We start from the raw sequence: 57,671 nt of genomic DNA, 5'->3' as shown, positions 1-57,671 counted from the left end.
GTTCTGCCGGTGAACAGCTCCGCGTATTGGTTGAACGTAATGATCTCGCCCTCCCGGCTCGTCAGAACGATGCCGTTGCGGGTGTTATCCATAATGATTTGGTTTAAAATATTGAGTTTCTGATTCTGTTTGCGCAGGAGCAGCTCCCGCTCGATGGAATCGACCGTCGTCGCCAGCATCGTGATCATCATCGGATTCTGGAATTCCTTGGCGGTCATGATCGTCAAGGTGCCCAGCAGGTCATTGACGTCCGTATAGTGGAATGCGACCGCATAGCAGGCACTGCCGTGCAGATATTCATGGTAATGGTCATCGCCGATCAGTTCGATGGGCGACTGATTATACTTCAGCGACATGTTCACCACATTGGTTCCCATGCTCGCTTCCGTGAATTGGACGCCCGGGCTGATGCCAAGGTCGTAAATGGTCTTCTTGATCGTCTCGTCGCCCATCATATGCAGCACGAAGCCCCGATCGTCGCAAACCGACAACAGCAGCGGCGTCCCTTGCAGAAGCTGCAAGACTTTATCGCCGAAGAAACTGACCACCGATAAAATTTCTTCGTACTCTTCTCTTAAAGTCCCGAGTTCCGCAGGTGTCAAAATCTTCTGAGGAAAGGGAATCTTCCTCGGATCCATGCCAATTTGCTCACAAAATCGATTCGATTGCATAATAAATTCAGGCTTCTCCGTCCTTATCACTATTTCGGGCCCCCTCTACTAGCCGCTTTGAAAGCGCTCTAACGCTTTTCTAAAGTATTAAATGTAAAAGTTTTACATTTAATTATGTTCTTATTCTATTACTGTAGCGGTTTCAATTTAGTCGGACAATAGAATAATAGGCAAATCATCTGAAAAACACAGAGTTGAGAAGGATGAGGATATTCTGCCGGCACACAAATAGGAGGAATGATCGAGTAAGGAAAGCCATGCGGGAAGCTCCGATTGGTTCGTTGGCACGAAAACGTTCATTAACATAACATACGGAACGAAGGAAAGTCTGTCATCAAGTACGAAATTTAAACATTCTTTAAGGATAAAAAGAGAGTGATTTTACTAGTATTGTAGTCGATTTCCGTTTTTTTGTCGATAAATGTCTCTTCCGACGGCGGCTGGCCGTCTTCCCCGAACGCCTTTCAGCGGGTATGACAAAAGAACCGGTCTCTCCGCGAGACCGGCTGCTGCCGCGTAGGACTTAGGATCGAAGTTCCGCCGTTTACTCCAACTCGAGTCCTGCATCGCCGCTGATGACGGTTCCGATATCGCCCCCTTCGCAGATCGCCCTCATCGATCCGGGCCGATCGAAATTGAATACATGCATCGGAAGCTTGTAATCTCTCGCCAGAATGAACGCCGATTGATCCATGACCGTCAAATTCCGCTGCAGTACATCGTCGTAGTGGAGCGATTTGAACTTCCTCGCTTGGCTGTCGCGCTTCGGGTCGGCATCAAACACGCCGTCGACGCCTTGTTTCGCGACCAACAGCGCCTCGCAGTTCACTTCGATGGCCCGTTGAACCGAAGGGTAATCGGTCGTCACGAACGGCTGCCCGTTGCCGCCCGCGAAGATGACGATATAACCTTTCTCCAGATGGTGCATGGCCCGCAGCCGGATATAAGGCTCCGCTACCGATGTCGCCGGTATGGACGTCATGACGCGAATTTCCTTGCCGGTTCTCGCTTTCAATACGCCGCGAAGCATCAGGCTGTTGATGACCGTCGCCAGCGTCCCGATGTTGTCGGCCTCCGCCCGCTCGATGCCCCATGTCTCGGCCATATTGCCGCGAAAGATATTACCGCCGCCGATGACGATCGCCACCTCGACTCCAAGATCGAGCACCGACATAATCTCGCTGGCGATATGCTCCAGCCTTTCGGATGCAAACCCGAATTCCGAACCTCCCGCAACCGCCCCGCCGCTAAGCTTGATCAGCACTCTCCGATACCTGGCCATCCGCTCACCTCCGCAAGAATAAAAAAACACCAAAGCACGATGCGCTTCGGTGTTTGAAAGAACGTGAATAGGAATGACGAACAGCCGTCCGCTCGCAGCGAATGCGTCGCTTCTTCATATCCCCCGCCCCCTTTGGTTCGATTCAATCACTTTATTGTATCCCGTTCTGCGTCGCGCTGGCAATGTCATCCTTATTTCTTTTTGATGATGCGCTATACGCATGCTTTGCTTTAATGTTGCTCCCTAACCCTGCGAAGCCCCAGACGTCCGGCCAGCGTGGCCGCTAGAATCATGACCATGACGAGCAGGCCGCAGATCAAGCCGATCACGCCGGGCCAATCGTAAGCCGACAGGAACGCGCCGCCCGTCGTGCCGAGCAGGCTGGAACCCAGATAATAGAACAGCAGATAAAGCGATGAGGCGTAGGCCTTGAACGGCTGCGGCGCCATCTTGCCCACCCAGCCGCTTGCGACCGTATGGCCCGCGAAGAAGCCGCAGGCGAACAGAACGATGCCGATGATCGTCCAGACGAGACTGCCGGCGAGCGTGAACGCGGCGCCGAGCAACGACAGGATGACGCCAAGGGCAATCAGCCCCGCGCGCGAGTGCCGGTCGGCGAGCTTCCCGAACAGGAACGAACTCCAGGAGCCGACCAACTGGAAGACGAACAGCATGCCGATGACCGTCTGGCTCAAGCCGTACGGAGGCTTGGCGAGCAAGTAGCCGATATAGTTGAACAAGGTTACGTAGCCGCCGAGCAGCAGGAAGCCGGCCGCATAGAGCGGCAGCAGCTTTTTGTTGGATAGACCGCCCTTCAGCCCGTCCAGCCAGATGCGCAAGGAGATGCCCGCCGGCTTGAAGTTGCGCGACCGCGGCAGGTACAGCCAGAACAGCATGCTGCAGACGAAGCTGAATAGGCCGAGTATCAACAGCCCGATATGCCAATCGAATAGATCCGTCAGCAGGCTGACGATCACGCGGCCGACGAAGCCGCCGATCGCCGTTCCGCCCACGTAGACGCCCATTACTTTGCCGATGCTGGCCGGCGCGATTTCTTCGTTTAAGTAAGTCATGGCAATCGCCGGGAACCCCGATAGGCTAATCCCGAGCAGCAGCCGCAGGACGAGGAGCAGATGAAAGCTATGGCTGAACGAAGAGAGAATGGCGAGCACGGACGTCGCGAACAGCGAGACGACCATGATGCTCTTCCTCCCCCAAGCGTTCGAGAAGGCCGAGACGAACATCATGCAGAACGCCAGCGAAATGGTCGAGAATGAAATCACCATGCTGGCCGATGACGGCGACACCTGGAATTGTTCGGAGAATTCCCCAAGCAAGGTTTGCGGACTATATAGAACGGCGAATGTCACGATGCTGCCGAGCAGCATGCTGAACAGCGCGCGCTGGTAAGCCGAACTCCCTTTGTCAATGAATGCCATATGAATGCCGACCCCCAACTCTTGTTTCTGGCTGGTACCTAGTTTACGCCTCGACAATTCATAACGTCCAATTTATTATTGATATACAAATGATGCATTTTAGTTACTGGTATGACGAAAGGAGGCCGCGAATAAGGTGGAATGGCAGCAGCTTGAATATTTTCGCGTGGTCGCCCGGACCGAGCATTTCACGCGGGCGGCTGAACGGCTCGCGATATCGCAGCCCGCGCTGAGCCGGTCGATCACCCACTTGGAGGAGACGCTCGGCGTTTCGTTGTTCGACCGCGTCGGACGCTCCGTGAAGCTGAACGCTTACGGCCGGCTGTTCTTGACCCGGGTCGAGAAGGGGCTGCAGGAGATCCAAGACGGCATCCACGAGCTCCAGCAGTTGAAGGATCCGTACACCGGCACAGTATCGCTCGCATTCGTCATGACCTTCGGACTGAGTCTGCTGCCGGACTTCATCGGCAAGTTCAACCAGCTCTATCCGCAAGTCAAATTGCAGCTCTTCCAGAACACGACCGCCGGGATCATACGGCAGCTGTTAGACAGCGAAGCGGATCTCAGCATATTGGGAGCGATCGACCATCGAAACCAATTGGAATGGCAAAAGCTGCTCGACGAGGAGCTGTACGTGTACGTGCCCGCGAAGCATCGGCTTGCGGACCGGGACGCCATCCGTTTGGAGGAGCTGTCGCAAGATCCGTTCATCAGCTTCAAGAAAGGCTACAGCATGCGCGCGCTGACGGATCAGTTCTGTCAGCAAGCCGGCTTCACGCCGCATATTGTCTTCGAAGGCGAGGACGTGGCCACCGTATCGGTTCTCGTCTCCTCCGGTATCGGAGTGACGCTCATTCCCTCGTTCACGGGCATCACGTCCAATAAAATCAAGAAGCTCCGGGTAACGGAGCCGCTCTGCCGCCGCGAGATTGGCCTTGCATGGCTGAAGGGCCGCACGCTGTCGCCCTCGGCCGATCTGCTGCGCACCTTCATACAGAGCTACTTTCAATAACCATGCCTGCGTCCCGTCATCCGCGTTCATGAATCGGCTGAATCGGCTGCCCGCCCACAACAAAAAGCGTCCCTCGCTGCGCGAGACACGCAGTTAAGGACGCTATTCGGCCATGCTCTATTATGTCCATGATGACAAACAGCGAGCGCTTAATGCTGTCCGTTCACGACCAGCTTCACGTCAATGTTGCCGCGGGTCGCCCTGGAATACGGGCACACGCCGTGCGCCGCCTGAACAAGCTCCTCGGCGGTCTGCTGATCGACGCCGTCCACGTTCACATGCAGCTGCGCCGCCAGCTCGAATCCGCCGTCCGCCGCTTTGCCAATGCTGACATGCGCCGTAACGTCCGTTCCCGTATGCTGCACTTTCCGCATGCGAGCCACCAAATTCAGCGCGCTGTCGAAGCAGGCCGCATAGCCTGCGGCGAACAATTGCTCCGGATTCGTGCCTTCCTCGCCGTTTCCGCCCAATGCTTTCGGCATCCGCACATTGACGTCCAAGACGCCGTCGGACGAGGCCACCCTGCCGTTTCTTCCACCTTCTGCTGTTGCGATTGCGGTATATAGTGTCTCCATTGTGCCTCTCTCCTTTTGATTTATTATAATTCAATTGTACACAATTTAATTTTACATAAGTTAATTTAACATGCCTGTTCCTAAAAAGCAACACGTCGCCATACGGGTATTTTTGCCGTGCAGAACAGGGCGAAGCATGCGCAAAAGCAAAAAGAAAGCCGCCCCAAGGTCTTGGAGCGGCTTTGTGCGGCTTTGTCTTATGCGGTTGAATCCCGCTGCATGGATGCGGCATCAGCTCGGCATCCTACTATTAGCTGTCGTTAATCTGCCGCCTGCACGCTTCCGGCCCGCTGTCCCAGAAACCGGACGCCCTGCCGTTCCAGCTCGCCGTGCAGCTGATGCATGGAAACGTCCCGCATCGAACAACCGGTATCGAGCGAGATGGCCGCAGCCGCGCCCGCTGCCTGGCCAAGCGCATAACATGTCGCCTGCACGCGCATGGACGACATCGCGACATGCGTCGCGGAGATCGCCCGGCCCGCGACGAGCAGGTTGTCGAACGCCTCGGGCACCATGCAGCGATACGGAATGTCGTACCCGTCGACATGGCGCTCGTCCGTCGTTTTCTTCGCATCGGGACTGTGGATGTCGATTTCATAGTTCGTCTGCGCGACCACGTCCGCGAACCGCGTGCCGCTCACCACGTCCTGCTCGGTCAACGTATAGAGCCCCTCGATTTGGTTCGTCTCCCTGACGCCCGTTTGCGGCGCGATATGCGTCAGCGCGTACGTCTCGAACCCCGTCCGCTGCAAGTAATGCGCGATGGAGTAAACTTGCCGCAGCGCTTCCACTTCCGCGTAGTTGATCTCTTCGATCTTCGCGCCGTTCGCCTTGACCCGCGACATGTTGACGAGCAGCGAACCGTCGTTGTTTTGCTCCCAATAGAGTCTCCGTCCTTGCGGCAGATCGGACACTTCGTTATAGAGGTAGCAGCCTTCCGGCAGTATGGGCGTCACCGGCTTGCCGGTATTCTGCATCATGAACATTAACGTCATCGGCTGCGTGAGGCCATCCTCTTCCCTGCCCGTGCGATGAGGGACGCCCGCGTCGATCGCCACCCGCGCATCGCCCGTGCAATCGATGAACTGCTCGGCTTCGAAAGCCCGCAGCCCTTCGCGCGTCGAGACGATAACCGCATTGATCCGGCCATCCTCATGAACCGTGCCGATAAATTCGCAATGGTAGAAGACCTGCACGTTCTCTTTCTTCATCTTCTCGTTAAAATATTGCCGCAGCAGGAACGGCGAATATTGCGGCGCGATGGACTGATCGTGATCCGCCGGCAAGTATTCCGCCAGCACCTCGGAGATGATCTCCCGGTAGATGCCGGTCACATTGCCGACAGGCATGAAAATGCTTACGTTAGCGAGCGTCCCCATACCGCCCAATTGCGCCGATTTCTCCAGCAGGGCTACCTTCTTCCCGCTTCTTGCCGCGCCGATCGCGGCAGCCGTGCCCGCAGGGCCCCCTCCGATAACGATAATGTCCGCATGCAAATAAGTTTCGATCTGACGCTGGAATGAATAAGATTGGCTTTGGCTTGGCATTTCAATAGCTCCTCTCCCTTAAGGAAGCGGCAGACCCGCATACGCAGGGCCGCCGCCATATACTATGAATGATGACCTGCTGCCAGTCGTTGTCTGATCTCCGCGCTACCCTCTGCGCCGGCAGATATAACTTGCTGTCCTTATTCCTTCATCGCGAGCGATTCCTTGACCGCCTCGGCCGCCCCGTGCAGCGCATCGATCACTTTATCGCACCATGCGTCGAAGGCCGGGTCTTCGGTTTGCAGTTCAGGATGGGCCAGTATATGGTTCACCGTCGCTTTGATTCCTTGATCGAAGCGCGTGGTCGCCGCGAATCCCGGAACGAGCCGCTTCAGCTTCGTATTGTCGAATACGACGGAGTTCGCTTTATCTCCGATCAAGCCGCCCGTGTAGTCCTCTTGGCTGCAAGCCGCCAAGAACGACGACGATACATGGACTGCCTGGAGCTTCACGCCGAGCGCGTCGGCAATGGCTGCATAGATCTGGTTCCAGGTCACCGTTTCATCCGACGTAATTTGCACCGACTCTCCGATGGCATGCAGGTTGCCCATGAGACCGATGAAGCCTTGAGCAAAATCGCCGTTGTGCGTCATCGTCCACAAGGACGTGCCATCGCCGTGTATAATGACAGGCTTGTTCTCGAGCATGCGCTTCGCGACCTGCCAAGAGCCCTTGCTGCCATGCACGCCAAGCGGAATGGAGCGCTCGTCGTACGTATGGCTCGGCCGGACGATCGTAATCGGAAACCCGTTCTCGCGGTACTGCTTCATCAGATATTCTTCGCAGGCAATCTTGTTCCTGGAGTATTCCCAGTAGGGATTCGCGAGCGGCGTGCTCTCGGACACCCGATAATCGGACAGCGGTTTCTGGTAAGCCGACGCCGAGCTGATGAAGATAAACTGCTTCGTTTTCCCGCTAAACAGCCGGAAGTCCCGCTCCAGCTGCGCAGGGCGGAAGGCGATAAAGTCCGCCACGACGTCGAAATTCAAATCCGCGATCAATTGCGCGACATGCGCCTCGTCGTTGATGTCCGCTTGAAGAACGTGCACGTTCTTCGGCAGACTGCCGCTGCGATTGCCCCGGTTCAGCAGATACAGCTCGCACCCGGTCTCCGATAATTGTTTCGTGATCGCGGAACTGATAATTCCCGTTCCCCCGATAAACAGCGCTTTCATATGCCACCTCCGCAAAGAATTGATACCGTCTTTGTATCTATTCGCTTCTTGCTCGGGGAATCCTTCGTATACGCTTTCATTCGACAGCTATCGCACCATAAATTTCGTACAATGAAACTCACAAGGTGAGCCGGCCGCCGGCCGTTGGCCGTTGGCGGCACTCGCCGCGTTTTTATGACCCTCCATTCAACTATATACAAGGGAGCGTTGATGCGAATGAGCCGATTACGAATGAGCTTCTCCTTCCTGATTGTCTTCAGTTTAGTGACCGGTGCCGCTGCTGTGGGCTATGCCGCCCCAAGCGCGGCATCCCAGGAATCCAGCCGTTTCTGGGCATCGTCGACATCGGATGATTGGCTGGCCAAAGGATGGCTGCACGGCTACGCCGACGGGACCGTCCGGCTGGGCAAGAGCGTCTCGCGTGCCGAGTTCCTCGCCTTCGTCAACCGCGCGTTTGCCTTAACGAATGCAGGCCCTGCGGATTATCCCGACCTTCGCCGGGATGCCTGGTACGACGGCGATTTCGCCATTGCTCTCCGGGCGGGATACGTCGACAGCATCGGCGGCCTGATGCGGCCCGCCCAGGCCGTCACCCGCGAGGAAGGCGCGTCCATGCTCGCCTCGCTGCTCCATCTCGACCTCGCGGACGAAGACGTATCCGCCTTCAAGGACGGCGCTGATATTGCCGCTGCCAACCGCGGGGCGGTAGCCGCGCTGTTCAAGATCGGGGTCCTGAACGCGTTCCCGGAAGACGGCTTCAAGCCGGCCGAGCCGCTCACGCGGGCTGGCGCCGTCGCCATGATCTATGCCGCTTGGGAGACGGGCATGGCCGGGAATTGAAATGGCGGCTGATTAAGACGGCCGACGGTCGATACGGCAATCGAAAATAAAGCTTGCGGACGGCACCTAATCAGGTGCCTTTTTTGCGTTTTCACGTATACCTCTCCGATCAAACGGGTTGGATATTCCTTAGATGATAGGTAAAAAGAATCATAAAAGAACAAAAAGATTAAACAAAGTAAAATTAACAAGATATTAATTCGGAGTTGATTTGGATTTTACACTGCAACTTTATCATTCGAATAGTAGAACACGTCCACAGATAGGGTTTGGATCAGGAAGGAGTGAGAAGGTTGGCTGCCATTCACATGAAAGAAATTACGAAGACGTACTCGAATGGAAAAACCGTCATCGAAAATTTGGAGCTTGAAATTAAAGATCGTTCTTTCACGGTGCTTCTCGGCCCATCCGGCTGCGGCAAAACGACGGCTCTACGCATGATCGCGGGACTCGAGGAGGTAAGTGCCGGGCAGATGTACATTGGCGACAAGGACGTCACGAAGGCGGAACCGGGCGAACGAGGCATCGCCATGGTATTCCAAAACTATGCGATCTATCCTCATATGACAGTGCGCAAGAATATCGAGTTCGGTTTGAAAAATATAAGGCTTCCCAAGGATGAGATCGGGAAACGAGTCGAGCAAGTGGTGAACATGGTCGGTCTGCAGGATTACGTGAACGCCAAGCCCTCCACATTATCGGGCGGACAACGTCAGCGGATTGCGCTGGCCAGAGCGATATCGAAACAGCCCGAAGTGTTCCTAATGGATGAACCGTTATCCAATTTGGACGCCAAGTTACGCAACCAAATGCGAAGCGAGCTCATTGAGCTGCACCGTAATTTGCAATCCACGTTCATCTTCGTCACGCACGATCAAATCGAGGCGATGACGATGGCTACGGATATCGTGATCTTCAATCATGGGATTATCATGCAGCAAGGTACGCCGAAAGAAGTGTATGTAAATCCGTCCAACCTGTTCGTGGCGACCTTTATCGGCGATCCGGGCATGAACACGGTCCTTCTGCCGGCCATCGGCACGATCGGCTTTCGCCCCCAGAAAGTGAAGCAGACGATGCAGGCGGATTTTCAAGGCGTACAAGCCTCCGGGATCATCATGACCAAGGAAATGCTGGGAATGGATCACTTATACCACGTTGCGACCGGCCTCGGCACGATCATCATGAAGACCGAAATCGACTTCGATTCGGGAGAACGGGTCGAACTCTACATATCCGAGCATGATCTGTACTACTTCGATACCAATGAACAGCGAACGAGAGATGCGAAGCTGATCGAATCCGCGTTGAACAAGGTCTCATCGATGGAGGGTGTCACTGTGACTCGCAATCCAATGGCCAGCCATGTGTATGGTTAATAAAATCCTTCGCAACCCGTATGTGCTTATTGCGCCGGCCGTCATTCTCGTATGCGTATTTTCCTTATATCCGGCCATCTTCGCGGTGCAGGTCAGCTTCCTCAACTGGGATACCGTGCTAGGTACGAAGCACTTTGTCGGATTGAAAAACTACATCAACATTTTTCATGATCCCGTGTTCTGGAAGGTCATGAGAAACACGCTCTATTACAGCCTCTTTACCGTCGTGATCGGGATGGTACTCGCCTTTCTGCTAGGAATCTTCTTTCAGGAGAACAAATGGGTGGACAATCTCGTGCAGAGCATTATCTTCACGCCGCACATTCTGTCCAGCGTCTCCATCACCGTGATGTGGATGTGGCTGATGGATCCGGGCAGGGGCATTCTCAACTACGTGCTGCATCAGGTTGGACTGCCGACGCTCAAATGGATGATGAGTCCCGATACGTCGCTAATGTCCATCATCATCGTCACCATTTGGAAAGGGCTTGGCTACAGCGTAATGATCGTGATCGCAGGACTGCAGTCCATCCCCAGCTACATTTATGAAGCCGCCAAGCTCGACAATGCCGGGAGATTTACAAGACTGTTCCGCATTACGCTGCCGCTGCTGTCGCCGACGCTGTTCTTCATGTTCATTACGGCGACCATCGCTTCCTTCAGTTCATTCGATATCGTGAGCTTGATGACCAAGGGCGGACCGGAGAATTCGACGAATTTGGTCGTGTACTGGATCTATCAGATCGGATTCTTACAGTTCAATATCGGTAAAGCAAGCGCGGGCTCGGTCCTGTTCATGCTGTTCGTGAGCATCGTCGCCATCGCGAATTATTACTTCTTCGCCAAGAAAGTCCACTATCAATAGAAGAGGATGAAGTAACGATGAGATATACGGTCAAAGCCATGCGCGTCCTCATGCTCCTTGCGTTAGTCCTCACGTTCGCGTTCCCGTTCGCCTGGGTAGTGAGTACCTCCCTGAAAACGTACGTGGAATCCATCCAATTCCCGCCGGACTTGATTCCGCACGTCCCGCAGCTCGTCAACTACAAGACGGCATGGATTCATATTCATTTCTTCCATTACGCGACGAACTCCGTGATCATCACGCTCTCCGTTGCATTCGGACAGCTGCTCGTTTGTATACCGGCTGCCTATGCCTTTGCCAAGAAGAAGTTCAGGTTCTCCGGTATTCTCTTCGCGCTGGTCCTGGTCGACTTGGTGCTGCCCACCCAAGTGAGCTTCGTCCCCATGTACGTGCTGGTCAGCGACTTGCACTGGCTCGACACCTACTGGGGCCTGATCGTCCCATTTGTGTTCTCGTCCTTTACGATCTTCTTCCTGACGCAGGCATTCCGGCAAATTCCCGAAGAATTGCTGGATGCCGCCAAGCTCGACCAAGCCTCCGAGCTGCAGATCATTACCCGGCTCATGGTGCCGATCTCGAAGCCCTTCCTATTGACCACCCTCTTGTTCACCTGCATCGGCAAGTGGAACGACTACTTCTGGCCGCTCGTCCTAACCAATTCGGAAGCCGTACGAACCTTGCCGATGACGGTTAAAAGCTTGGTTGCCGATACCCGCGGCGTCACCCATTGGAATGAAGTCATGGCAGGCAACATGATGTTGATCATCCCGGTGCTCGTTCTCTATCTGACGGCGAACCGCTTCATTAAGAGTGCTTTTGTCTACGGTATTAAGTAACCCTTAATATAAAAATCAAGTGGAGGCTAGCGACAAATGAAATGGAATGCGAAGCACGCAGCAATGATGGGTATCTTGGCGTCGGCAATCGCCGTAACCGGCTGTTCCAGCACGTCGAACAAATCAGACAATGCGCAAGCCGGTTCGAATGCAAATGCGAATGCAGCTACTCCTGAAGCAGGCAAAGAGAAAGTGAAAGTCGATTTCTGGTCGATCTGGGATCCGACCAACGGCAACGGCAAGCTGATCGCGGACGAAATCGTAAAATTCAACGAACAAAACCCGGATATTGAAATCGTCATGTCGGGTCAAGGCGGCTATGACGGCGTAGCGGAGAAGTTAGAGGCCGCGCTCGTTGCGAAGAACACGCCCGTTATCGTCCAAATCGAAGAATCCTTCCTGGCCCGCTATAATCCGATCGCGGCGGATTTAGGCAAATATATGTCGCCAGCTACCATCGCCAACTATAACGAAGGCTTGACTCGATCCAGCTATGTAGACGGCGCGTTCAAAGCGGCGCCGATGAACCGCAGCACGCCTATTCTGTACATGAATGCCGATATGCTGAAGGCAGCCGGATTGGATCCGAAAGGGCCCAAGACATGGACGGAACTTCATGAATACGCCAAAAAGCTGAGCAACCCCGCGAAAGGAATCTATGGATTCTCGGGATACTGGGATTCCGATGCTTGGTACTGGGAGTCTGCCGTGTACTCCTATGGCGGCGAGATGGTCAACAAGGACGGCACGCAGGTCGTGTTCGATAACGACAAGGGAACCGGCATCATTAAGTTATTCCAAGACATGGTTAACGATAAATCGATGCTTAACGCCTACAGTGCGCAAGACAATCAATCCGATCTCATTAAACAAAACTTCTTTGACGGCAAGGTGGCCATGGATTTGGATTCGGTCGGCGCGATGGGCGATCTGACCACGAATGCCAAGTTCAACGTCGCGGTGGCCTTCCAGCCGCAAGAAGGCGGCAAGAACGTGGTCGTAACCGGCGGCGCGAACATGATCGTCCTCGACAAAGCGACGGAAGAGCAGAAGAAGGCGGCGGGTAAATTCCTTGACTTCTTGGCGAACGACGAGAACGTGACGAGCTTGTTCAAGACGTCGGGCTACTTGCCGACGACCAAGTCTTCGCTGGAAACGCCGGAAATGAAGCAATGGCTGCAAGAAAAACCGCAATATCAAGTGGCGATCGACCAGCTGCAGTTCGCGCACAGCCGCCCTTGGCAGAAAAACTGGAAGGCCATGTACACGGTTATTCTAGACGATCTGAAAGGCGCGATGATCGACACCTCGAAGGATCCGAAGGAAGTTATCCATCATGCCGCGGCAGCAGCGCAGCAAATCATCGACGAAAACAAATAAACGGAGTAAGGGAGAGAAGCATCAACATGGCGACAAGAAACGGATTTATGGACGGCGGCAGCTGGTATAAAGGCAATTTGCACGGACATACCACCTTATCCGACGGCAAGCTGACGCCGGAACAGTTCCGCGAGGCTTATAAGCAAAAAGGGTATCATTTCATTGCGCACTCCGAGCATGACTTCTTCTCCAACTTCGAGCAGGAGAACGAACCGAATTTCATCCTGCTGCCCGCCAGCGAAGTGGGCATTCGCATGCCGAAAGACGATGTCCGAATCTTCCATCTCCATGTCATTATGGGGACGGACGAGCACCTGGCAGCGGCGACGAAAGAGCCGCTCAAGCATATGGAGCCCATCGTTTGGCCGGATTTCGTAGGCTTTGAGACGGCGCAGGCATTCATCGACGACATGGTGGCACGAGGCAATATCGTGATGTTTAACCATCCGCACTGGTCCACGGTAGAATGGGAGGACGTCTATGCGCTCGAGAATCTGTTCGCGCTGGAAGTTTACAATCATTGCTCGGAATGGATGGAGAACATGGGCAATTCCCGCGTGATGTGGGAGACGCTGCTGCGCAAAGGCAAGAAGCTGTGGGGCACGGCGACGGACGATAATCACAACAATTATCCGCTTGACTCCATCTACTGCGACTCCTTCGGCGGCTGGGTCGTTGTCAAAGCTCCCGAGCTGACGCGGAACGCCGTGATCAGCGCATTGCTCGAAGGCAGCTTCTACTCCTCGACAGGTCCGGAAATTTACGATTTCCGCATCGAGAATGACGAAGTCATCTTCGAATGTTCGCCGGTGGAGCGCATCTACATGAACGGCGATCTTCGCCAGTATCAAATCGAGTTGGGCGAGAATATCACGTCGCTTCGCAAAAAATTACGCGGAGACGAGAAATTCGTCCGAATCGAATGTTATGATAAGTTTGGTAAATTCGCGTTTACCAATCCCATTTATTTGGATTAATCGTTCGATCTGTAGATCAACCCGAAATGCAGATCGGCTGTATTTCGGGTTGATTACATTATTGGAGTAGGTGAAGCATTGTGCTGCAGGTTGAACGAATGAGCATGATTTTGGCGGAATTGAATGCCAAGGGCAGAGTAACGGTCAACGAACTCGCCGAACAATTGAATGTTTCCAAAGTGACGATCCGCCGGGATCTCGACGTATTAAGCCGGGAGAATAAGCTGATTATCGTGCACGGGGGCGGAATCAAGCCGAACTTCACCCTTTACGAAGCGCCGTATAGCGATCGCAACTCCGTCTTTATCGAGGAGAAGCAGCGCGTTGGCATGAAGGCGGTTGAACTGATCAACGATTACGATGTGATCGCGCTCGGCGTAGGTACGACGACGATTCAAATCGCCAACCATTTATTCAACAAGAAGAACCTGACGATCATCACCGGATGCATCCAGGTATTGAATAGTCTCATCGAGCGGAAGAAGTCCGGGTATTTCACGGGAAAGCTTATTTTTCTCGGAGGTGAGATCGACACGGATCAAATGTTTGCATCGGGCTCGATGACGATCGAATTGCTGGAGAAATTCCATATCGATAAGGCTTTCATCGGCGCGAACGGTTATTCGATCGCCGACGGCATTACCACCTATGACATCGATGAGGGCAATTTTCTGAAAAAGATGGTCCAGCGTTCGAATAAAGTGCATGTCGTGATCGATCATTCGAAGATCGACGTCAAATCCATGTACACGTATGCGGAGTATAATGATATCGATTGCGTCATTTGCAATATAGATCCCCCGATTGAGTGGAAAGAAAAACTCACCTCTTCCGGCATTGATTGGGTAGTGGCTGATTGAGGGAATCATCGCGAAGGAAGGTTTACGTTCATGCAAGTACCCAAAACGATTGTGGATCAGCACGTACATTCCGGCTACTCGCCTGACTCGGAAGAACCCTTGCGAAATATCGTTGCCCATGCCGTAAAGCTTGGCAAGCCAGCTGTCGTGACGACGGATCATTTCGATTATGACTGCAAGTTTTTCAAGAAAGACATCCTGATCGATATGGACAGCTATGAACGCGAGGTAGCCGAATTGCGTCAAACGCATGATATCGAAATTCGGAAAGGCATCGAGGTCGGATACCGGCAGGACTATCACGAAGCCATCAATCATTATCTGGAGCGCTATTCCTTCGATCTTGTTCTTCTCTCCGCTCATAATAACGGCGTGGTCGATTATTCGGAGGAAGCCTTTGTCAACCAACCGATGGATCGCATTCTGACAGAGTACTTCTCACATGTCTGCGAAGCCGTCGAACGGATGGATAATTACGATGTGGTTGCCCATCTCGATTACGTCGCCCGTTATACGAAGACGATGGTCGGCGTCCCGGATTACGAGCGCTGCCGCTCGATTCTCTACGACTTGTTCAAAACGATCATACGCAAGGAGAAAGTGCTGGAGCTGAATACGACCGGACTGTTTCGGCAAGGGTGGATCCATCCGCACGCCTATTTGATCGAGATGTACTTGGATTTGGGAGGGAAACGGTTCTCGCTGGGCTCGGATGCGCATCGGGTCGGCAGCATCGAACAGGGATTCGGCCAGGCGCTCGACTTGCTGAAATCGTACGGCATTCATGAAGTCGTGCAATTTCGGAATCGTGTTCCGCAGCTAGTGCTCATCTAAGCATCCGGCCGATTCAATATTTACGCACGGCGAGGCGGCGGAAATGCTCGGTCACGGCGACGGGCCGGCTGCCGGCCAAGAAGCGGCGGTCGGGCACTCGCCATGTATGGGTGCGTTTATCTTTTCTGCGGACATAGACGTAGTTGTAGGGAGAAGTGGCGTAGATGGAATAGCCTTTACGCGTACAATCGCGCAGAAATTTAACGTCTTCGCCAAGAGAGATATCCGAGAAGCGTACGTTCCGGGTGACACGCTTGCGGAACAAGAGCGTCCCGCCTTGAATGAAGCCAACGAACCGGTTTCTTTCCCTGGGTGATCGAATGATCAGTTTCTTGCTGGCAGCCAGATAGACCAGGCATGCGTGCTTGCCGGCAACCGGACTTCGCGTGCGCCGGAGCGCATTGACCTGCTCCCTTAAATAGTACGGCGAATAGAAATCGTCGTGGTCGAATTTCGTAATGAGCGGATATTTGGCTCTGCAGATGCCGCAGTTCAAGCATTGGCCGAGCGAGATTCGCTCCGGTACTTGGTAGATGGTTACATGAGGATAACCGGCGGCCTTGCGCCGCCATTCCTTTGCGTTAATGCTGTCTTTATTAATAATGATGATCAATTCTTTGCGCGCGTAACGCTGGTTGCGGTAGTTGTTCAGGATGTTCATCAAGAAGTCGGGGTGATTCGTGCACGTAATAATGGAAACGCCTGGTTTGGACAAGAGATCCCCCTCCGATCGGTCACTTCACCTAGTTCCGTAATGGTAGCAAATTCAAACGGCGCGCGTTTTGCTTGGGCTGCTTGGGCTAAACGAATGCGTGGTAAACGGACAGAAAGAAAGATACCTCGACGCTAGGTGCCTTCCTCGACGGATATATAAGACCACGGTACGCACTCGCACAACCAAACGTTGTTCTCGGATAGGTAAAACCGGGATGCCCTCTCCATACGGCGTATGCTCATTTCACTGCGTAATACTTCAACAGGCTGTCGATGCGCGCCTGATTGGTTTGCAAATACAAGTTCATCCACGCCAATAGCTGCGCATCGTCCGGCGGCACGGCCACCGCGATCAGATCGACCTGATCCTGCATGATGTGCAGCTGCAGGTCGATGGAGTCGCCCGGATTGTCCGTAATCAGCTGCTTCAATTGCAGCTCGTCGTAATAGATCGCCGCAACCTCTCCCCGGAGCACTGCATTCATCGCTTCCTGGGGAGTCGGAAACTGGACGATCCGGGCTTTCGGAAACAACAGGCCCGCATAGCTGACATACGATGTGCCGGCGATGACGCCGATTCGAATATCCGTTTGACGGAGATGCTCCATCGGGTCCGCGCTCGCGGAGCCTAGCCGGGCCAGGGCAAGCCGGTTCAGCAGGAGGCCCTGATGCAGCGTCAGGTACGGATTCGAGAACATCACCTTCTGCGCCCTGGGCAGCGTTGCGCTGAGCTTCGACAAGGCGATGTCCGCCTGCCCGGAAGCCACTTGGTTCACGACTTCATCGAAGGAAGATGCCGTGCGCACGTATTCGACATCCACTCCCATTTGGGCCGCGACATCCGCCGCCAGCTCCACGTCGCTTCCCGCGAGACGACCGCCGTCATCGCGGTAAAAGAACGGCTTGCGGTCGGCTGAAGGCATGGCGACCCGCAGCTTCCCCCGCTCATGAATGGCTCTCATCCCCGGAGGCAAGGCCGCCAGTTCCGCATCCGTAACCGATCGCTTCGCCGTCGTCACGACGAACGGATTCGTCTCTTCCTTCGCAGCGGAGAGACTGTTCGAAGCGCTGCTTGGGCTGCAGGCCGTCAGGATCATCAGTCCGCACAGCAGCAGGCACGCCAACGGATAGCGCATCTTACCCGCAACAAGCTCCGGCTGCCCCCCTCTCCCTGCGATCATACGTCCATCCTCTGCTCGACGACGACGACCGCCCCAGCAGTCGTTGCCGTATGAGTAATGCTAAGATGGCAGACGTACGGGACGTTCATTTGCCTGTGGACGGCCTGAGACAGCACGATCACCGGTTTGCCCCAGTGATCGGGCAGCACCTCGATATCCCGCATGCCGATCCCCTTCGGCAGCGCCAAGCCGAGCGCCTTCATGAGCGCTTCCTTAGCCGCAAAACGGCCGGCGAGCCATTCCGCGCGGCGATGCGGATGGGTCAGCGCCATAAAAGCCATATTTTCGTTGTCCGTCAACAAGCGCTCCGACAGCCACTCATTCTCGTTCGCCATCTTATGGAACCGGTCGATGTCCACGAGATCCATGCCGACACCTAGAATCACCTGTCACGCCTCCCTTTCCGCACCTGTTAAATAAAGGTATCCATCCCCGCCCCGATATGCATGTTCTGCCCGCTTACGAGACGCTCGGGTACATGGAGCAGCCAGTCGAGCGAAGCGGCAACCAGCTCCTGCGGCTGCGGCAAGTACGGCTTCAGCGCATGGATTTCCAGCTTCTGCTTCAGCGCTTTCCGATCCGTCCGCTCCTCCGGATCCGCATAACAGCCGCACGTAACGGCATTGACCGCGATTCGGAACGGCGACAGCTCCTTCGCCAGCGTCTTCATCATGGCGATCGTGCCATGGTTCAAGACCGGCGAAGACGGATAGTCCGCGTAATACAGACTGTCCGCGAGCAGGAGGAAGGCGATATGCCCCTTCTTATCCCTAGCCATATGCGCGGCAGCCGCACGGCTGTAGAGCATGCGGGAGCGAAGCGCGGCCGACGTCTGCCGGCCGAAGGCTGCGGGATCGGCGTCGTAACAAGCGTCTTCGTCTACGATCGCCGCGCCGTGGATCAGCATATCCAGTCCGCCCATATGACGAATGGCCCGGCCGACCGTTTCCACGATTCCCGCCTCGTCGTCCGAGGCGCCGATCAACGGAATGAACCGCGAGCGGTTCGATTCGCTCAATCCTTCCATATACCCATTCGCCTCTTCGGCATCCGCGACCGGCAAAGCAACCGAACAGCCCCGCTCCAGCAGACCGTTCAGCACTTCCCGCTCGAACGGCTTGCCGGATGGCGTAATCAAGACCGCCTTATTCATCGCAGCATTCATCGCAGAAAACCTCCGTCCACTCGCAATACCTGCCCGGACAGATAACCCGATGCACCGCTGGCTAGCGGAAGGATCGCGGCCGCGATCTCGTCGGCCGTGCCTTGGCGTCCCAGATTCGTGTGATGGAGGAAATTATCCAGCTTGGCAGGAGGGATCTGCTCCGTCATCTCGGTGGCGATCATGCCGGGCGCTACCGCGTTGACGCGGATGCCTTCCCGCGCATGACGCCGGGCCAGCAGCTTCGTCAGGCCGACCACGGCACCTTTGGCCGTGCTGTAGTTTACCTGCGCTTCCCTGCCATGGAGGCCGGAGACGGAAACGACATTAATGACAGCGCCGCCGCCCTGCTGCCGCATGTACGGGATTGCTTCCGCGGCGCACAGCAAGGTGCCCTGCAAATTCGTATGCAGCACGGCATCCCATTCTTCGACGGTCATCCGCATGGCCAAATTATCCCGCGTGATGCCGGCATTGTTCACCAGGATATCGATGCGCCCGAACTGCGCCTTCACCTGCCGCATTAGCGTTCTTACGAAGACCGGGTCATCCACCGAGCCCCGATAGAAGCGGCCGGCAATCGACCTCGACGCCATCTCCGCCTCCAGCTTCGCCGCAATCTCCCCGCTCCTGGCATAGACGCCGATAACGGTCGCTCCCGCTTCCGCGAACCGTTCCCACACCGCTCTTCCGATGCCCCGCGTAGCCCCCGTTATGACGGCAACCCGATTCTGAAGCGTCAGCGCGCCGTCTTCATTGTTCATAGGCTTCCGGCCGCCGGCCGAAGCTCGGCCTGCTCCCGGACGCTGGCTTCGATGAACTTGGCGATGGAAGACGCATTGTACAAATGCTCCTTCAATTGATCCGCGGCAATGCCCTCGACCATGACGCCGAACACGACCTCCAGCCCCACCATGATCTCGAACGCTTCGACCGAATCGAGCCCGAGGCCTTCTCCGAACAAAGGCATGTCGTCATCGATGTCCGCCGCCGTCACGTCTTCCAGCTCCAGCCGCTCGATCAGCAGCTTCTGCTTCACCGTCTCCTTGATCTCCTCCAATGAAATCGTGCTCCAGTTCTTCATGCGATCTCCTCCGCTTCATCTGATTGTTTGTCGACCGCCCCGATTACGGCGGCAGCCGCATTGCCGTTCACCGATATGCCTATGGCCAGCACATGCCGCATCGCGCCGGGTTTCACCCATTCGGCGGCAGCTTCGAGCGCCAGCATGGAACCGACCGATTCGCCGTACCCGTATCGCTCGTTCACGCTTTCGATCAGGATGTCCGGTCCCGCAAGCCGCGCGCGCACGATCTGCAGCTGAGCTTCCCACTCGCCCGGACGGCCCGCACCGTCGAGCAGCACGCCTTCGACCTGCTCCGGCAGCAATCCCGCTTCCGTCAGCGCGCCATCGATGGCGGCTGCCAGCGCACCTTCTCCATAAGCCATGCCGAAGCCTTGCAGTTCCGCCATGACCGGCTGCCCGCCCTGCAAGGCGACATCCAAATCCGTCAAAGCCAGGCAAACGCTGCCCTCGAGCGGGCGGAAGCGGCTCTCCGTCAAGCCTTTGGCCCGGTCGATCTGCTCCGAGAGGCCCGACCGTTCCTCGCCGGCGGCGATAAGGAACCGGTCGTGCACGCCGCTGCGAATGCTGCCGCAGGCATAAGCCGCGGCCATGATGCCTTCTGCCCCGCCGCTGCTGAGCGAGCTGCTGAAGCCGCCGAGCGCCAGCTTCTCCGCCGTTTTGCCGGCGATCGAGTTGATGACCGTATACGGAAAATAAATGCTGCTCGCGAATTCCGGCCCGTTCATGAACACGCTGTTCAGAAACTTGCCGATACTATCGGTGCTTCCCCGCGAGGTGCCGCAGATAAAGCCGATCGCCCGCTCGGGCGGGCCGTCGAGCGCCTGCCCGCCGTCAGCCCAGCCCGCATCCGCGATCGCCGTCCGTACCGCGCCGATGCTGAATTGGCACAACCGGTTCATCCGCCGTTCGTACCGGCTTGGATCGAACGCCTTCAACGAGAACGTGCATGCCCCCGCCTTCGGCAGCTCTGCCGCGTCTTGGTCGGCGCGGCGAATTGGGTCGGAGACGCTCCCTTGCCGCACGCTGCTGCCGATAACGGCACCGATGCCGACGATGCCGATCCTTCGTTTCGGGTTATACGCAGACACGACCGCCGCTTCATCGTCAGCCAAGCTTGTCTTGGCCACGATGGACGAATTATGGCCGCCGAATGCCGAATTGTTGTTCATGATGAAGCGCGGCTTGCCCTCGGCCATATCGTTGGCGATGATGTTCAGCCCTTCGCAGCCTGCCCTCGGCTCGTCGTAATGCAGCGTCGCCGGCAGCAGGCCATGTCGGATCGCATACAGCGAGGTGGTCAATTCAATGACGGCCGCAGCCCCGAGCGCATGGCCGAAATACGCTTTGCTCGAGCTGAGCGGAATGCCGTCCAAACGTTCCCCGAATACGCTGCGCAGCCCTTTGATCTCCGCTTGATCGTTAGCCTGCGTACCCGTTCCGTGCGCATTGATGTATTCGATTTGCGATGGGGATACACCCGAATGGCGCAAAGCCATCGCGGCAGCCGTCCCGATTCCCCGGCCTTCCGGGTCGGGCGCCGTCTCATGGTAGGCATCGTTGCTCAGCCCGTAGCCGCACAGCTCCGCATAGATCGTCGCCCCCCGTTCCAGCGCGCGCTCCAGCGGCTCCAGCACGACGAACGCCGCTCCTTCGCCCAAGCTCAGTCCGAAATGGCTGGCGAACGGGGAAGCCGGCGCGGGATTTAATGCCCGCAGCACGTTGAAGCCGGCATACACCGCGTGCGATAAAGGATCGGAACCGCCGGCCAGCATGGTATCCGCATAGCCCCAGCGAATCATGTCGTACGCGTAGCCGATGGCATTGCCGCTCGCCGCGCAAGCCGTATGGATGGTCGTTACGGGTCCGTTCAGCCGGAAATAATCCGCAACGTCGTCCCCCTGCTGGTAGAACGGATAGCGCCCCGTCCGCTCGTCATCCAGCTCCGTTACCGTCCATTGCGCTTCCAGCGATAATATGCCGCCGTTGCACGTGCCGAGCGCGGCGCCCATCCGCGTTCCTTTCGCCGGCCCCCGAGGCAGCCCGCTGTCCCGAAGCGCTTGATCCGCGGCCATGATCGCGTACTGCGCGCAGAGATCGTACTTCTGCCGCTGCGCCTCCGTGAAGAACGTCGCCGCCTTGTCCGTTCTCAGCTCGGCGCCGATCCCGCTGTGCAGCCGGGCCGTCGGAAACCGCCCGATCGGTCCGATGCCCGTCTCGCCTTCCCGCATGCGGGATAGCACGTCTTCGAAGGTATCGCCGAGGGCGCCGAGAATGCCCATGCCGGTAATCGCGACGCGCCGTCTATCCAATGCTGCCGCCATGCGCCTGCCCCCTTGTCGTCATGATTGTTTTATACGCCGCCCGTCGCTCCGAAACGCCCGTCGCATAAGGCATAAGCCAGCGATCCAGCATTTTGCGCATGAACGGCGCTTCGTTATTCACGGCGAAGATCGCTTTGGGGATGCCGCGTTCCAGCTGGATGGAGATCGATTGCGCGATCAGCATGAATGCACAGCCGGACAAGCGCAGCTCCGGCGTTACATAAACGCTGTCGTAGAGCACGGTATCGTCGGCGATGCGATAGGTCATGCACCAGCCCACCGTTTCCCCGTGAAGCCGCAGGCCGAGGCTGTTGCTCTCCTCCGCCGGCAGCTTGGATTTGAACGGCGAGAGAAAAGCCGGGTACAGGCTGCCCTCCGCTTCCAGCAGGCGCGCCTTCTCCTCCGGGCCGATCTCGTGCCAATAGAAGGAACGCATGCCCTTCGGCATGGCGGTCTTCCGAATCCAAGCCGCATCCGCGATGCGTTTGTCGGTCTGGTACACTTTTCCCTCCGAAACGGGTTCAGACCAGCCTTCGCGATGCAGAAAAGCTTCCACGGCAGGCGTAATGGCCTTGCCCGAATAATACGTAAACGACAGCCGCTCGCATGGCATGTCCCGGAGAATCCGTTCCGCTTCGCGAAGCAGCGCCGTCCCGATGCCTTGCCGGCGATAGGCCGCTTTGACGAAGACCGAGACGACCTCCGCGTTCCCGCCGTCCTCCCGGAAATGAATGACGACCAGGCCGACCGCCTTCGCTTTGCTTGTCCCTTCCGACCATTCCGTCCATTCCGCCCCGACGGCGAAGCTCGTCCGGCCTCCATCCTCCCGGTACAGCAGCGAACGCGCGTAATGATAAGTCAGCGTCTCATAGGGCATGCACGCCGCTGGGTCCAACCGCTTGACGATTAACATGAACATCCCCCTCGCTTATTCCGTTTGCAAAGCACTGCCGCGCTCCTTAGCCGACTCGTCGAATCGAGTTCCTTCCGCATCTTCCTCCGCTCCGGCAATCATGACGGTCGAGACGCAGTTCATCATGACGCTCGCCGTCGTCACGCCGGGGTCGATAATGGGATTCACGGCCATCAACAGAATGACCCCCGTGGCGTACGGAAGATGCAGCGGATTCGCGATCAGCGAGATCATGGCGATGGACACGATGCCCGGAGACCCCGCACCGGCGACAGCCGTCAGAATCGAACCGAACAACGCGACCAGCAGCCCTTGCGGCCCTAACGATACGCCGTATAATTGCGCAATGAACACGATGCCCGTCGTATACGTCAGCACCATGCTGTACCGGCATAGCACGATGCCGAGCGGCACGACCAGATTGACCGTATTCGCATTCAGCCTGAATCGGCTCTTCAGCGTTTCCAGCACGTACGGCATCGTGGCGATGCTGTTCTGCGTGCCGAATGCGATCCAGAGCGGTTCCTTCAAGCCGCGTACGACGGATAGAAGCGGCCTCCTTAACGCAGCCGACACGATCCAGATGCCGGCCAGCAGCAGCACCAGGCAGGCGCCATAGATGCAGGCGATGTATTTGACCATGGCCAGCAGCAGGTCTGCCCCCGCGCCGGCGATCTGGCCGGCCATCATGCAGAACATCCCGAACGGCAGCACGTACATCGCCCATGAGATAATGCGTTGAAAGGCTTTGAACAGCAGATCCGTCATGAAGAGGAATTGATCGCCCGAGTGAACCGAGAGCAGCCCGACGGCAATGCCGACCACAACGGAGAAGAAGAGGATTTGCAGGCTGTTGCCCTGTCCGAGCGCAATGAAGATGTTGGACGGAATGAGGTCGAACACGAATTGGAGCAGTCCGTTCCCCGATGCTGCGGCATCCGCCGATTCGGCAGCCGGCTCCCTGTCCAAGACCTCCTGCCCCAGCACCGTACGCTGATTCGAAGAGAAGCCTTCGCCGGGCTTGCCAAGCAGGCCCGCTCCTAGTCCAAGAATGCCGGCCAAGAGCAGTCCGGCCAGAAAGACGAGGATCATCCGCCGCAGCACCTTGCCCGTCCCCTTCGACATGAACAGCCGCCCGACGCTGGATACGATGGCGGTGACCATGATCGGGATGACGCACATTTTCAGAAAGGATAAATATAAGTTCCCGTAAGGAATCAGCTCCCCGGCAAAACGAGGCTGATACAAGCCTGCCATGACACCGGCGCCGATGGCCGCGATAATGGCCCATATCGACCGCAGCCAGTGAAGAGAGAAGGAAATGCGTTTCCGGATCACGACTTCAGCCTCCTGCCGTCCGAGTAAATGCATATATGTGGAAGAACGTTCACGCACGCTCAAGCGCACCGAATCGCCAATTATGGTCCGAGTTAATGGAGCGGTTCAATCTTTCCCGGCAGCGGCGCATACGCCGCTTGCGGGAAGAACCCCGATCTCTCGGGATTCTCCGCAGCCAGGCCATATTGTCAAAACAATGGCAAATTCGCCGGCACGGACGTCAACGGATTATTGAGCCAGTGCAGCAGGCAACATCAGAATGGCGCCGATTGCAGCGCCGGCAGTCGCTTCGGAGCTGTTGCCGCGGAAGCCGGTGTCTTCGCCGAACATCGCCAGCGCACCCGATCCTACGCCGCTGAAGAAGTCGTTCGCGCCGGCTTTGCTGCCGCCCGCCACGCTTTCCAGTTCGCTCTCGAGCAGCTCGTCCGCTTCCCTTGCGACAGGAGGCAGAATAATGTTCAGCTGGTTCGCCGATTGATCCAGCACGCCGATCGTGAAGCTGGCCGGCACCTCGATGCCGCTTTCTTGCTGAATCGCCGCATGGATATTGCTAACGCACAGGCTTCTGAATTCCAAATCCGTTGCCGCTCTTGCGCCAACTTTTCTTACCGCTTCCTCGACTGCTTCTTTCGTCCAGCTCATAAGCTACCTCCGCTTTGTAATAATGGATTAGGAAATGATACGAATCGGCGAACCGATAACTTGACCGATAATATTGCCCGCCGTTCCTTCGGAAGAATTGCTATCGACCTGCTCGCCGACCGCAACGGAAACGATCCCGACCGCGATGCCTTCGAAGAAATCGGTCGCACCGGATTTGCTGCCGCCCGCCACGCTTTCCAGTTCGCTTTCCAGTAACTCGTCTTCTTCCTTGGCGATCGGAGGCAAAATAATGTTCAGTTGGTTCGCCGATTGATCCAGCACGCCGATTTTGAAGCTAGCCGGCACTTCAAGACCGGTTTCTTGCTGAATGGCCGCATGAATGTTGCTCACGCACAGGCTTCTGAATTCCAAATCCGTCTTCGCTCTTGCTCCGACTTTGCTTATTGCTTCTTCGACCGCTTCTTTTGACCAACTCATCAAAGACGCCTCCTAATAAATCATATTTATCATAAACCCGGCGAGTGGCCGGGAGCATGAACGCTCGTTATGGCTGCCGCCAATGAATAGGAATCCTCCGCGGCAGCCCGCATTGCGGGGCGAATCCGATCATCTCCGACTCGCCCGCAAGCCCATTGCACCTCATTCAGGTCAACTCCGAAATGCCGCGATGATTCACGGTTTACTTGGGAAAGCTGCCGAAAAAAATCATGCCGCCCGAACCGGGCAGCTCGGGAATGATCCCCACGCTGTCTCTCGGGATTTCACCGGAGCCGTCGGCCAGCGTTCCTTTGACTCCGCCCGCTACGCTCTCCAGCTCGTCTTCTTGCAGCTCGCCTTCTTCCAGCGCGACCGGAGGGATGACGATATTGAGCTGATTCGCCGAAGGATCGAGCACGCCGATCTTGAAGCTTGACGGCACTTCGATGCCGCTCTCCTGTTGAATCGCCGCATGGATGTCGCTGACGCACAGGCTTCTGAAGGCCGCGTCGACCGCCGCCCGTTCACTTACTTTCCTTACTGCTTCCTGGAACGTTTCCTGGGTCCAACTCATCGATAATTCCTCCTAAAATGGATTGATCATCCGCCTGGCAAACACGATGGATCGCCAGGCAGCGGCCCGATACCGCCTTCGGTTCTTAAGCCAGCTGCCGCTTGGCGAGCTCCGCGAACAAACCTTCCTGCTCCATCAAATCCGCGTAGGTTCCCGCTTGAACCAGCCGGCCTTTGTCCAGGACGAAGATCCGGTCCGCGTTCATGATCGTGCTCAGGCGGTGGGCGATCACGACGCGCGTCGCGCGCAGCTTCTCGAGGCTTTCGCTGACGACGGCCTGCGTACGATTGTCCAGCGCGCTCGTCGCCTCGTCGAAGAAGAGAATCTTCGGCCTTCTGGCGAGTGCCCGCGCAATAAGCAGGCGCTGCCGCTGGCCGCCCGACAACGTGCCGCCGCCTTCGGAGATGACGGTGTGCATGCCCATCGGCATCTGCTGGATGTCCTGGTCGAGCCCCGCCATGCGAGCGGCTTCCCAAGCATCCTCATGCGTGAGGTTAGACGAACCGACAATGTTGGCGTAAATATCGCCTGCCATGACCTTGCCGTGCTGCAGCACCACGCCGAGCTGATTGCGGACGTTGCGGATATCGAGCGACTTCACGTCCTGCCCGTCATAGAAGATCGAGCCTGCCTCCGCTTTCTCGAATCCGAGCAGCAGCCGCAGCAAGGAGGACTTGCCGCATCCCGATGCGCCGACCAGCGCGACGAATTCGCCCGGACGGATGGTCAACGACAGATCGTTCAGCACGAACGGCTGCTCCGCGGCGTAACGGAAGTTAACGTGCCGGACTTCAATGCCGCCCGAGAGCTCGCCCGGATCGTCCATCGCCTCGTTCACTTCGGGCACCGTATGCAGAATCGGCTTCGTGCGCTCGAACAGCGGCACGATGTTGATCATGGATACGATGGCGGTCGACATGGCGAGCATTGCCCCCAGGAAGGAAGAGAAGGCCGAGAAGAACGCGATAAACTGCCCCGCGCTTAAGCTCTGCGCGTTCGTCCCGACCAAATAAAACAGGACGACCGAGGTAATAATAGGGAAGAATGCATTGAATACGGCATGGATATTGCTGATTGTCCTCGCTTGGAACGAGGTTTGTTTCATCTCGCCGAACAGCTTGGCCCATAAGAAGAAGGCCCGCTTCTCCGCGCCCGCCATCCGGAACTTCGAGATGCCGTCGATGATCTGCAGGACGGTTCCCGCGAGCCTGCCCTGCACGCGAAGAAGCACGCGCTGCTTGCGAACCTGCAGGATGCCGACGCCAACGGTGACCAGCATCGGAACGAGCACGAGAAACGCGGCCGTAATCGCCAGCTTCACGTCGTAATGAAACAGCAGGAAGAAGTTGAAGCTGGAGAACAGGCCCGAGAAGATCGCCGTTACCGCCACGCCGGACAGCAGTTTCCGAATGGTGCCGATGCTGTTGGCCCTGCTCGACAAGTCGCCTGCCGTAAACTGACGGAAGAACGACGCCGGCATATTCAGCAGCCGATCCCAAACCGCCGCCTGGATGGAGCCGTCCATCTTCCCTTCGATGCGCAGAATCGCCATCGAGCGCGTAATTTCGAACAAGGCCGTAGCCGCCGTCATGGAGAGCAGAATGAGGCCGATCTGCAGCAGCGGCCCTTGATCGGCTGCCGGAATGACGGTATCGAACAAGATGCCGTTCGCGATCGGAACGAACATCCCGAGCAGTCCGCTTGCGATGCCGAGCAGGAGCACCCTGGCGAAATCCTTCCGGATCGTCCGGTGGGAGCCGAATTTGAGAATGTCCCAGACCGACAGCGGATGCGTCGGGAACGGCCGATAGAACATATGCGCCGCGGTCTCGAGCCTCCCCGCCAGCTCCTCCGTCACGATCGTTTCCGTGCCGTTCTCGGGGTCGATCAGCCGGTAACCGGCCGCCCCGTTCGGCAGCAGGGCGACCGGGCGGCCGCCCTCTTCCATGAAAGACAGCAGCGGTCCGTTATCCGTCCGCCACCAGTCGTCCTTCAGCATGACCTGACGCGAGCGGAAACCGGATGCTTTGGCGATTTCGCTGACGGGATCGCGCGCCTTCCGCATCCGCTCGGCACTGGCCGGTTTAACGTCGGCGCCGGCTGCTTCTCCCACAAGCCGGGCAGCCGCATACAGGCTGTCGCCCGTCCGCTGATCGGCCGCCTGCGCGCCGTCCGCGCTCCCGGTAACGGAAGCTAGTCGCCGAATCGCCCGCTCCATCACGGCTTCGTCTTGTTCCGTCTTGCGTTTGAGCCGCTCCCGCTCGAACCGCTCTTCGAAGACGTACATCTGACGCAAGCAGGCCGCAATGCAGCGGTGATAGCCGGACAACCCTTCGAGCGCCGGGTCTTGACCCAGCCACTCCAGCGTGCCGCAGGCGGATAAGCTGGACGGTTCTTCCGCCACCAGCCAGCTTGCTGCCGCCAGCGGGAACAGCTGGCCCGGCCGGTCGACCGCAAGATCGCCGCTGCCCATCCAATGCAGCCTGCCAGCCTGCAAGCGAACCCATACTAAGGCGGCCGTGCGCAGCACCGCATGCTCCCCGGCCTCGGCCGTCATGCCGGGCGCAAGTTCAATCGCCTGCTCTGCCGGTGCCGATTTCGCCAAAGCAACGGACCAATTGCGGACCCAGGCATCGATCCGCACGGCGGCTTCTTCGCGCAAGCGCGGCGATTCGGACAAGGCGCGGTCGAAAGCGGCCTTGTCCATCCGAAGCAGCCGCGTCCCTGTCAACCCGGCGATCAGGATGCCCGCCGAGCTGTTCCGGCCGTCATCCTCGCCGCAATAGCCGAATAGCAGCTGGCCCGGCTCGACGCCGAACAAGAAGCGCCGCTGACGAACCACTTCCTCCTCGTGCAGCGATACGGCAAACGCATCCGCATGGCCGGTTTGCACCAGCCAGACATAGGCCTCGTCGCGGACGATCAAGGGCCGGTTGCCCTCGGCCTCCATTTCGGCGCCCTGCGCCGCAAACAGCCGCTGCAGTTCGGGTTGTTCCTCCGTCAGTTTCACGGTCTTCCGCTCCTTCCGTTCCGATATAAGGATGTAAGGTCAATGCTCCTGGATCAGCCTGGCGTAAGCACCGTTCTTCGCAAGCAATTCCTGGTGACTGCCCCGTTCCGTGACTTTGCCCCGGTGCATGACGATGATCTCGTCCGCATCGCGAATGGTGCTCAGCCGGTGCGCGACGATCAGGCAGGTGCAGCCCCGCCTCCGGATGCTGGCGTCCACGAGCTGTTCCGTCTTCGGATCCAGCGCGCTCGTCGCTTCGTCGAGGATCAGCACGGACGGATTGCCGGCCAGCGCTCTGGCGATTTCCAGCCGCTGCCGCTGCCCGCCGCTGAAGTTGCCGCCGCCCTCCTCGATGGGATGATCGTAGCCGCCGCTGCGGGAGCTGATATCGTCGTGGATGCGGGCATCCTTGGCCGCTCGCACGATTTCCGTCTCCGGTATGGTCGCATCCCACAAGGACAGATTGTCTTTGATCGTGCCTTCGAAGAGGTGGATTTCCTGGTCCACGACCGCTACGGAGTTGCCGACGAGCTCCCGCGGAAGCTGTCTGCGCGTTGCGCCGTCGAATGCGATCTCCCCCGACCAGGGCTCATAAATGCCGGCGACCAGCTTCGCCACCGTCGACTTCCCGCTGCCCGAGCCGCCCACGAGCGCAACGCGCGTGCCCGGCTTCAGCTTCAGGCTGAAATTCTCGATCAGCGGGCCTTCCAGCCGGTTATAACCGAACGTCACTTGCCGGAGCTCCACGAACCCCGCGAGCTTCGCGTTCGGCGCCTCGTCAACCGGTCCGGCCCCGTCCTTCGCGGCCGCTGTTTCCATCCCGCCTGGGCTTGATTCCCGCGATGATTCTCCGGGCGCCGCCGCAAGCTGGGCATCGATTCGATAGTTCAGTACATCGTCGAGCCGTTTCAAGCCGCCCTGCGCTTCCTGCAAGGAACTGCCCAGCTGCACCAACTGATTGACCGGATCAATGAAGCTCGCCATCAAGCTTTGGAAGGCGACGAGCATCCCGACCGTCAAGGCGCCGTTCATGACTTGCAGCCCGCCGACGGACAGAATGACCGCCGTGCTGATGCCCGACAGCAGGCCGGGCACGGCCGACAGCAAGCCGGACGAAGCGCCGAGCTGCTGCTGCGACTGCAGCAGTTTGCTCTGATACCCCGACCATTTCGAGAAGAAGTCGGACTCCGACCCGCTTGATTTCAACGTTTCGATAAGCTGCAAGCCGCCCATGGACACGCCCTGCATTTTGCCCGATTCCTGCAGCAGCCGCATGTTCTGGTCTACCCGCTGCTTGGATACGAAGCGCAGGAAGAGCACGTTCGCCAGGGCCACCGCCAAGGCGATGCCCGTCAGCAGCAGGCTGTACTGCAGCATGAGCAGCAGATAGAACGCGATCATGACGGCGTTCAGCATCGCTACGGCCAGGTCGCCCGACAACAGCTGGGCCACGCGGTCGTTGATCATCACCCTCGAACCGATCTCCCCGCTGTATCGCTGGGAGAAGAATTCGATCGGCAGCCGCAGCACATGCCAGAAGAAACGTCCGGACGTGCTCAGCGAGAACTTCATTTCCAGCCGGAGCAAATAGTAGCGCTGCAGCCAGGTGAGCGCGGCGCGCATCAGCGCCGTCGCCCCCATGCCGATCAGCAGCGGCACGAGCCAATTATGCAGGCCGCCAAGCAATATATTGTCGATCAGCACTTTCGTGAATACCGGTACGACCAGCCCCGGAACGACCAGGAACAATCCCGCCAGCACCACGTAGGCCAGCGCGGACTCGGAGCCCTTCAGCCGGCTGCCGAGCGCCTTCAGCATCCCGGTCTGCGCGCCTGTACGCACGTATTGTTCCGAAGGCGCGAAGGTCAGCACCACCCCCGTGAACGACATATCGAACTCCTCCGCGGATACGATTCGTGGCCCGGCGGCCGGATCGTTCAAGTACACGCGGTCGCCCTTGAAGCCTTCCAGCACGAGGAAATGGTTGAAGTTCCAATGAATGATCAACGGAAACGTCATGTTCCGAAGGTCTTCCGGATTCTTCTTATAGCCCTTGGCGGTCAACCCGAATTTGCGCGCCGCCTTCAGAATGTTGTTCGCCTTGCTCCCGTCCCTGGAGACGCCGCACTCTACGCGCAGCTCTTCCAGCGGAAGATGGCTCCCGAAGTAGCCCAGCACGATGGCCAGCGCGGCGGCGCCGCACTCCACGGCCTCCATCTGGAGAACGGTCGGCGTCTTGACCCGCTTTGGCGCGGCGGGCTTATTCTCTCTGCTCCCCTTCGTTTCCATCGGATTGTCAGCTCCATTTTCACTTGATCTGCGGAATAACGGACGTGATCGGCTTCTGCTGCTTCACGATAATCGAAGCGTTCATCAGGGTGCCGCTGTCGACTTCGACCGGCGGCCCTTCTCCGGTAGACCAATTAAAGCCGCTGACCGTCCGCGGATCCGGAATCGGTTCGATGCGGACTTCCAGCAATGCCGCCCCCCGTCCGGCGAGCTCCTGCACGAGCGCCTCGTTGCCGAGCGTGAGCAGCATCGACTGCGCCGTCACCGGAAACTCCGAGACGGACGTCACCCGGCCCCGGATGAAGCCGAACTCTTCCCGGTTGACGGAGCTCGGCGAAATTTCCGCCAGCATGCCCGGAAGAATCGTCTTCCCTTGCTGCAGCGGCAGATACAGGACCGCCTGCAATGCTTTCACCTGCTTGTCGCCCGATTCGACCGTCAGCAGCGGCATGCCGGCGCCGATGGATGAACCCGTTTTGGATCGCACCTCCAGCACGCGGCCGGTCAATGGACTGACGATTCGGGACGCGTTGGCGTAATCCAATTGCGCCGCGGCGATAGCCGCCCGCAGTTCTTCGATCTGCGCGGCCAGGGCTGCAGACGCCTTCTGCCGGTAGCCGGCTTCCGCGAGCTGCAGCGATTGGTTCAGCTGTCCCAGCTTCGCGAGCAGCGCCGGCTGCTCGACCCGGGCCACCACGTCCCCTTTATGCACGTAATCGTTCTCGACCACCCGGATATCGGTGAGCGTCCCGCCCGAGTCGACGAAGATCGTTTGCAAGCCGCCCGGTCGTATCAAGACGCCCTGCGACGTGATCTTCGTACTCATCGTACCTGCAAAACCCCAGACGATTGCGGCAGCGAGCAGCACGCCGAGCGCGGCCAGCGCAAGCCAGCCTCTCGGGGAAGTCACCTTCATCAACGTGTCCAGCTGTTCCGGCGAAGACAGCCGTTCGACGGACACCTTGCGAAAAACGTCGGTTTTCATCCGCTTGTGCTCCTTTAATTGAGATAGTGGAACGTGCCGCCTTCGACCTGCTTCAATACAATCGGCATGTCGCTGACGTCGCCGTTGTCGTCGAAGGTATGGAGACCGGACGCGCCCTGCCAGCCTTTCGTCTCCTTCAGCGTCTTGGCCAGCTTCGACGGCTCGCGCGTGCCTGCCTTGTCCAGCGCATACGCCAGCAATTTCAAGGCGTCATAGCCCTGCGCCGCCAGTTTGCCCGGTTCCGCGTTATAGGTGCTTTCATACTGTTTCACGAACGCTTGCGCCGTGTCGTCGGCCGCGAACGGATTGAAGATCGAGGCGACGACCATTCCTTCGGCGGCTCCGCCCGCCGCAGCGGGCAGCGCGGCGGAATCCAGGCCGTCGCCGCCGATGACGGGCACTTCCAGCCCCGCCTTCCGCAGGTCTGCGACGAACGCCGCCCCATCCGGCATCACTTCGGCCAAGAAGACCGCGTCGCAGCCGAGCAGCTTCCATTTGTCCGCGATGCGGCGCAGGTCGTTCAAGTCTTTATAGTCGGACAGCCGGTCGATCGTCTGCATCCCCGCCGCCTTGGCTCCGTCCTCGAAGGCATTCGCCAAACCGCGGCCATACTCGTCGTTCGTGTAGAAAATCGCCACGCGCTTATAATGCTTGGCATTGGCGTAATCGGCCATGGTCTTGCCGAGCCGCGTATCGTCGGGAATCGTGCGGAACACGCGGTCGAGCCCGGCTGCCGTCAGCCCGGGAGCCGTGGAAGACGGCGCGATCAGCGGCAGCCCCGCATGATCGTATACTTTGGCTGCGGGCACGGTGACGACCGAGCTGCGGTGGCCGATGACGGCCGTCAGCTCCGGATCGTTCGCGAACGACTGGGCGATCGTCAGGCCGTCCGTAACGGAAGACTTGTCGTCCTTCTCCACCAGCCGGATCTTGCTGCCCAGCACGCCCTTCTTGTTAATCTCGCCCAGGGCCAGCTCAAGCCCCTCGCGAAACCCTTCGTTGCGATCCGCGAACGGCCAGGCCACGCCCACGAGGATATCGCCCTTCTGCTTGCTTAGCGTGCTCTCCCGCTCCTCGCGCATGTCGGTTGCATTCGAGCAGGAGGTCAGGAATACGAGTAAGATGGAAACGATCAGAATCGCTTGTATTCTCATCAGTCGGTGTCTCCTTTTGGCGCGTTTCGAGTCTTGATTCAAGTCTTAATCTACGATGCGGCTGCGTCGTTTGTCGTATAACTAAAGGTATATCTTTGCAAAATTCGACAAAAAAACCGCGAAAAAAGCCGTGAATATCCTCCTTATTAGGAGTTATTCACGGCTTCGTACCGTATTGGCCAATAAACTAGCGCTTACTCGCTTCCCGCGTCGTTATCGTTCAGCAGCTTCATTCGTTTGGCTTCGAGCACGGCTTTGGCTCGGCGGTTGACGTTCATTTTGCTGAAAATCCGGTTCGTATGCAACTTAACGGTTCCCACTGCGATATGCAGCTGCTGGGCAATCTCTTGGTTCGTCATCCCCAGCGACATGAACTGCAGCACCTCGAGCTCCCGCTTCGTTAACGGATCCATGAGCCCCGCCGATTCCGCGTCGGCCTGGCCCGATGCAGTCTTCGTATCGGCCCCAGTATCGTTGACCGGCGCTGCCTGCCCGTCATCATACGGAAACAGCTTCAGCAGGAACACCGTCTGCGTCGCCAGCATGCGCAGCATATCGAGCTGCTCGGCCCGAAACGCGCCCTGCCGGCGGTTGTTTTCCAAATACAGCACCGCCGTCAGCCGGTTCTGGAAATGCAGCGGCAGGCAGAGCATCGACTGGATCTGACAGCTCATCACATAGGGATCGCGCGCCAGGCGTCCTCCCGCAGCCGCATGCTCGATCAGCAAGATCTCGCCCGTATTCGCCGTATAGCGAACGGCCGGCAGGCAAACCTCATCGAACCGTTCCACGGGAACCGGCTGCCGAAGTATCCCGCCTTCTTGATCGGCCGCCAGTTCGACCGTCAGCCGCTTGGCATGCTCCATGACGATGCAGCCGCGCTGCGCCCCCGCGAACTCCATCACCGTCCGAATCGAATTCTCGATCAGCGCGCGCTGGTCGGACTCGGCGGCCATCGATTGGAATGCCTGCTGCACGACGGACAGATCCGGCCCTGCCGCGACGGCGCCGCTCTCTTGCACCGACATCGCGGCGGTCGGCGCGCTGACAGCGGCGGCGGCAACCTCTTCCCAAGCCAGTTCCTTGCAGTACGCGGCGTATTGCTCCCGGATTTGATCGGCTTTGCGCGCTGCCCCCCACTGCCTGTAGAGCGCATGCGCCTCGATCAGATACCCCTTCGCTGTCGTTTCCCGCGACTGCGCCACGTACATCCGCCCCGCGCATTCGCATGCGAGCGCGGCATGATGCTCATACCCGCTGCGCCGCGCTTCCCGGATGGCATCGTCGTACAGGCGTCCCGCGGCATCCAGCTTCCCCCGCGCCTCGGCATAGCTCGATTCCAGCAGCAGCGACTTGTGCCGGATGTGTTCGGGACACTTGGCCGCGGACCGGCGCAGGCTTCTCCGGCAAGCCGCCAACGCTCTAGTATCGGCCGCGCTTAATCCCGGGCCTTGGTTCAGCAGCGTCAGCCCGTAATACAGCTCGTATTCGGACCGGTGCAGGTAATGCGTGGCATCCTGCTCATGCTTCCGCGCCATATCCGCGCCGCGGATTGCCAGGTCGCGGTCGCCCAGCGTATATCCTTCCTGAAGCAGGGATAATCCGTACTGATAGAGAAGATTCGATTCCATGCCCGAGCGGCCTATCCGCAGCAGCAGCTCCTGGTCGTCCTGGTTGGCACCCGGTTCGGCGCCCGTACCCTTCAACGCATGCAGCCATCGTTCTATGATCGTGATATAGGGAAGCAGGTAATGATTTTGCGTGTCGGCCAGCATCTTCTTGTACTCCGGGACGACCGCCTCTAACCGGTCCAGCTTGCCGACCATATGCAGATTGACGAGCAGCATGACGACCGAATGACCGGTAAAAAACAGATCGCCGGCTTCCAGTCCGTAATCGATCGATTTTCGGAAATGCGCGTGCAGATCCTTGTCTTCGTCCTCCATAATGAAGAACATCACGCCCATCGTCAGATGCGCCCTGCACAGAATCGAAGGCTGCTTGTACGTGACGGCGATTCTCATGCCCTCCTTGAGCGAAGCCCGGGCCAGCTCGAGGTCGCCGAGCGCCTGGTTGAGAATGCCTCCCAAGCTGCCGAATACCGCCGCCGCATGCGGGAAATTCCCATACTTGAGCGAAAGCCTCACGCATTTGAACGTCAGCGCGCGGAATAGCGGCCGGTCGCAGATGAATGCCGCGCCCGACAGCTGCGTCAGAACCTGCAAGGCGACGGTAATGACGGGATCGGACACCGACGATTTGGCCCTCAGCCGGCCGATCTTGCGGCGCAGATGCTCCTTCGTCACAAGCAGCTCCGCGAACAGCTTGGTTTTCCCCGTATTGACGGAGACATGAATGCCCAGATCCCGCAGACACGCGATGCCGAGCTCGATGCCGTCGGCCATTCGCTCCGTATGCAGCAGCCGGTTGATTTCAATATGCTGCACGCGCATGCGCTCGTAGGCCGTGCGGGCCCTTCCCAGCAGGGCATGGAACGTATCGTAGGTCGACGGCTGCCAGCCGTTCATGTACTCGCATTCGAGCAGATCGACGAACAGATCGAAGCAGAAGTCGAAATCCCGCTCCCAATGCTCCTCGGTGATGAAGGCGGCCGCCGCGCCGAAATATGCGGCCGCTGCTTCGTAGGCCGTTGCGGACTTGGCCTTGCCGCCCGCGCCGGCGTTGGCCCGGATGAGATTGTTCCGATCCTCCGGCAATCGGGCGAGCCTGCTGCCTTTATTCAGATGGCCCGCCGCATCGAATACATGCCGCTCGCGCAGAGCCGGATCGGAATGGCGCAGCCAATACCGGCCCGCATGCCAATGCACCTCTTCGCTCCGCGGCGTATCGAACAGCGCGTTCGCCGCTTCCTGCAGACGGTCGTGAACGAAGCGGATTCGGCCTTCCTCCATCCGCTCGGCGCCGGGATCGCTAGTGCGGCCGCCGCCCGCCGTTTCCGGCGTTCCGGAACCCGCGTACATGATAAGCTGCCGCTCCATGGCCGGCCGAAGCACGTCCAGCGTGCGTTCCGGCGTTTCCCCGCGCCAGGAAGCGAGCAGCGCCAGCGGGCTTTCGCCCCCCAGACAGGAGGCCTCCAGCAGCGCTTGGCGCGTATCCGCCGGAAGACGGTTGATGCTGTCGGTCATATAATTCAACAGCAGGTCGGCATGCGCCGAACCAGCCGCCGGATCGGGTTCCTTCCAGTTCCAGACCCAGCCGCCGCCCGGCTCGTCGTAACGAAGCACTTCTTCCTCCATGCTCCGCTGCAGCAGCCGCCGGAACAGGAACGGGTTACCATCCGATCTCAGCAGCAGCGTATGCGCGATATCATCGGCTATGCCGTCGCTCACGCCCAGCGTGTCGCCTACGATCCGGGTCAATTCGACAGGGCCGAGCGGCCCGAGCGGCAAGGACTGCACCGTCACCCCGGACGAGGCGATCGCCCCCAGCTCCTCCTCGATCCGGCCGATCTCGCCGGTGTCCCGGAATGCCCCGATCAGCAGCAAGCTCTGACTTTGCGGGTCCGACATGAAGGAGCGAATCATCCGCCACGAAGCCTCGTCCGCCCATTGCAAATCGTCCATGACCAGCACGAGCGGATGCTTCTGATGGCAGAACACCTGGATGAACCGGCGAAAGACGAATTGAAACCGCTCCATCGCCTCTTCCAGCGGCAGCTGCTCCACGGACGCTTGACGGCCAATAATCCGTTCCATCTCCGGTATGACGTCCGTGATGACGGCGGCATTGACGCCGAGCGCCTGAAGAATCGCTTCCCGCCATTGCTCCAAGCTCCGCTTGTCCTCGTTCAACAACTGTTCCGTCAGTTCCCGGAATGCCCCGATGAGCGGAGACATCGGCGTATCCTGCTGCAGGGATTCGAATTTGCCGGCTATCAGATACGCTTCCTCCAGCGAGATCTTATGAAGCGCCTCCTGGATGACCGCGGTCTTCCCGATCCCCGACGGCCCCGACACGCTGATCAGCTGCGTCGAGCCCAGCGTCGTCCAATGAAACGCTTCCCGAATCCGCGCCACCTCGCGGTCCCGTCCATACAATCCGCCGCTCAAACCGTCCGGCGCCGTGCGGTGCCCCGCTTGTGCCGGTTCTCCGCCGGCGTACTTCGTTATTTCCGCCCCTTGCATTCTTGTTTTCAACTCAGCACCAGCCTGATCTCGATCTTATTTTTACCCGTATACGAACTAGTCCCCTAAGGCACCGCTTGGCTGCCCAGGCTTCAAGAGCCGCCGTAAGCCGCCATCGCTTCCTGCTTCTCCATCTCCCAGGGAGGCTGCGGCACGTTCACGGTCTGCTCGTATTTGTCCTCCGTGAGCGTAATCGGCGTCTTGAGGTACTTCCCGTATTTGTTCAACAAGCCGCGGATGCGGTAGTACTCGAAATATTCCTCGTAGTTCGCTTTCGCTTTCAGATACACGGTCGTTCCGATCGGCACCTGCCGCTTTACTTTCTTGATGACGTACGTGCCATCCGGCCGGCCCCGCCATTCCAGCGCATCGCCTCCGAGCGCGGAACGGGTAATCAGCACGATTTCATCGCTGACGACGAAGCAGGCCAGCAGACCGACGCCGAACTGGCCGATATAATCATCCGCCGCATCTAGGTTGTCCCGCTTCGCGGAGCTTCCGATTCGCGCAAGGAATTGTTCGATGTCCTCTTCCGTCAAGCCGCTGCCGCTGTCGGTGAAGGAGATGGTGTACGAGGAGAATACTTCGACTTTCACCGATTCGTCGAACGGTTCCCCGAGTTTCTTCCTCGCCGTGATCGCATCGACGCCGTTCTGCAGCAATTCCCGTACGAAGACGCCGGGATCGGAGTATAAGTGGTTGGATAATAAATCGATGACGCCTTGTAAATTCACTTGGAAGTTCATATTTTTCATGAGTATGACCTCTATTCGGAATAATGCATGCTTATTAGTTCTATTGTAGCAAACGTTTGTAAACTAATGGTATATCCCTGAGCATGCAGTTTTAAATGATACGCTGCAATAGGGCTGCATTGACGTTGTTTCCATTCGGATATGATCTAACGGGGAAGGTCTGCGCCCGGTTGTTTTGGCTGCCGATTGGAGATAGTGGTAAAAAGGAGGTTCTGCGCTTGCATACCTATTGGGATATCTTGATTAGAGCTATTATCGCTATCCTATTGCTCTTGATCATGGCTAATATTCTCGGCAAACAGACGATTTCCAATATGACGTTCCTGGATTTCGTGACCAGCATTACCATCGGCGCCATTGCAGCCAACCTGGCGTTCAATACCAAGCTCAAGTCGACGCACATGGTACTGGCGCTTATTGTCATGGGCATCACGTCTGTTCTGCTATCCGTAATCGCACTGAAGAGCAGGAAATGGCGCAATTGGATTTCCGGTTCTCCAACCGTCTTAATAGAAGGAGGTAAAATTCTGGAGGGCAACATGAAGAAGGTCCGTTACACGCTGGATTCCTTGGATCAAGCGCTGCGGGAAAAAGGCATCTTCAATATGGGCGAAGTGGAGTACGCCGTACTGGAAGATAACGGGGTGCTGTCGATCTTGAAGAAAGACGATTACCAGTTCGTTACCAAGCGAGACTTGAAGCTCGGCGGAGGCAGCTTGTCGTTCCCCATTGAACTGATCATGGACGGCGCTTTGATGGAGCAAAACTTAACGATGAACGGATTGACCCGCGAGTGGCTCGAAAACGAGCTTCGCCGCAGAGGGAAACGGATCGAGGATGTATTCTATGCGGTCAGGGGCACGCATAAGCAGTTGTTTTTCGATTATTACGAGGACCGGATTCGGCAGCCGGTCGATAAGGAATAGCAATAGAATAGAGGCTGGACGAATACGCCAGCCCCGGACAAAGCGAGCAACGATCAACCGGACAGCGACCGGATCCGCCTCAGCGACGGGAACAGCACCATCCACAGCCCCGCGACGACAAGCGTGCCGACGCCGCCGATGAAGGCGGCCGGTACCGTCCCGACAAGCCCGGCCAAGGTGCCCGATTCGAATTCGCCAAGCTGATTCGAGGTCCCGATGAACAGCGAGTTGACCGCATTCACCCTTCCGCGCATCTCGTCCGGCGTTTGCAATTGCACGAGCGACGACCGAATGACGACGCTGACCACGTCCGAAGCGCCAATGAGCAGCAGCGCGATGATCGACAGGGTCAGATTCTTCGATACGGCGAAGAGCATGGTCGATAAGCCGAAGATGCCAAGCGCACCGAACAACAGCGGCCCCACCGCTTTCTTAAGCGGGAAGTATCCGATGACGAGCGACATGAGCAGCGCGCCGACCGCCGGCGCCGTCCGCATCAGCCCGAGACCCCAAGGTCCCGTATGCAAAATATCCTGCGCGAATATCGGCAGCAGCGCCGTCGCCCCGCCGAGCAGAACGGCGAACAGATCGAGCGAGATCGTTCCGAGAATGACCGGATGGCGATAGACGAACCCTAGGCCCGAGAACATGGAGCGCAGCGTGGGGCGCGCCACTTGCTGCCTGCCATGCTCGACGCGAATGACGAACGCGAGAATCCCCGCGGCAAGCAGCACGATGGCAGACGTCGCATACACGTAATTCGCTCCGGCCGAAATCAGCAATCCGCCCAGCGCCGGTCCGATAATCTGCGCCGTCTGCCCGGCCGAGGTGCTCCACGAAATGGCTTGCTGCAGCAATTCCTTCGGTATCAGCTGGGGCAGCAGCGCCGAGGAGGCCGGCCCTTCGAACGAGCGGCAGGCGCCGAGCAGCGCGGCCGCGACCAGTATTTGCTCCCGGCCCAGCCACCCTTCGATGCTGCCGAACAGCAGCAAGGCGGCAATTCCGCTTTCAACGAACAGACAACAGGCGACGATCAGCCTGCGGTCGAAGCGGTCCGCGACATGGCCGACGACGAAGGTAAGCAGTACCATGGGAAGAAACTGGGCAAGGCCAACCAGACCGAGACTGAAGGCGTCCTTGGTCAGCACGTACATTTGCCAGCCGATCGCCACGGAGAGCATCTGGAAGGAAGTCGAGGATATGACGCGCGACAACCAGTAATTCATGTAATAGGGCTGTTTAATAACAGAAGCATTGGGCTCAAGCATGCTGAAAATACATCCTTTCCGTAAGGCACGAAACCCGTATTCAAAACTCGCTTTTACTAACTTACCACAATTCCCGGTTTGACACATTAATGCGTTAATGGAATGCGGAACGGGCGGCTTCGAACAGGCTGGCGCGAAACGGCGGAACGGCCGGGCGGAACGGGCATGGTGGAACGCGGAACGGCGGAAGGCGGGACGGCTGGGCGGAAGGCGGGATGGTGAAACGGCGGCACGGCCGGACGGAACGTCAGAACGGGAAGGCGGAACAGCGGAAGGCGGCACGGAACGGCCGTAAATATAAGCCGGATCCAGCGCCCGCCTCCCTGAGCGGTGCGCGACACGAAGAAGAACCCGGCAGCGCCTGCCGGGTTCTTCCTTGTATGCTTGCATCCGCCATGCTTATTGGGGAAGAAATTGTTCGAACAGTTTCTCCGCCCAGCGCTGGTTCGCTTGCACCGTGCGGCCTGCGTTATGCGGCGTGTGCACGACATTATGCCTGCCCAGCAGTTCGTCATCCAGCGGCAGCGGCTCGATATCGAACACGTCGGCGGCAAGGCTGATTTCATCGTTCACCACGCGCTCGCGAATCGCCTTCATGTCGCAAATGTCGGCACGCGTCGCCAATACGACCAAGCAGCCTTTTGGCAGGGCGTGAATCATTTCCGCGGTCACCAGTCCCCTCGTTTGAGGCGTTAACGGCACCATCGGCACGAAAATCTCGGCATCCTGGACGAGCCGCTCGAGATGCCATTCTTTCCGGGCGCCCGCCCGGTGGAAGGAAGGCTCCGGCGCGAACGGATCCCATGCCGCGACATCGGCTCCCAGCATATGAACGAAGCTGGCATAGCGGGAAGCAATGTTCCCTGCGCCGACGATACGGATGCGCTTGCCTTCAATCGTGCCGTTCGTGAAGTTCGGATCATCGCCGAACTGATGCCCTCTTACTGGCGGATTGCTCACGCCGGTGATCGGCTCGTAGTCCCAAGGCTGCAAGCTCGTCAGAATTTCATGATGGGTCTGCGGAATTCTCCGCAGCCCGCACAACGTTAACGCCAAGCCGAACTCGGATACCGATTGGCCCCAATAGCCTTCGCTCGGTTGACGGTATAAACGGACTTCGGCGTCGGCTAACAGCTGCTTCTGCTCGTCGGACAGCGAGCCGCCATAGGCGTCTGTCAGGATTGCCGCTTCTCTCAAGCTGCCGAAGGCGCGCAGGCAATCGGTCGTCACGTCGACGGTCAGCGAGACCAATCGCGTTACGCTGCCCGGGTCCGGAACGAGCTGACCCAGCTTGCCTGACTCGTCGGCCTGCAGACGAATGAGTTCGGCGGGACCCTGCGCGGCAAACAGCTTGTGGAAATGATCGACTGTCCACGGCCATACGACTTCGAAACGGGGATGAACGATAATGACGGTTCTCATAGGATATCCTTCTCCTTTAGATTCAATTGGCGGCGGCGAATGCTTGCCAGCCTGCATTCAGTTCGTCCGGATCGGTACTGCCGCAGAAGACGATAATCCGATAGCGAGAGGTTTCCACTTCATCTTTGGCCAGCTGCCACGGTCCCGTGATGCATCTGCTCGGCGAGATGCCCAATTCGTAATCCACGCGCCATGGCACGGGATGCTCGGCGTTGCCCGGATGATCCATGAACGCGAAACCCGCCTGATCGGCACGGCCTTCGATCGGCATGCAGCAAGCCGACCAGCGCGCGCGCTGTCCTTCGCCTTCTTCATTGATTTGACCTTCGCTATTCAGCACTTGACCGCCAAGTTCACGCCGATAAGGCATGCGCAGGAAAAGCCCGCCGTACGCGTATTGCCCGAACGTCAGATCGACGGCCGCCTTCAAGGACCAGTCGAAATCAATGCTGTAGCGGCCGCCTTGATCTTCCAGCCGCCACTGCTGTAATTCCATCAGCAGCGGCTTGCCTGCCGGATCCAGGTAGAGCGTCTCCACTTCCCAAGAAACGCGGCATCCGTCAACGACGGCTGGTTGCAGCGGCAGAGGCCGGAAGCTCCCGTCATTAGGATCGTTCAACAGCCCTTCCGTCCAAAATCCGACGCCGTTCACATCGTTCAATCCGATATAGAGCCCATGCTGCCAAGGATGGTGCGAAGGCACGTCCTCGGTTAGAATTCCGTTGCCGTCCGGAGCAAGTATCGGATGGATATACGGACGCTTGTCCGACTGGGCATGCTGTTCGAGAATCGGCACGGCTTCATTGCCGCGGTAAATCCGGATGCACGTTTCCGTGCTTTCCGCTCTTAATTGGGACGTTTGCATCGCGCTGCCCTCCCTTATCTTCTTGGAAATACCGGAAGCTTGACCTGCTCGCCATTGCGCATTGCCGATTCGTGGGCGCAAATGCCGGCACAGGTCCAATTCGCCGACGTATAGACATCCGGGAAGGCGGCGCGTTCCTCGACGATGCTCATAATAAACTCATGCGCCAAGTGCGGATGCGATCCCCCGTGGCCGCTGCCTTGCGTGAAGGATAAGTGGACATTTTCGGCAGCATCGTAGACGCCTTCAGTCGTGTACTTACGGATTCCTTCGGGGAGCAGATGCGCATAATCGGGGATTTCAACCCGCTCGGCCTGCTCTCCGGTGAAGATAACGGGGGACTCGCCCTCCAGCTGCTGCCATTCGAAGCTCATTCGATCGGCATATACGTCGAAGCTCTCCACGTATTCGCGCGACGTTTCGAATAAGGAACGCGTTACTTCCATCGCCAGATTGGAATCGCGCAAACGGAATAAGGCCGACTCTACGGCGAAGGGCGATCCGTATTTCTCCGTCAGGTTTTCCGCGATTTGGCCCGAACCGAGGCAGGATACGAAGTCGGCTTCTTGATCCGCCAGCGCCAGAAGCGGACTGACCGCATGCGTCGCATAGTGCATCGGCGGGAGTCCTTCCCAGTATCCCGGCCAGCCGGCCATCTCTTGCTGATGCGCCCCGCGCAGAAACTGAATGCGCCCCAGTTTGCCGGCGTCGCGCAGGCCTTTGACGTAGAGAAACTCGCGCGTATAGACGCAGGTTTCCATCATCATGTAGTTCTTCCCTGACTGCTGCTGCGCCTCCACGATCCGCCGGCATTCTTCCACGGTCGTCGCCATCGGCACGGTACAAGCGACATGCTTGCCTGCCAGAAGCGCTTTGATGCTCTGTTCCGCATGGTTCGGAATCGGGGAATTAATATGAACGGCGTCGATGTTCTCGTCTTTCAGCATCTCGTCGAAGTCGGAATAGCGGACGGCAATGCCGAAGTGGTCGCCGATTTGATTCAGCTTCTCCGTCGTACGCTGACAGATCGCATACATCTCGGCGTGCGGATGGTTCTGATAAATCGGAATAAACTCCGAGCCGAAGCCCAGCCCGACAATGGCTACGCGTAGTCGTTGACTCATTCGGGTCATCCTCCCTGTAAGCGCTCTTAATACTTTAACTGTATGCGTTGGCGTCCAAGAAGTCGATGCGATTATTTGTTTGGAAAATGAGATTTTTTACATCTATCGGATGCTGTAAATAAGCTTTCGGACCCTGTATAGTAGGATATATTAGGAAGAGGGGTCGGGATGATGAGCGCATTCATGCTGCCGAAACGCAAGCAGGTCGCCTTATTGATTGAAACGTCGAACGAATACGCCCGCGGACTGTTGAGCGGCGTCAATGCCTATCTTCGCGAGCATTCGTCCTGGTCCGTGTCGCTGGGCGAATACAGTCGGAACCATATTGACTTGACCTGGCTGCGCCATTGGCATGGCGACGGCATTATCGCGCGCATCGAGAATGACCAGACGGCGCGGTTCATTCGGGACTCCGGGCTCCCGGCTATCGATCTCAGCGCCTCAAGGCGGATTCCCTCGCTGCCCTGCGTGGAAACCAACGACCAATCCATTGCGATCATGGCGGCCGATCATTTTATGGAACGGGGCTTCGAGCACTTTGGCTTCTACGGGGATTCGCATTTTCAGTGGTCTACGCTGCGGGGGACGTATTACGAGGACTATCTGGTGTCGAAGGGCTATTCCTGCCAAAGCTTCATTACTCCGGCGGATGCCTTGCATGAGCAGTCTTGGCATTCGAACAAAGAGGAGCTGTTCCAATGGCTGAAGGAGCTGCCCAAGCCGATCGGCATTATGGCTTGCTACGACATTCGCGGCCAACAGCTGCTCGAAGCTTGCCGGCTCGCCGGGGTCTCGGTTCCCGACGAGGTGGCCGTCATCGGCGTGGATAACGATGCGCTCTTGTGCGAATTGTCCAATCCGCCCTTATCCAGCATCCAGACAAACGCGCTGAGGACCGGTTATCGCGCGGCCGAGCTGCTTGACCGCATGATGGCGGGCGAGTCGTTGGACAACCAAATCGAGCTGATCGAGCCGATCAGCATTCAAGTCCGATTATCATCGGATGTACTGGCCGTAGAGGATAAGATCGTCTCCGACGCTATCCGGTTTATTCGCAACCATGCGCATGAAGACATTCAGGTGCAGGATATTCTCGACCATTGCTCCGTTTCGCGCCGCAAGCTGGAAAGCCGGTTTCAGAAGGAGCTCGGCCGCACCCCGCACGATGAAATTCTGGCCGTCAAAATCAAACTGGTCAAACGCCTCTTAGAAGAAACGAAGCTGAGCCTGGCCGCCATAGCCGAACGCGCCGGGTTCAAGCATACCGAATATATGAGCGTGGCCTTCATGCGCGGCACCGGCATCAGGCCGGGCCAGTACAGGAAGAATATGCGGCTCCTCAAATAAACGCTTCTTCTATAGGAGCGGATATAGGAACGGATACGTAGCGGATAAGTAGCAGATAAGAGCAAAAGGCACCCGGTGGGGATGCCTTTTGCTCTTTTATATGCGGTGCGTCATCCCAGGCAGCTGCGACCGTTGAAAATGCTGGCGCCTGGTACCAAAGTCTACCATCCGCTTACACGATCGGCCACCTATAAGATTACTCCGTTGACCGATGTGACAGATCGTCGCATCCACTATAGTTAACTTAACAAACAAGAACACCGACAAGGAGGCGCCGTTTTGAGACGTAAAACCTGCCTGCTGATAACCGCCGCGGCGGCTATCACGGCCATCCTGGCAACAGGCTGCGTATATGCGAAATCCGACGGTGGCGCACTTCTGCACAACTGGTACGAGAACCGCTCGCAGCAAGTTACCGATCAGATCAAGACTTCAGCCGCCGCGAAACGCGTACAAGCTTCCGCGAAGCTGGACGAGCGGTCGGAGGAACTGGCGAACGATGCCCGCAAAGAAATTTCGACGACGGCAAGAGCCCGGATCGATGAAGTAACCAAGCAGCTTCAAGCTGCCGGACGTTCCTACATCGGCCAGATCGATGATGCGAAGGACGGATTAACCGCTGACCCCGGCTTCCAACAGGTTTTCGACAACTACGTGGACGAGGTTAACCGCACGAGTACCGAAGAGCTTGATCAACTTGCTGTGGACACGATCGACGAGTTAACGCAGCAATTAGGCAATTAGCTTCCGAAACCAACCATTAAACCAAACCAAAGGAGATTGATGAAAATGAAATTTATCAAAACTAAAGTAGCAGCAGGCGTAGTCGCAGTAGGTATGCTCGCATCGATGGGTACAGTATTCGCAGCAACGGATGCAGGCGGACAACTTCACAACTGGTACGACGCTGCTCTTGGCACAGTAAAAACTGCCATCAACGGCGATTTCGCCACTTACAAAACGACTAAATTGGCTGCGCATAAAACGGCCGTTGACGGAATCATTTCAAAAGCACAGAACGACATCCGCGACGAAGGTAACAAGAAAATCGGTGAAGTGAATGCAGCCGTTACTAGCCAAACAACCCAATACGGAAACCAGCTCGACGGAGCCAAAGGCGAGATTCTTGCCAGCATGCCAGCTCAATTCGACGCTTTCGTATCGACTACAAATACGGCAACGGATACTCAGCTTACACCAATTGCTACCCAAAACCGTACAGATATCAATAACGCGATTAAAAACCATTTAGGCGTGTACACAGGACGTCTCGACTTGAATAATCCAGATTCAAGAACAGCAGCTACGCTTACAAATAAGAAAAAAGAATTAACTGATAAAATCAACGATGTCAAAACTGCTTTACAAACAGCTTTGAATAGTGAAAAATCGACTGCAACGACAGAGATCCAAAACTACTTGAATGCCCAACTCACAGACCTTGAAGCGCAGCTGCAAGCTCTGGCAGATACAGGCGTTGCTGATGCTAAAAACAAGCTCGATGCTAAAGCCACAACAGTGTTGAATAACGCTCTTGGCGAGCTGGACGCTATCGTTGACGGAATCGACAACTAATACCGCTTCACTTGCAAACCTACGGAAGGAAGCCCTGCTGACAGGGCTTCCCCGTTATTTTTTATCAAACATGACAGGAAGGAGCGATCCAGATGAAGATCGGAAATCGGAAGCTTGGAAATAAACGGATCAACAAGAAAGTCGCAGCTGGTATTGTTTTTTTAATGGTCACCTTCACGGGGACAATGGGTATTGCTTATGCGGACGTCGATATTGCCGGCACGCTGCAGTCCTGGTTCAACAAGAAGACGGATCTTGCAGTCACGAGTTTGACGCAGTCCATCCAAAGCGAAACGGACACGCAGAAGGCCCAGTTGAAAAAAGAATTGCAGCTACGACTCGAAGCATCCGCACAGGAGATCGATACGTTTACGGAAGAGCAGCGAACGAAATATATCGCAGCCATCCAGAAGCACGCCGCTGAATTGATCGCATCGATGAACATTAACAATGATCAGGATCGCCAGCAAATTCAAGCCAAGCTTCAAACGATAACGGACAGCGCCATGCAAGCAATGGATACGCTATCCGGCAGCTACACCCCGCCTGCCGTGGTTTACACGCCGCCGGTCGTTGAATCGACGCAGCCGGCCGAAGACACGGCGCAGCAGCCTCAAGAGACTCAACAGCCTGCCGAAGATGCAGCACAGCAGCCTCAAGAGACTCAACAGCCTGCCAAAGATGCAGCGCAGCAGCCTCAAGAGACTCAACAGCCTGCCGATGGCGCAGCGCAGCAGCCTCAAGAGACCCCGCAGCCGGCCGAAGATGCAGCGCAGTAACCTCTTGGCCCCATAGTACCAAGCATGTCACGAACCACGCCGTAACAGGCGTGGTTCGTGCTAGCGCCCAACAACAACAAGGTGGTGACTGATCGTCCATGCAGGAACTGCAGCAGCCTATATCCGAACCGCCAGACAATACGCCCAAAGCCATCTCGCCCTTGAAGACATTTTGGAGCTGGCTCCGCCTGGTCATCGTCCTGGGCGTCATATTCCTTGTCATCCATAACTTATTCGGCTTAGATCGCGTATCCGGCAATTCCATGAATCCTACGCTAGCCAACGGCAATGTATTGTTCATTAATAAGCTAGCTATGTTGTTCGAGTCGCCGAAATACGGGGACGTTGTCGTTATCGACTCCACGGCTCTGGGCTATAACATCGTCAAACGGGTTATCGCCGTCGGCGGAGACCGGATCGCTATCAACGATGGTACCATTTACGTCAACGGCGAACCGCTAACGGAGCTTTATACGTACGGGAAGTCCGAGGATATGGCCGAAATCCTGGTCGAACCTGGCCATGTGTTCGTTGCCGGGGACAATCGCGACCTCGGCGAAAGCCTCGACAGCAGGGATCCTAAGCTCGGACAGGTCGATCAATCCGAGATCAAAGGTTTCGTAGCCTGCTCCTTGTGGCCGATGCACGGCATCGCAAAGCCTTTGAAACTATAAGAAAAGGCAATTCGCCTGGCGAGAAGCGCCGGTGAATTGCCTTATTTAAAATAGATTGGATATGGCTAGACCAGCTCGAATTGCACGAGCCCCTTGGACAATGCGTATAAAGCGGCTTGCGTACGATCGCTCAGATTCAGCTTGGACAAGATCTGGCTGACATGTTTCTTCACCGTGAATTCGGTAATATACAGCTCGCTGGCGATTTCTTTGTTGGAACGCCCTTTACCGAGCGAAATGAACACTTCCAGCTCCTTGGGCGTCAGCTCGGCGAATGCCGTCTCCTCGGCAGTAGGACCCATCATATTATCCATGAACACCGGATCGTAGAATTTACGACCGCGCGCAACGACTTCCACTGCGTATAATAAGTCCTCCGGCGTCGCTTCTTTCAGGCAAATGCCTTCGACGTCGAGCGATTTCGCAAGCCGCAGCTCGCTGCTGGTCGCGGAAGAGGTTAGTATGAGAAATTTGCAACGGTGTCCAAGCGTACGCGCCCGTTGAATGAAATCCAGACCGTTATCCTTGCCCAAATTCAGGTCAACGAGTACAACGTCGGGCCGCATGAGCTCCATCATCTCCAAGGCTTCCTTCGCATTCGATGCCTCTCCTACGATATCCATCTTGCTGCCCGTTCCTACTACCATGCGAATTCCTTGCCGTACCAGCGGATGGTCATCGAGAATAATGATTGTAGTCATGTCTCTAGCCTCCAATAACAAATAAGTATATGATATAACCACCAAATATAATCCTCTGCTAGAACCAATTTCCATTCTATAGCATCTATGACTTTTTGACTACTACTAAAATAGATTAGGGGAATAAATTGTGTCGATTTTACACCGAAAAGGCATTATTCACGCTACTTTAGGCTGTAGGTGTATTTTCTTAATACTAGGACTTTCGATCTATTCGGTTAAGACCGATGACCACTCGGCCAGCTTTGCCCTGGTAGCGATCGGTATATTAACCGCGTCTAGCTTGATATATCTGCATGCCTCTCGCAGGCTCGCCGCGGCCTTCATTCCCGTTGACCTTCTCTTCGGACTCTATCTTCTCGCAAGCTCGGGCGGAATCGACGGACCTTTTATTTGTTACAGCCTGTCCGGATTGTTTCTACTGAAGAGACATACGACCTGGAAGCACTATTATCCGATCACGCTGGTCTATTTGCTGCTGCTGCCCATTATCGTCGGACTCCTGGAAGAAGAAGCTCTCCCCCGATACCTGAGGGAACATGCCGTCTACGTTATCTATGTCGTTATTTTCTATGGCGTAATCATGGCCGTGCATATGAACGCCAGAAACATGAATGCCCATTTCCGAAGCCTGGCGCATATCTATACATCTGCCGGCTTGGAGCCTCATTCCGATCTTCAAATAATCGTTCGGCAGACGGAAGCCGCGCTAAGCAAGCTGCTGGGCGGACGCGATGTCTGGATTTGCGCGAACGCATCGGATAACGGGCACGAGCCGGAGCAAAGCTGGATGCATACGTATTTCGCCAATTGTCTGCGAAATAACCCCGCCGCCGGCACCAAGGCGTACATACGGCTGCCGTCACCCGTTGGCGAGTTAACTCCGCTCTACCTTCGCAAGCTGCAAATGCCGGATGAAACCGACTACGGATGGCTGCTGATCAACACAGACGAGCACGAGCTTTCCCAATTGCAAATGACTTACGTTCAACTCATCCTGAGGAAATTCATGAGCGATTACGACGTGATTAATCAAGTGAACGCCATCCGAACCCGCGCCGTAGCTGCTGAAAGGGACTATATCGCTCAAGATATACACGATGGCATCGCGCAAGAGCTCTTCTTCCTCTCCGTTCAATTGTTCCAACTGAAGAATGCCGTGCAGAAGGACAGTCCAAGCCAAGCCTTACCGATCTTGGCGGAGCTGGAGACCAAGGTGAAGGAAAGCCACCGGAATATCCGCAAATTCATCGTGGATCTCAAAGGGGAGAAACGACGGTTCAATCTTCGGGATGCGATCGAAAACATGCTGAACCGCATGACGGCGAACAGCGGCGTCACGCTCGTCTTCCGCAGCAATGGCTGGGTCGCGCAGGAGAAAATCGAAATCGAGGAAGCACTCTATCACTTCATTGAGGAATCCGTCAACAACGTGATGAAGCATGCCGAAGCCAAGCGGCTTCAAGTTACTCTTGAGGTAACGAGCGTCCAATGGACGGTCCTCGTCAGCGATGACGGCAAAGGCATGGATTGGGGGCAGACCGAGCTTACGGGCAAACTCGGAATCGCGGGGATGACGAATCGCATTAAGGCATTGAACGGCTCGGTGAACATACATTCGCAAGTCGCCGAAGGAACAACCATCACGGCCGCAATTCCACGCGAAAGGAGCATGGCTTATGTATAAAGTGGTCATCGCGGACGACCGTCCGCAAGCCCGTCAGGGACTTCATCTCTTATTGGACTGCTGCGGCAATTATACGATCGTGGGTGAAGCGGCCGATGGATCCGAAGCGTTGGAGCGGTCCGCGGCGCTGTCGCCGGATTTGCTGCTGACGGATTTGAAAATGCCCGGCCTATCGGTCATTGAAGGCGCCCGCCATCTGAAAGCCATCCATCCGTTCATCAAGATTATTATTTTGACGGCCTTCGACGAGAGTGAAGATATTTACCGCGCCATGCATGCCGGCATCGACGGTTACTTGATGAAAGACACGGACCCCGAACAGATCCTGAGTGCGATTCAACAAGTCATGGACGGCTCTCCCTTCTATCAGTCCAAAGTGAATACGGAAATTTCCGACACCGGGAGCTATGCATATGAAAGTTAATGCCTTGTTAACGATGCCCATTCAGCGGATGCTGATGATCCTCATCGGGAGCATCTCTGCCGGCATGGCCGTCGTCAGCCTGTTGGACAAGAGCTTCCGCGCCGGCTTCGACAGCTTGGATACGGTATGGATCTCCTTGACGATTGCAATCAGCTCCTGGGGAATGTACGGTGTTCAGCGGCATCTGCCTGCGCGTCACGGATTGAGCAAGCTGCTCGCGGTCTGGTATATCTTGCTGGCAGCGGTCTTCATATCGCTCTACATGCCGGCATTCATCGTACAGATTTGGGGCATTTTCCTGTTCTACCCGATCCTGATCAGCCTCATCGCTTCGTTCAAGGAATACGTTTATGCCTCCGGTATGTTCTTCCTCTATAATCTGGTTTACACGTTGTTCATCCCGGCATTCGCGAAGGCGAATGGCAGCGTCACCATCTCGGATATCGTTCTGGAGCTGCTGCTTGCGCTCGGGAGCGTGCTGCTTGGAGGCATCATTCTGATCGCCGCCCATCAGCTGAAGAAGAAGCATGAAGAGCAGTTCTTCCAGCAGCAGAAGCAGCAAGTGCTGAACACGCTGCAGTGTTTCATCCCGGTGGGGGAACGCAAAACCCAAACCTCGCGCAAGGAAATCAGCGATATGAGCAGCTTAATCAAGGCGCTCTGGCGAACGTACGGCGGCGAGGCCTCCAAGGAATGGGAGATCGAGCTGCTGTCTCTCCTTCACTTCGTGAGCCGGGTTAAGCTTCCCGATTATATGTTCGAGAAGGAAGGCAAATTATCGGAATTCGAGCTTGAAGTGGTGCAGGAGCATTGCTATATGGCGAAAGAGCTTTGCGCGGGAATCCCCGGATTCGAGGAAGTAGAGCAGGTATTTCTGTATCATCACGAGAAGGTCGATGGCACCGGCTATCCGTTCCGGTTGAGTGGCGAGCAAATTCCCGTGCTCTCCCAGATGCTCGGTATTGTCGAGGTTTTCATTGCGATCACTACGCCGAGGTCTTACCGGCAGGTCATGTCGGAACAGGCGGCTTACGAAGAGATTCGCAAGATGTCGGGCAGCTTCTTCCGCCCCGACATTATCGAAGCGTTCGGCAAGGTAATTCAGTAATTTAATGCTTCGATGGTTTGATGGTTCGATGACTCGGTAACTCGATAACCCGATGACTCGATAACTAATCGATGCTATGATTGTATATCCCTGTAATCCCAACCGAATGCTTCAATGATTCGGTGCGCTTGCTGCATGCTTGCTGCCTCCTTGAAGCAGTCCGGTTCATGATTAGCGCCCCTCGCCTCTCCTACAGTATGCTAATCTCGGAGCAGGGCGAGAGCAGGGTGAAGCGTTCCTCCAAGCGTATGCGCGCGGCATCGTCCTTGAATGCGCTTTCGCGGAAAACGACACGAAGCGGTTGCTGCTCGGCAATGGCTTCGATGACCGATTCCGGCAGATCGCGGTCGAAACAGGCCAATAGCGCGTTTCCGTCTACATCGTACACGGTCTTGCCCTCGCTCGTCTTCCTCCCCATCGGTAACGATAGCTCGAGACCAAGCCCCAGCATCGCCTGGACAAGCACGTCTTCCCCCGTACGCTCTTCCTTGATCGTGCTGATTGCCGGGCCGTCAAAGCCCAGACTGTCCGGCCTATCATACGCCTCTGTCATATTGGTGTCGTCAAGCCGGTACACACGGAATCCGTAATCGATGTCCGCGGAGGTCCCCTCCTTCATCTTGCTCCCGGCGCGGCGTATACGTTCCTTGCCGATTTCGCAAATGTTGGCGTAGCCGGCTCTGCGGGCCTCTGATCCTTCAGCCGTCTCTTCCGGAAGCTGGATCATGATATATTTGCGGTGCCCGCCGTCCTCGGCATTCAGCTGCATGACCGCATGCGCCGTCGTTGCGGATCCGGAGAAGAAATCGACGATCAGATCGTCTGCTTCCGTTGTCAGCGACAATAAGAATTGAATGAGTTCGTATGGTTTGGAATAGTCAAAAACCTTCGCCCCGAATAAGAGCTCCAGCTTCTTGGATGCTTGCGTGCTTGAATACTCCTCGATCAATCCTAACGGCCGGTTGGTTCTGACGATCGGTTCATCTTGATTATCCACATTCATGTATTGCTTGCTGTACACTTGCCAATCGCCCTTATGATCCTTCTTCATGACGATAAAACCGTTGTCCAGGCCCCACTTTACTTTGGCCTCCGACCATCTCCAGCACGCCTGTTTACTGCCTATGGCAGGTCTGATCTGCCTGCCGTCGGGAGCCGTAATGGGATAGTCCAGCGAGGCCGAGTATTGTATGCTGGCTTGGTTTAATTTCTGCAAATAATAGCTGCCGCGTTTCTCCGCATGCTCGTCTTGCAGCGTATACCGGCTTTCGTTCGATATCCGTACGCCTTTGATGGATAGATGCTTCACGGACTTGGCGTAACACAGAATATATTCGTGTTTCACCCGGAAGTGTTTGCTGTCCGAACCTCCGCCGCCCTCCTTATTCGCCCAGATCAGGTTGGCTACGAAGTTGTCGGCACCGAATACTTCGTCGCAAAGCATCTTCAGATTTGCCATTTCGATGTCGTCGATGCTAATGAACATCACGCCGTCTTCCTTCAGCAGTTCCCGGGCAATTCTCAGTCTGGGGTGCATGTCCGACAGCCAGTCGCCGTGGCTCTTATAGTCGTCTTTATAAATAAAATCCTTCCCGGTATTGTACGGCGGATCGACATAGATGCATTTCACTTTATTCAGGTACGATCGCTGCAGCAGCTTGAGTATTTGCAGATTCTCACCCTCGATATACAGGTTCCGCGTGCTGTTCCAGCACATGCTATCGTGGATAATGGGCCGCAGCGTCATCTGCACAGGCGCATTGGCGGAGAGAATCGTCTCCTTCTTGCCCGGCCATGTCAATTGGTAGCGTTCTTTGGTTCCTTCGACTAGAACATCGGACAGCTCCTGCCGCAAGAGGTCAAAGTCGATCGCCTGTCTGACTTGCCCGTCCGCAGTTCTCGCTTCCTTCACTACACCCGGGAATAGTTCTGCGATTTTATCTATATTCCCCTTAACCTTATCGGTTGTTTGCATCGATAATCGATTCATCGGATCCCCCTCGTTATCGCGCTCCCGCCTGCTGCAGCATCTGTGCGATTTCGGCCATACGATTCCGCCTTGCATGCTGCAATGGCGTTATCCCGTCCCGATCGGCGATGTTCACATCGGCTCCATGGTCAATAAGAAGCCGGGCAATCTGTTGATGCTTCGGTCCGCCGGGAGTCAGAATGACGACTTCAAGCAGCGCAGTCCAGCCTAAACGGTTGATATGATCGATGTTCACGTCGGTCGTTGCGAGCAGCGCGCGTACGTTCTCGACATGGCCTTTCTCTGCCGCGGGTATGAGTGCGTTTCCCCCGTATCGGTTCGTTAACCGGGTATCCGCCCCTGCTGCAATAAGGAGCTTCAGGATGTCCAGCAATCCTTCAGCGCCGGCATACAGGAAAGGGTTGTCATTGATCTTGTCTTGCAGATTGATATCCGCTCCGGCAGCAATCAGCCATCGAACGATTTCCGGCTTGTTCGCATGCGTTGCAGCCATAATGGCGGTTCTCCCTCGGCTATCCTGACCGTTAATATCAGCCCCGTCTTCCACCAGCCGCGCGACATCCTTCAAGTCTCCGCGTTCGGCAGCGGCGATCAGCGCTCTGTTCATAGCCAACACCCTCCCCCTGACAGCAAGATTATTCCATTCTTCCTCGATGATACACCGGAGAGGAAGGATCGTAAACAAACGAAGAAAGGCTACCTGTATTCGGTAGCCAGCTGCTTCGCTTACGTATAAAATGCCGGTCATCGCTTGTCCGGAAATTTGATCCTCTTATTCGGTGTTGCTTTGTATTGCTTAATGTCACTATCACGCTTACGGTATCGCTCAGAATCATTTGGTATTACTCGGAATTACTAGGTATTACTCAGCATTACTAAGTAACACTAGAAGGCCCTCGATGTTTCATCATGCCACTTCTTATTGCTCGATCACCCGGTATAACTCAGCATTACCTGATATTACGCGGTATTACTAAGTGTTACATAGTATTACCTAGCGTTCCCGAGTATTACCCAGCATTGCGGAATACAGGTATCGCCCCACATAACAACCTGAGTATCGGCATCAACTCCAAGCCTCGATATCCTCATCGTCGATCTCTTCCGCCTCATCGGGCTCGGAAGAAGAAGCCGGCTCCGTTAGCCCCGCTTCCTCCTCGGCCGACTCCTCATCCTCATTCTCCTCGATCGTCTCGACGGTCTCGATCGCGGCGGCCAGCTGCTGCCGATCCGCCAGCAGCGCCTGATACCGGCCTTCTCCCCGTGGATCCGGGGCGTCATGCAAACCCGTTCGCTCTGCGGGGATGTAAGCCTGCAAATTCCGTACGCCATTCGACTGGATCTCCTTCTCGATCAGATAGCGAAAAGAATCCATCAAATTCGATTGCGCATTGAGCCAGGCCATTACGAGCGGATCCTCGGTCTTCTTGGTTTTCAAACTAATATTGCCGCCGGGAAGCTTCGTCTTCTTCATCTGCGTCACCTCGACCTGTCTGGCTCATTATGCAGGCTGCTCCGCTTTGCCTTTGAGCGCCTCGTAAATCTTGCCCCGCACGAACGCGTCGAGTCCCGCCGCGTTCAACTGCACGGCGTCGTCGGCTGGAATATAGAGCAGTTTGATTTCCCGCTCGTCGCAGGTCTCCTTCAAGTACGGGTACAGGACGGAACGCATCACGATGCTGCCGCCGCCGTAGACGCAGATAACGTCGATCTCGTTGCGCGCCTTGGTCAGTTGTTTCTTCACGTGCTGCACGATTTGCTTCACTTGGCTTTCGAGCGGCCGCCGCAATGTTTTCAACGCCCTGGCATGGTACTTATGCTTCGGATTCTTGATCACGTCGCTGAAGAATTGTCGCGGGCTGTCCGGCAAATGAATGAGCCGATTGAACTCCTGCAGCGCTTCCTCGATCGCATACCCCGCCCCATGGTGGCTGCCATGAATGAATTGACGCAGAAACTTATTGCCCTCCGTGATCGGATACTCCGTAGACCCGTCGCCGATATCGACATGGAGAATGCGTTTATCCTTGAAATAACTGCCGTTGAACTTCTTATCTATGCCGTATGCCGCTGTAAAATCGGCGAAGATCTCCCCTTCTCGCCAGTTCCCCGCCGCATCCTTCTGCAGCGCGAATATGACCGGCGTCGCTTCGGGCACGACCTTCACGAATGGGAATACGAGATTGACGGCTACGCGCTTAACGCCCAAATGGACCGTCACATGATGCATGCCGGACGTAAACCGTCTCTCGAACTTGGCGGAGGTCTCGTCCGTATGCTGGGTGACGGGCAGCGCCGTTGCCATATCGACTTCCACGTCGATTTGCGCCGGAATGGCCTTCTCTTCCTCAACCGCCTTCTGAACGGCCACGGCAGCGATTTGAGCCAGCGTATTAATGATCGGCAAATCCATATCGCTCTTCGAATCAATGCCAATCTGAATCGTATCGATGATTTCGCCGCTTTCCAGCGCAAACTTCCCTACGTAGTACATCCCCGGCCTCGCGGCAGGCGAGTCAATGGTCACGACCAGTTGATCCTGCAAATGCTTCACAAAACTCTCCGGCGCCTGCTCTTCGCTCCACGGAAGCTCGTCCACTCTGCAATTCACGTTCGGCTGCTGAATCAAATGGCCATCGATGATCAAGTCATGCTCGCTGTTTCCGTTATCGTTGCCTACAAAGAAATGATAGTTCATTATCGATTTCCTCCTTAGGGTAAGGAATATATCCCTTAGTATTACTTTGCCATACGAAGTATGCGTTAACAAATACCTAGAGACCCACGGCCCATTAATCTTCTCTCATTTGATTTTGTCGGAATGTGCTGGATTTAGGCCTGTTTTGCAGCATCGAAAATAGACCCCCCGCACAGGCGAGCATCAACCTGCATGGGGGGTCTTGCATATGGACCACGAAACTGCCGGGATATGCGGATCCCTCGGCATTAATCCTTCTTATAGTGTTCTTTCAGAATACCGGAACTCTTAACCGTTCTTGATCAGGTAAACCTTGGCTTTACACTTATTTACCCGAAAGGTCTTGATTCCTCGACCGGAAACCAACAAAATAAGGAGAACGATTCGCGCCAGGCACGCTCGGCCGTTCGTTTAATCCGCATGACGCATAGTCACATCGTGAAAGGTGAATGGAATTCAACATGGAATTATCTCATCCCGTATCCGGCAAATCCGCCGCACGCCAATCGTCCTCGCTCCCGCTGCTCTCGTTAACGATCGGGGCGTTCGCGATCGGCATGACGGAATTCGTAATTATGGGCATTCTTCCGAATGTCGCGCAAGATTTGAATGTCAGTATTTCAGCCGCGGGACAGCTCATTACGATGTACGCGCTCGGAGTCGCGGTCGGCGCTCCGATTCTAACGATGCTGACCCACAAAAT

The 57,671-nt window shown here is 56.6% G+C and carries 53 protein-coding genes (2 of these 53 only partly in view); 20 read left to right on the top strand and 33 right to left on the bottom strand.

All coding sequences use genetic code 11. The features are described from left to right. The 3 genes from GZH47_RS16995 to GZH47_RS16985 form a co-directional block, all read right to left on the bottom strand. On the bottom strand, positions 1-638 hold the start of the coding sequence (locus GZH47_RS16995) for an EAL domain-containing protein (protein WP_225446106.1). The gene continues 1,555 nt to the left of window position 1, outside the view; 638 of the gene's 2,193 nt are visible here — the first part of the coding sequence; its start codon is at positions 636-638; the stop codon falls past the left edge of the window. A 577-nt stretch (positions 639-1,215) separates the two neighbouring features. Then, positions 1,216-1,953 (bottom strand): UMP kinase, encoded by a 738-nt coding sequence (gene pyrH, locus GZH47_RS16990; protein ID WP_162641817.1) that lies wholly within the window; start codon positions 1,951-1,953, stop codon positions 1,216-1,218. Between the two features lie 230 nt (positions 1,954-2,183). Next, entirely contained in the window at positions 2,184-3,392 is a 1,209-nt protein-coding gene (locus tag GZH47_RS16985) for an MFS transporter (protein WP_162641814.1), read from the bottom strand. 136 nt (positions 3,393-3,528) lie between these two features. Here GZH47_RS16985 and GZH47_RS16980 point away from each other — a divergent pair, with 136 nt between their 5' ends. Then, positions 3,529-4,404, top strand: a complete 876-nt coding sequence (locus tag GZH47_RS16980) for a LysR family transcriptional regulator (protein WP_162641810.1) — start codon at positions 3,529-3,531, stop codon at positions 4,402-4,404. A gap of 149 nt (positions 4,405-4,553) precedes the next feature. Here GZH47_RS16980 and GZH47_RS16975 read toward each other — a convergent pair whose 3' ends face one another. The 3 genes from GZH47_RS16975 to GZH47_RS16965 all read right to left on the bottom strand — a co-directional run bounded on the left by GZH47_RS16975 (position 4,554) and on the right by GZH47_RS16965 (position 7,701). Next, positions 4,554-4,979 carry an organic hydroperoxide resistance protein gene (locus GZH47_RS16975; protein WP_162641806.1) on the bottom strand — a complete coding sequence of 142 codons (426 nt, stop codon included), beginning with the start codon at positions 4,977-4,979 and terminating at the stop codon, positions 4,554-4,556. Positions 4,980-5,239: 260 nt separating this feature from the next. After that, positions 5,240-6,526, bottom strand: a complete 1,287-nt coding sequence (locus GZH47_RS16970; RefSeq protein WP_162641796.1) for an FAD-dependent oxidoreductase — start codon at positions 6,524-6,526, stop codon at positions 5,240-5,242. Between the two features lie 140 nt (positions 6,527-6,666). Next, positions 6,667-7,701, bottom strand: a complete 1,035-nt coding sequence (locus tag GZH47_RS16965) for an SDR family oxidoreductase (protein WP_162641791.1) — start codon at positions 7,699-7,701, stop codon at positions 6,667-6,669. A gap of 216 nt (positions 7,702-7,917) precedes the next feature. Between GZH47_RS16965 and GZH47_RS16960 the strand changes: the two genes are divergently transcribed. The 8 genes from GZH47_RS16960 to GZH47_RS16925 all read left to right on the top strand — a co-directional run bounded on the left by GZH47_RS16960 (position 7,918) and on the right by GZH47_RS16925 (position 15,672). Further along, entirely contained in the window at positions 7,918-8,541 is a 624-nt protein-coding gene (locus tag GZH47_RS16960) for an S-layer homology domain-containing protein (RefSeq protein ID WP_162641786.1), read from the top strand. Between the two features lie 293 nt (positions 8,542-8,834). Continuing rightward, positions 8,835-9,920: an ABC transporter ATP-binding protein gene (locus tag GZH47_RS16955; protein ID WP_318653371.1), complete on the top strand. Its 1,086-nt coding sequence runs from the start codon at positions 8,835-8,837 to the stop codon at positions 9,918-9,920. Beyond that, positions 9,913-10,785, top strand: a complete 873-nt coding sequence (locus GZH47_RS16950) for a carbohydrate ABC transporter permease (protein ID WP_162641781.1) — start codon at positions 9,913-9,915, stop codon at positions 10,783-10,785. The genes GZH47_RS16955 and GZH47_RS16950 overlap by 8 nt, the downstream gene beginning before the upstream one ends. A 17-nt stretch (positions 10,786-10,802) precedes the next feature. Further along, positions 10,803-11,621: a carbohydrate ABC transporter permease gene (locus tag GZH47_RS16945; RefSeq protein ID WP_162641777.1), complete on the top strand. Its 819-nt coding sequence runs from the start codon at positions 10,803-10,805 to the stop codon at positions 11,619-11,621. Between the two features lie 36 nt (positions 11,622-11,657). After that, entirely contained in the window at positions 11,658-13,001 is a 1,344-nt protein-coding gene (locus GZH47_RS16940; protein WP_162641774.1) for an ABC transporter substrate-binding protein, read from the top strand. A 26-nt stretch (positions 13,002-13,027) separates the two neighbouring features. After that, positions 13,028-13,978, top strand: a complete 951-nt coding sequence (locus GZH47_RS16935) for a CehA/McbA family metallohydrolase domain-containing protein (protein WP_162641771.1) — start codon at positions 13,028-13,030, stop codon at positions 13,976-13,978. A gap of 98 nt (positions 13,979-14,076) precedes the next feature. Then, a complete protein-coding gene (locus GZH47_RS16930) occupies positions 14,077-14,838 on the top strand; it encodes a DeoR/GlpR family DNA-binding transcription regulator (protein WP_162641768.1) in 762 nt (253 codons plus the stop codon). 30 nt (positions 14,839-14,868) lie between these two features. Further along, positions 14,869-15,672, top strand: a complete 804-nt coding sequence (locus GZH47_RS16925) for a histidinol-phosphatase HisJ family protein (protein ID WP_162641763.1) — start codon at positions 14,869-14,871, stop codon at positions 15,670-15,672. Between the two features lie 13 nt (positions 15,673-15,685). Here GZH47_RS16925 and GZH47_RS16920 read toward each other — a convergent pair whose 3' ends face one another. The 18 genes from GZH47_RS16920 to GZH47_RS16835 form a co-directional block, all read right to left on the bottom strand. Continuing rightward, a complete protein-coding gene (locus tag GZH47_RS16920; protein ID WP_225446105.1) occupies positions 15,686-16,387 on the bottom strand; it encodes a glycosyltransferase family 2 protein in 702 nt (233 codons plus the stop codon). A 238-nt stretch (positions 16,388-16,625) separates the two neighbouring features. Continuing rightward, positions 16,626-17,567, bottom strand: a complete 942-nt coding sequence (locus GZH47_RS16915; RefSeq protein ID WP_162641761.1) for an ABC transporter substrate-binding protein — start codon at positions 17,565-17,567, stop codon at positions 16,626-16,628. Next, complete coding sequence (gene acpS / locus GZH47_RS16910) at positions 17,564-17,953, bottom strand: holo-ACP synthase (RefSeq protein WP_162641757.1); 390 nt, start codon at positions 17,951-17,953, stop codon at positions 17,564-17,566. Before acpS ends, GZH47_RS16915 begins: the two co-directional genes overlap by 4 nt. Before the next feature lie 26 nt (positions 17,954-17,979). Next, positions 17,980-18,732 (bottom strand): SDR family oxidoreductase, encoded by a 753-nt coding sequence (locus tag GZH47_RS16905; protein ID WP_162641753.1) that lies wholly within the window; start codon positions 18,730-18,732, stop codon positions 17,980-17,982. Further along, positions 18,729-19,493: a 3-oxoacyl-ACP reductase family protein gene (locus GZH47_RS16900; RefSeq protein ID WP_225446104.1), complete on the bottom strand. Its 765-nt coding sequence runs from the start codon at positions 19,491-19,493 to the stop codon at positions 18,729-18,731. The genes GZH47_RS16905 and GZH47_RS16900 overlap by 4 nt, the downstream gene beginning before the upstream one ends. Continuing rightward, positions 19,490-19,813, bottom strand: coding sequence for a phosphopantetheine-binding protein (locus GZH47_RS16895; protein WP_162641749.1), 324 nt, complete (start codon positions 19,811-19,813; stop codon positions 19,490-19,492). Before GZH47_RS16895 ends, GZH47_RS16900 begins: the two co-directional genes overlap by 4 nt. After that, positions 19,810-22,137, bottom strand: a complete 2,328-nt coding sequence (locus GZH47_RS16890) for a beta-ketoacyl-[acyl-carrier-protein] synthase family protein (protein ID WP_162641744.1) — start codon at positions 22,135-22,137, stop codon at positions 19,810-19,812. Before GZH47_RS16890 ends, GZH47_RS16895 begins: the two co-directional genes overlap by 4 nt. After that, the gene (locus tag GZH47_RS16885) at positions 22,118-23,050 is read right to left on the bottom strand and encodes a GNAT family N-acetyltransferase (RefSeq protein ID WP_162641738.1); all 933 of its coding nucleotides are present in this window, start codon (positions 23,048-23,050) and stop codon (positions 22,118-22,120) included. The genes GZH47_RS16890 and GZH47_RS16885 overlap by 20 nt, the downstream gene beginning before the upstream one ends. Positions 23,051-23,065: 15 nt before the next feature. Next, positions 23,066-24,388 (bottom strand): dicarboxylate/amino acid:cation symporter, encoded by a 1,323-nt coding sequence (locus tag GZH47_RS16880; RefSeq protein ID WP_162641733.1) that lies wholly within the window; start codon positions 24,386-24,388, stop codon positions 23,066-23,068. Positions 24,389-24,616: 228 nt separating this feature from the next. Next, positions 24,617-25,030: a hypothetical protein gene (locus tag GZH47_RS16875; protein WP_162641730.1), complete on the bottom strand. Its 414-nt coding sequence runs from the start codon at positions 25,028-25,030 to the stop codon at positions 24,617-24,619. 27 nt (positions 25,031-25,057) lie between these two features. Beyond that, positions 25,058-25,468, bottom strand: coding sequence for a hypothetical protein (locus tag GZH47_RS16870; protein ID WP_162641728.1), 411 nt, complete (start codon positions 25,466-25,468; stop codon positions 25,058-25,060). Positions 25,469-25,670: 202 nt separating this feature from the next. Continuing rightward, positions 25,671-26,042 (bottom strand): hypothetical protein, encoded by a 372-nt coding sequence (locus GZH47_RS16865; protein WP_162641726.1) that lies wholly within the window; start codon positions 26,040-26,042, stop codon positions 25,671-25,673. A gap of 85 nt (positions 26,043-26,127) precedes the next feature. Next, positions 26,128-29,052, bottom strand: a complete 2,925-nt coding sequence (locus tag GZH47_RS16860; RefSeq protein WP_162641724.1) for an NHLP bacteriocin export ABC transporter permease/ATPase subunit — start codon at positions 29,050-29,052, stop codon at positions 26,128-26,130. Between the two features lie 39 nt (positions 29,053-29,091). Further along, positions 29,092-31,341 carry an NHLP family bacteriocin export ABC transporter peptidase/permease/ATPase subunit gene (locus GZH47_RS16855; protein ID WP_162641719.1) on the bottom strand — a complete coding sequence of 750 codons (2,250 nt, stop codon included), beginning with the start codon at positions 31,339-31,341 and terminating at the stop codon, positions 29,092-29,094. Between the two features lie 19 nt (positions 31,342-31,360). Then, complete coding sequence (locus GZH47_RS16850) at positions 31,361-32,326, bottom strand: NHLP bacteriocin system secretion protein (protein ID WP_162641715.1); 966 nt, start codon at positions 32,324-32,326, stop codon at positions 31,361-31,363. Positions 32,327-32,340: 14 nt separating this feature from the next. Further along, positions 32,341-33,480: an ABC transporter substrate-binding protein gene (locus GZH47_RS16845; RefSeq protein WP_162641710.1), complete on the bottom strand. Its 1,140-nt coding sequence runs from the start codon at positions 33,478-33,480 to the stop codon at positions 32,341-32,343. Between the two features lie 194 nt (positions 33,481-33,674). Then, the gene (locus GZH47_RS16840; protein WP_162641640.1) at positions 33,675-37,637 is read right to left on the bottom strand and encodes an AAA family ATPase; all 3,963 of its coding nucleotides are present in this window, start codon (positions 37,635-37,637) and stop codon (positions 33,675-33,677) included. 80 nt (positions 37,638-37,717) lie between these two features. Beyond that, positions 37,718-38,380 (bottom strand): ATP-binding protein, encoded by a 663-nt coding sequence (locus GZH47_RS16835; protein WP_225446103.1) that lies wholly within the window; start codon positions 38,378-38,380, stop codon positions 37,718-37,720. A gap of 218 nt (positions 38,381-38,598) precedes the next feature. Here GZH47_RS16835 and GZH47_RS16830 point away from each other — a divergent pair, with 218 nt between their 5' ends. Further along, positions 38,599-39,306 (top strand): DUF421 domain-containing protein, encoded by a 708-nt coding sequence (locus GZH47_RS16830; protein ID WP_225446102.1) that lies wholly within the window; start codon positions 38,599-38,601, stop codon positions 39,304-39,306. A gap of 53 nt (positions 39,307-39,359) precedes the next feature. Here the strand turns inward: GZH47_RS16830 and GZH47_RS16825 are convergent, their stop codons facing one another. Beyond that, positions 39,360-40,574, bottom strand: coding sequence for an MFS transporter (locus GZH47_RS16825; protein WP_162641618.1), 1,215 nt, complete (start codon positions 40,572-40,574; stop codon positions 39,360-39,362). Positions 40,575-40,671: 97 nt separating this feature from the next. Between GZH47_RS16825 and GZH47_RS16820 the strand changes: the two genes are divergently transcribed. Further along, positions 40,672-40,869, top strand: a complete 198-nt coding sequence (locus tag GZH47_RS16820) for a hypothetical protein (protein WP_162641615.1) — start codon at positions 40,672-40,674, stop codon at positions 40,867-40,869. Between the two features lie 104 nt (positions 40,870-40,973). Here the strand turns inward: GZH47_RS16820 and GZH47_RS16815 are convergent, their stop codons facing one another. The 3 genes from GZH47_RS16815 to GZH47_RS16805 are packed head-to-tail and all read right to left on the bottom strand — an operon-like array spanning position 40,974 to position 43,985. Then, a complete protein-coding gene (locus GZH47_RS16815; protein WP_162641613.1) occupies positions 40,974-41,996 on the bottom strand; it encodes an NAD(P)-dependent oxidoreductase in 1,023 nt (340 codons plus the stop codon). Positions 41,997-42,018: 22 nt separating this feature from the next. Further along, complete coding sequence (locus GZH47_RS16810; RefSeq protein ID WP_162641612.1) at positions 42,019-42,861, bottom strand: DUF6807 domain-containing protein; 843 nt, start codon at positions 42,859-42,861, stop codon at positions 42,019-42,021. A gap of 14 nt (positions 42,862-42,875) precedes the next feature. Continuing rightward, a complete protein-coding gene (locus GZH47_RS16805) occupies positions 42,876-43,985 on the bottom strand; it encodes a Gfo/Idh/MocA family protein (protein WP_162641611.1) in 1,110 nt (369 codons plus the stop codon). Between the two features lie 168 nt (positions 43,986-44,153). Here GZH47_RS16805 and GZH47_RS16800 point away from each other — a divergent pair, with 168 nt between their 5' ends. The 5 genes from GZH47_RS16800 (at position 44,154) to lepB (ending at position 48,360) form a co-directional block, all read left to right on the top strand. Continuing rightward, positions 44,154-45,332, top strand: a complete 1,179-nt coding sequence (locus GZH47_RS16800) for an AraC family transcriptional regulator (protein ID WP_225446101.1) — start codon at positions 44,154-44,156, stop codon at positions 45,330-45,332. 279 nt (positions 45,333-45,611) lie between these two features. Continuing rightward, the gene (locus GZH47_RS16795) at positions 45,612-46,076 is read left to right on the top strand and encodes a hypothetical protein (protein WP_162641610.1); all 465 of its coding nucleotides are present in this window, start codon (positions 45,612-45,614) and stop codon (positions 46,074-46,076) included. A 45-nt stretch (positions 46,077-46,121) separates the two neighbouring features. Further along, on the top strand, positions 46,122-46,907 hold the full coding sequence (locus GZH47_RS16790; RefSeq protein WP_162641609.1) for a hypothetical protein: 786 nt from the start codon (positions 46,122-46,124) through the stop codon (positions 46,905-46,907). A gap of 92 nt (positions 46,908-46,999) precedes the next feature. Beyond that, positions 47,000-47,686 (top strand): hypothetical protein, encoded by a 687-nt coding sequence (locus GZH47_RS16785; RefSeq protein WP_162641607.1) that lies wholly within the window; start codon positions 47,000-47,002, stop codon positions 47,684-47,686. 98 nt (positions 47,687-47,784) lie between these two features. After that, entirely contained in the window at positions 47,785-48,360 is a 576-nt protein-coding gene (gene lepB, locus GZH47_RS16780; protein ID WP_162641604.1) for a signal peptidase I, read from the top strand. A 65-nt stretch (positions 48,361-48,425) separates the two neighbouring features. Here the strand turns inward: lepB and GZH47_RS16775 are convergent, their stop codons facing one another. Then, the gene (locus GZH47_RS16775; RefSeq protein ID WP_162641601.1) at positions 48,426-49,061 is read right to left on the bottom strand and encodes a response regulator; all 636 of its coding nucleotides are present in this window, start codon (positions 49,059-49,061) and stop codon (positions 48,426-48,428) included. A 283-nt stretch (positions 49,062-49,344) separates the two neighbouring features. On the opposite strand from GZH47_RS16775, the gene GZH47_RS16770 reads away from it, so the two are divergent. From GZH47_RS16770 to GZH47_RS16760, 3 genes are read left to right on the top strand one after another with little or no spacing between them, the layout of a single operon-like run. Continuing rightward, the gene (locus tag GZH47_RS16770; RefSeq protein WP_162641599.1) at positions 49,345-50,748 is read left to right on the top strand and encodes a sensor histidine kinase; all 1,404 of its coding nucleotides are present in this window, start codon (positions 49,345-49,347) and stop codon (positions 50,746-50,748) included. Continuing rightward, the gene (locus GZH47_RS16765) at positions 50,741-51,172 is read left to right on the top strand and encodes a response regulator (protein ID WP_162641595.1); all 432 of its coding nucleotides are present in this window, start codon (positions 50,741-50,743) and stop codon (positions 51,170-51,172) included. The genes GZH47_RS16770 and GZH47_RS16765 overlap by 8 nt, the downstream gene beginning before the upstream one ends. Beyond that, positions 51,162-52,280, top strand: a complete 1,119-nt coding sequence (locus tag GZH47_RS16760) for an HD-GYP domain-containing protein (protein WP_162641587.1) — start codon at positions 51,162-51,164, stop codon at positions 52,278-52,280. The genes GZH47_RS16765 and GZH47_RS16760 overlap by 11 nt, the downstream gene beginning before the upstream one ends. Positions 52,281-52,470: 190 nt before the next feature. Here GZH47_RS16760 and GZH47_RS16755 read toward each other — a convergent pair whose 3' ends face one another. The 4 genes from GZH47_RS16755 to GZH47_RS16740 form a co-directional block, all read right to left on the bottom strand. Then, positions 52,471-54,270: a site-specific DNA-methyltransferase gene (locus tag GZH47_RS16755; RefSeq protein ID WP_162641584.1), complete on the bottom strand. Its 1,800-nt coding sequence runs from the start codon at positions 54,268-54,270 to the stop codon at positions 52,471-52,473. Positions 54,271-54,283: 13 nt separating this feature from the next. Further along, positions 54,284-54,877: an ankyrin repeat domain-containing protein gene (locus GZH47_RS16750; protein ID WP_162641582.1), complete on the bottom strand. Its 594-nt coding sequence runs from the start codon at positions 54,875-54,877 to the stop codon at positions 54,284-54,286. A 459-nt stretch (positions 54,878-55,336) separates the two neighbouring features. Then, positions 55,337-55,744, bottom strand: coding sequence for a hypothetical protein (locus GZH47_RS16745; protein WP_162641579.1), 408 nt, complete (start codon positions 55,742-55,744; stop codon positions 55,337-55,339). Positions 55,745-55,771: 27 nt separating this feature from the next. Beyond that, a complete protein-coding gene (locus GZH47_RS16740; protein ID WP_162641576.1) occupies positions 55,772-56,968 on the bottom strand; it encodes a ParM/StbA family protein in 1,197 nt (398 codons plus the stop codon). 461 nt (positions 56,969-57,429) lie between these two features. Between GZH47_RS16740 and GZH47_RS16735 the strand changes: the two genes are divergently transcribed. Further along, on the top strand, positions 57,430-57,671 hold the 5' portion of the coding sequence (locus tag GZH47_RS16735) for an MFS transporter (RefSeq protein WP_162641573.1). Its footprint extends 976 nt past the window's final position; 242 of the gene's 1,218 nt are visible here — the first part of the coding sequence; it begins with the start codon at positions 57,430-57,432; the stop codon falls past the right edge of the window.

This window comes from Paenibacillus rhizovicinus (assembly GCF_010365285.1).
GTDB classification, from domain to species: Bacteria; Bacillota; Bacilli; order Paenibacillales; family Paenibacillaceae; genus Paenibacillus_Z; species Paenibacillus_Z rhizovicinus.
The sequence above is the reverse complement of the archived record's forward strand: the minus strand, read 5'-3'. Positions and strand labels throughout refer to the sequence as shown.

Bases quoted from the DNA above. Each gene is read 5' to 3' on its own strand.
- GZH47_RS16820 (WP_162641615.1), top strand. From the start codon at position 40,672: ATGGAATGCGGAACGGGCGGCTTCGAACAGGCTGGCGCGAAACGGCGG.
- GZH47_RS16915 (WP_162641761.1), bottom strand. From the start codon at position 17,567: ATGATCGCAGGGAGAGGGGGGCAGCCGGAGCTTGTTGCGGGTAAGATG.
- GZH47_RS16740 (WP_162641576.1), bottom strand. From the start codon at position 56,968: ATGAACTATCATTTCTTTGTAGGCAACGATAACGGAAACAGCGAGCAT.
- GZH47_RS16835 (WP_225446103.1), bottom strand. From the start codon at position 38,380: ATGAAAAATATGAACTTCCAAGTGAATTTACAAGGCGTCATCGATTTA.
- GZH47_RS16755 (WP_162641584.1), bottom strand. From the start codon at position 54,270: ATGAATCGATTATCGATGCAAACAACCGATAAGGTTAAGGGGAATATA.
- GZH47_RS16750 (WP_162641582.1), bottom strand. From the start codon at position 54,877: ATGAACAGAGCGCTGATCGCCGCTGCCGAACGCGGAGACTTGAAGGAT.
- GZH47_RS16845 (WP_162641710.1), bottom strand. From the start codon at position 33,480: ATGAGAATACAAGCGATTCTGATCGTTTCCATCTTACTCGTATTCCTG.
- GZH47_RS16960 (WP_162641786.1), top strand. From the start codon at position 7,918: ATGAGCCGATTACGAATGAGCTTCTCCTTCCTGATTGTCTTCAGTTTA.
- GZH47_RS16765 (WP_162641595.1), top strand. From the start codon at position 50,741: ATGTATAAAGTGGTCATCGCGGACGACCGTCCGCAAGCCCGTCAGGGA.
- GZH47_RS16925 (WP_162641763.1), top strand. From the start codon at position 14,869: ATGCAAGTACCCAAAACGATTGTGGATCAGCACGTACATTCCGGCTAC.
- GZH47_RS16875 (WP_162641730.1), bottom strand. From the start codon at position 25,030: ATGAGCTGGACGAAAGAAGCAGTCGAGGAAGCGGTAAGAAAAGTTGGC.
- GZH47_RS16940 (WP_162641774.1), top strand. From the start codon at position 11,658: ATGAAATGGAATGCGAAGCACGCAGCAATGATGGGTATCTTGGCGTCG.
- GZH47_RS16890 (WP_162641744.1), bottom strand. From the start codon at position 22,137: ATGGCGGCAGCATTGGATAGACGGCGCGTCGCGATTACCGGCATGGGC.
- GZH47_RS16950 (WP_162641781.1), top strand. From the start codon at position 9,913: ATGGTTAATAAAATCCTTCGCAACCCGTATGTGCTTATTGCGCCGGCC.
- GZH47_RS16870 (WP_162641728.1), bottom strand. From the start codon at position 25,468: ATGAGTTGGTCAAAAGAAGCGGTCGAAGAAGCAATAAGCAAAGTCGGA.
- lepB (WP_162641604.1), top strand. From the start codon at position 47,785: ATGCAGGAACTGCAGCAGCCTATATCCGAACCGCCAGACAATACGCCC.
- GZH47_RS16775 (WP_162641601.1), bottom strand. From the start codon at position 49,061: ATGACTACAATCATTATTCTCGATGACCATCCGCTGGTACGGCAAGGA.
- pyrH (WP_162641817.1), bottom strand. From the start codon at position 1,953: ATGGCCAGGTATCGGAGAGTGCTGATCAAGCTTAGCGGCGGGGCGGTT.
- GZH47_RS16930 (WP_162641768.1), top strand. From the start codon at position 14,077: ATGAGCATGATTTTGGCGGAATTGAATGCCAAGGGCAGAGTAACGGTC.
- GZH47_RS16825 (WP_162641618.1), bottom strand. From the start codon at position 40,574: ATGCTTGAGCCCAATGCTTCTGTTATTAAACAGCCCTATTACATGAAT.
- GZH47_RS16855 (WP_162641719.1), bottom strand. From the start codon at position 31,341: ATGGAAACGAAGGGGAGCAGAGAGAATAAGCCCGCCGCGCCAAAGCGG.
- GZH47_RS16965 (WP_162641791.1), bottom strand. From the start codon at position 7,701: ATGAAAGCGCTGTTTATCGGGGGAACGGGAATTATCAGTTCCGCGATC.
- GZH47_RS16975 (WP_162641806.1), bottom strand. From the start codon at position 4,979: ATGGAGACACTATATACCGCAATCGCAACAGCAGAAGGTGGAAGAAAC.
- GZH47_RS16850 (WP_162641715.1), bottom strand. From the start codon at position 32,326: ATGAAAACCGACGTTTTTCGCAAGGTGTCCGTCGAACGGCTGTCTTCG.
- GZH47_RS16760 (WP_162641587.1), top strand. From the start codon at position 51,162: ATGAAAGTTAATGCCTTGTTAACGATGCCCATTCAGCGGATGCTGATG.
- GZH47_RS16745 (WP_162641579.1), bottom strand. From the start codon at position 55,744: ATGAAGAAGACGAAGCTTCCCGGCGGCAATATTAGTTTGAAAACCAAG.
- GZH47_RS16900 (WP_225446104.1), bottom strand. From the start codon at position 19,493: ATGAACAATGAAGACGGCGCGCTGACGCTTCAGAATCGGGTTGCCGTC.
- GZH47_RS16945 (WP_162641777.1), top strand. From the start codon at position 10,803: ATGAGATATACGGTCAAAGCCATGCGCGTCCTCATGCTCCTTGCGTTA.
- GZH47_RS16810 (WP_162641612.1), bottom strand. From the start codon at position 42,861: ATGCAAACGTCCCAATTAAGAGCGGAAAGCACGGAAACGTGCATCCGG.
- GZH47_RS16885 (WP_162641738.1), bottom strand. From the start codon at position 23,050: ATGTTAATCGTCAAGCGGTTGGACCCAGCGGCGTGCATGCCCTATGAG.
- GZH47_RS16800 (WP_225446101.1), top strand. From the start codon at position 44,154: ATGATGAGCGCATTCATGCTGCCGAAACGCAAGCAGGTCGCCTTATTG.
- GZH47_RS16815 (WP_162641613.1), bottom strand. From the start codon at position 41,996: ATGAGAACCGTCATTATCGTTCATCCCCGTTTCGAAGTCGTATGGCCG.
- GZH47_RS16790 (WP_162641609.1), top strand. From the start codon at position 46,122: ATGAAATTTATCAAAACTAAAGTAGCAGCAGGCGTAGTCGCAGTAGGT.
- GZH47_RS16805 (WP_162641611.1), bottom strand. From the start codon at position 43,985: ATGAGTCAACGACTACGCGTAGCCATTGTCGGGCTGGGCTTCGGCTCG.
- GZH47_RS16935 (WP_162641771.1), top strand. From the start codon at position 13,028: ATGGCGACAAGAAACGGATTTATGGACGGCGGCAGCTGGTATAAAGGC.
- GZH47_RS16970 (WP_162641796.1), bottom strand. From the start codon at position 6,526: ATGCCAAGCCAAAGCCAATCTTATTCATTCCAGCGTCAGATCGAAACT.
- GZH47_RS16895 (WP_162641749.1), bottom strand. From the start codon at position 19,813: ATGAAGAACTGGAGCACGATTTCATTGGAGGAGATCAAGGAGACGGTG.
- GZH47_RS16865 (WP_162641726.1), bottom strand. From the start codon at position 26,042: ATGAGTTGGACCCAGGAAACGTTCCAGGAAGCAGTAAGGAAAGTAAGT.
- GZH47_RS16985 (WP_162641814.1), bottom strand. From the start codon at position 3,392: ATGGCATTCATTGACAAAGGGAGTTCGGCTTACCAGCGCGCGCTGTTC.
- GZH47_RS16785 (WP_162641607.1), top strand. From the start codon at position 47,000: ATGAAGATCGGAAATCGGAAGCTTGGAAATAAACGGATCAACAAGAAA.
- GZH47_RS16905 (WP_162641753.1), bottom strand. From the start codon at position 18,732: ATGAATGCTGCGATGAATAAGGCGGTCTTGATTACGCCATCCGGCAAG.